This window comes from Psychromonas marina (genome assembly GCF_030161115.1).
GTDB lineage: Bacteria > Pseudomonadota > Gammaproteobacteria > Enterobacterales > Psychromonadaceae > Psychromonas > Psychromonas marina.
The window spans coordinates 652,405-710,075 of record NZ_BSPQ01000002.1 but is presented as its reverse complement, the minus strand read 5'-3'; the positions used below and the strand labels follow the sequence as shown (position 1 = coordinate 710,075).

The window sequence follows — 57,671 nt, the reverse complement described above, 5'->3', positions numbered from 1 at the left end:
TTGTATATATTGTGTAGCTCTTCAGTAGTTCATGAACAGGAAAAAGTATTAAATTATAAATAAAACCAACTTAATAAAAATGACAGTGTTATCCACATTAAAACAACCAGCGGAATACCAACACGCATAAAGTCAGAGAATTTATACCCACCAGCGTTCATGACTAATAAATTAGTCTTATAAGCCATGGGGGTTGCGTAACTTAGATTAGCGCCAAATAGTACGGCTAAAATAAATGGCTCTGGCGGCAAATTGAGCTGACGGGCTACAGAAATCGCAATCGGCGTACCAATAACCGCCGCAGCATTATTAGACACAACATTTGTCAGTATCGCCAACAATAACATCAACGCGGATATCACCCCTCCCGGTGGAAGATCAAAAGAAGCGGCAACAAAGACTTGGGCAATATATTCAGCGCCACCCGTTTGCATCAATGCATCACCCAAGGCTAAAGAAGCGACAACAATCAGAATTACTTGGGTGCTTAGTGCAGAGGAAACATCATCCCAACTTAAACATTTTGATATCAATAACACTAACACGCCGCACAACGCACTTATTTCAATTGGTATAAAACCTACTGCTGATGATAATACCACGGCTAATAATGTACCCAATGCAATAGGTGCTTTGCTGGTTTGTGGTAAGGCTTCAGCACCATCAATTACTAATAAACCGGGTTTGGTTTTTAGTACTTTGAGTTGTTTAATTTCTCCTTGAACCAGTAATATATCACCTATGCGCAAGGTCACTTTTTCAATACTACTGCGGCCTATCTCCATTGCTTTACCCGCTCGGTGAAGCGCGATGACGGTTATATCGTACTTATTAATAAAATTAGCTTGGTGCAACGTTTTACCCACGACACCTGAGCCTTCTATAATCACAATTTCTGCTAATGTTTGTGTCTCTTCTTCAATTTCCTCCTCTGCGCCCTCTTCTTCATCGGCTTTGTTTTTATCTGAAAAAAGCGTTGCACCTAATAAGCCTTCGTATTCCTTAAGGCGATCTGGATAGTCCTGGATTTTCAACCTATCGCCAGCAATTAGCTCGGTATCAGGTAACAGCATCACACGTCTGTATTCTGGACTACGCTGAACCTCTTCAATTTTCATTTGTCCATCGGTCAAATCAATCGCTTGCGCTATTGTCTGACCATTGACCTTACTCTCTTCATTAATAGTAAGGTATGCACTAAACAAGCGTGGTGAAGTGTCTGCCATCAACACCGCTCGTTTAGGGAGAAGTTTCGGCGCGATTAGCCAAAGGTAGATTATTGCCACAACGCCTGCTATTAATGCTGGTTTTACAAAATCAAATAAACCGAACTCAACCACCCCCATATTTTTTGAAATACTTACCACTAAAAGGTTTGTTGATGTACCTATTGTCGTCGCCATCCCCCCCACCAAGGTTGCTAGTCCCATTGGTAATAACATTGGTGATGAGTCAGTATTATTTCGCAACGAAACACTGATTAAGATGGGTAAAAGTAAAACCACAATAGGCGTATTATTAACAAAGGCGCTGAGCAAAGCGCCTAAAATCAGTGTTAATAATAATGATAGGGAAGGACTTATTTTCCATAATTTAGCTAAGTAACGCCCTATGGGTTCAAGCGCTCCTGTTCTGACAATCCCTTGCCCAATAATCATTAAAGAGCAAACTGTAATTAAGGCTTCGTGGCCAAAACCAAAAAATAAAGAGCTCGGCTCAAAATGTACACCGTCTACTGAAAACGGAAATAGCACAAACATTAAACATAAGGTCGCTACAACGATTAACGATGACGTTTCTAATGGAATATCATCACGGCGAAATAAATAGAGAGCGAAGACGGTGACCATCAATACAACCACAGCATGGTTATTGGGTAAATCGGGAAAATTCATGAATTTCCTTAAATACGATTATCGTATAAAACCGAGTGAACAAAAAATCCGACGTGTGCCTTGTATTTTTACTGTTTAATGTCGGTCGAGAATCTACTCTCCTAAATAGTTATAGTAACTCTAGTCTAGTTACTAGAGTTGTGGAGTCCATACCTCGACTTAGCAATCTATAAATATGTAGCCAAGATTACTTAACTAAAACACACCCCTTCATTTATTCAGCTGTTTTTTTTCAACCTATCCAAGTTATGCATTTATTACTTGAATCTAAGATAATAAAAACATCAAATAATTCTCCAGAATCAATGGTAATATCAACTCCTCCCTATTATAGTGTCAACCAATATAACGAAATACGGATGATTTAAAAATGATTGAAACTATGACGAATTTTTTGGACTCTCAACCATTTATCACACTATTCTTGGTTATTGGTATTGGCTACGCCATCGGTAAGATCAATGTTGGTGGTTTTTCTCTTGGTATTGGCGCAGTACTTTTTGTGGGTTTAGCTTTCGGCGCCATTGCACCTAATGCCACTCCGCCTGCTTTATTGGGCTTAATGGGACTGGTGCTATTTCTCTACGGCATTGGTATTCAATATGGAAAGCACTTTTTTGCTGGGTTAGCCAGTTCTTTCGGTATCAAAGCCAATCTGTTAGCCGCTATCGCTGTATTGGCCGGTTTTGGCACAGCCCTTTTACTTAGCCAAACCATGCATTTTTCAACGGATTTTGCTGCAGGTATGTTTGCGGGGTCACTGACCAGTACTGCAAGCTTACAGGCAGCGATTGAAGCTTCGGGTAGTAACGCTCCTGCTGTTGCCTACGCCATCTCCTATCCCTTTGGTGTGTTCGGCCCGATGATATTCTTTTACTTAGCATTACGCATTTTTAAACCTAATATCGACGTCCCTGCCGCTAAGAGATTGGTCACCGGTGAACTGGGTGCAAAAGCGTGCAATTTCACCGGGCTAACGGTTGGTAATATGATGCATAAATTGCCCGATGAAGTGAACCTGCTTGCGATCAGACGTAATAATGTCAACCTAATTCCCGAGAATGATCTACAGATCGACGCCAACGACACAATTTTGATTGCAGGTTATCCTGAAAATATTGCCAAGCTACAAACAACCCACACAGGCAAGGTCTCTGAAGATAGGCACAACCTTGACTATGAGCGGGTGTTTGTCTCAAAAGAACAATTAATTGGTAGAAAATTACGCGACATTTCTTTGCCCAAAGATATATCGGTAGAAATTATTCAGGTTCGACGAGGCGATACCGATCTACTTGCCAAAACTGACTTAGAGCTTGAGTATGGTGATCAACTCGGTATTTTGGTTGAATCAAGTAAAAAGGAACAGATCAGAAAACTGTTTGGTGACTCTATCAATGCAGAATTTCAATACAGCTTTGTCGCTATGGGGCTAGGCATCGCTGTTGGTGCAATGATCGGCTTAATCCCTTTCCCTATACCCGGTGTAGGAGAGGTCAAATTCGGAATAGCGGGTGGCGTATTGATAATGTCATTGGTGCTTGGCTATATTGGGCGGCTTGGTCCGTTAAATTGGAGTATGCCGATAGTTGCGAATACCCTACTGCGCAATTTTGGCCTAACACTGTTCTTGGCTAGCGTTGGCATCTCTTCAGGAGCTCCATTTGTGAACAACATTGCAGGAGCAGGAATGAACATTTTTATCGCAGGGATTGTTGAGCTAGCAGTCGTCGTGCTGGCCGTTATCTTGCTGGGACATTTTATCTTCAAAATTAAGTTTGATGAGTTGCTCGGTATCGCGTCCGGTGCAACTGGCAACCCCGCTATCCTTGCCTATGGTAATCAACTTGCGCCAACAGGACGGCCCGAGATATGCTATGCGATGATTTTTCCTGGCGTGGGTACCATATTAAAAATTATATTAGTGCAGTTTTTTACCGTTATTTAGCAAAAATTGACATATCTGGTACCTGTACACTAAAAATTTCACCAAGGAAAAACTAAGGCGCAACGGCCCCCAAGCGAGTTAGAAAGCTATAAATAGTGTCCAATTTAACTCAACCACAGCTGTATGTAAGGTATTGCAGGATAATTAATTTTATTTAGCTAATGATGGAATTTTTGTGATTTCAACCGAAAATAATTGGTGCAATGAAAGCACTAATGAATGGCTTTTTACGTTATCGAATATTTTTTCAGTTCACTGCATAATCTCTTTCGTAAAGCGTTAAGTGCTTCAGTCTTATATCACAACAGATTGCTGCAATTGACCATTTTTAAATAATATAAATTAATAGAGAGAAATTGATATGAGCAAAATTACTTTTGAAGAAACAATCGAATGGTTTCAAACTACTGACTATAAAGGTGCTATCGGTCTAACTGTAAAATTTCCTGTGCCGCAAGAAAATGTAGAAAAATTTGTTGATTTTTTAAATGACTATATGCCTTATGTGAAAAAAGAGAATGGTTGTATACAATTTACTTGGCACCGTGATTGGAAAAATCCTAATGAGTTCTGGTTAACTGAACATTGGGAATCATCAAGTATTCTGCTTGAACACCTTGGACCTGACTCTCGCTCAGGGACTAAATATGCTGGTGATGCGCCATTAGTCATTATGGCTGGTCTTGGTGTTAACCCTGAACCTGCAGCTATCTACAAATTAGGTCTTTAAGGCGACGTATAATTGACGTTAGATATGTTTTACATAGTAAAGCCTAACGTCAGACTAGATCTAAATTTAAAAATTTAATTACTTATAGAGAGATGAATAATTATCAATATAACCTTCCCAAACAGGAGGTGTTTTGATTGTCTGTTGGACTGTCTCTATCAACAAATTAATTAATGGTGTTTTGTTGCGGTGAGGGTATACCGCATATATTTCACCATGAATGTTAGGTAATTGATGATCGGTAAGTAAGGGTATTAGTCCCTTTTCTTGAATATTTTCTTTTAGTGCAGAGAGTGGAATAATCGAATAACCTAAACCTGCTTCGACAGCGCTAATTAGCGTTGCCATATCATTTGCTTTGAGTCGTCCTTTCATACTCTGTTTAGTGATTTCATCGCTTTGTGGATGATCACTTATCTCTAATTTATCGAAATGAAATTCTCCATTGGAATAGATAATAGCAGGAAGTTTAATCAATTCATCTACGCTATTTGGCTCCCCATATTGTTGAATAAAACCTTTAGAAGCTAGGATTGCTAACTTATTCAGCGCTAATTTTTTGGCTATCATAGTTGAATCTTTAGGTGGACCAATGCGGAAAGCAATATCAAATTTACCACTGATTAGGTCCTCTCGCTTATCATCAAGTATTAGATCTACATAGGTTTCAGGATACTTTATCATAAAGTCATTAATGGCTTTTTTAAGATATAGGTGGCCAAATGAGGTGTAGCTACTGATCCGAATAAGACCTTTGGGCTCTGAGTGAAAAGAATTAGCTAGCCTTTGTGTTTCAACAAGTGCATTACGAACGATTTCGGCTTGCTTTGCAATTTCATGGCCTGCATCGGTAAGTGATATTGAACGTGTAGATCGGTTTAATAATCTAACACCTAGCTGTGTTTCTAGTGCTTTAATTTGTTTTGATATAACGGAACGATCAAGGTTGCGTATATCTGCTACTTTCGCAAAAGTTCCTTGCTGAACGATATCAAGAAACAGCTCTAGTTTAGTTGCCAAATCCATTCAACCTCCTTTTCATTAATATTAATTTTTTTATTAGTATATTAGTAACAGCTTGAAGCAGATAAATATATCAATACCTAAGTGAAAATGATCGTGCCAACTATTTAAACTTTAATTTAATAAATCTAAGTTGATTCTTGAGGGGCAATGCCTCGCCCGAAGCGCCCTAAGAAGCTAAATCGAAAGCGCCACCAAAGCTATTTAGAAACCTACAAACTTATGGCTAACATTACTTAGCTACAACAATCTTGATCAACGAGATCGGATATCGCGTTGCTCAATTAATTTTGACTAGATTGCCTCAAAAACAACGGGGTCAAGTCTTGCCTTTTGCTATTTTTAAGTTGTAATCGGTAAATTTTATAAGATTAATGAATGACAAACTAAGGCGCAATGTACCCCTTTGCGCCTCAGAACACCAAATAGGAGTCAGCATGTAAATATTAGCGTTCATTCTTCATCACCGTATCTAGTTTTTCCATGCTTTGTTCAAAATAAGGGTTATAAGTTAAGCGCGCAAAGATTTTTCCCTCTTCAATCATACCGTAAGAAGAAAACCATATATCCGCACCTTGTTCACAGGCATTTTCTTGTTCTTTTGTTTGCCCGTTATTGCATATTATTATAGTGGCTTCGGTACCATACTCGATATTATTAGGTGAAAACATTAACCCCATGTGAGAGCCATTAACGATGCCTAAATCAGGACGATCCATGCTGAATATGGTGGTTTTTGAAATAGATAAATCAAGCTCACCTTGCCATATAAGTTTATTATTTTTATTGGTAAATTTCTTTTGGAATACGGAGGTGGGAAATTTGCTATCAATAATACTATCGCCTTCACTTATCATCATAAAAACGGGTTTATTGTACGTGGCATCTTCTAAATCATTTTGTACTATTTTTGCGGTATCGTAATAAACGGCAGCGCCGTTCATTGGCAAAGAATTATAACGAATGTAATTAGTTTCAGGATCTTGATCTGCCCATGTCATTACATAACTGGCGGCTCTAGCCCATTTCACGGCGGCTCTTCCCGGTTTAAAGGCGGGTGAAAATAGTAATAGTCCCTCTATTTCATCGTCATTTAATGCTTCTGAAGTCACTAAGTTTGCACCTGTAGAGTAACCACCAAGCCAGAGTTTGTTTGATTGTGGCTTTAGCAAAGCAATATGGTGGCTCACCACATTTTGCCAATCTTCCAATGTTGGTAGCATGAGATCTCCCACTTTACTGCCATGCCCGGGTAATAATACCGTTCTTACAAGATAACCTTGTGAGACTAAGTGCCGTGCAACATCGATAAAAGAGTATGGAGAATCCCCCAAACCATGCACTAAAAGTACCGCGTCACCATTTGGGTTTTCAGGAATTAATTCAAAAGGAATATTAGCTTGCAGTTCTTTTTCAATATCATCTGTTTTAAATACTCGATGTTGCGATAACCAAAGCTTCGTCTCATCAATGTACTGTTGAAAATTGTCTTGAGAATAACTTGGTAAAGATTCTGAAGCTTGATAGTTAGGATCAGTAGTAGATTGGCTACAGGCGATTAGAAGAGCAAAAGAAGCAATAAAAGTCATGCGATAAAAAGATGAAGTCACGATAGTCGCCTATTAAAAATAATGGACACAAAATTATTTACAGGGTCATAAAATGTGCAGTGAACTAGCATATATGTCCAACGCCTTAAATATCAATTAATATAATCTAATTAGGTATGTACCCTTTTAGGTATTAGATTATACGGCAATAAAAAATCTTAACTTATTGACTCTGCATCTCAATTTGACGCATCGGCATCGCATCAATTTCTAAAAATATAGCCTCTAAATACAGGCTTTCACGACTAGATTTTATATCGCCGTCTTTACCGATTAACATTACTTTTCCTTGGCTACTTTTATATTTTTTAACCGCGTTAGATAAAAAGTTATCAGCAAGATTGCCATTGAAGTTTGTTGCTAAAGTGTCATGTTGTATTACGAACCAAACAATATCACGCTCATTTATATCATCTTCATTTTGTTCAAATATTTTTATAATACTGTCTTTATTGTTTACTGTATTGACTAAAATTATCCTATTTTCCCATTTTAAGGAATTGAACTCTTCTAGCATGGCAATCTCCTTACTCTGAATGGACAAACTAAAGATAAAAAAAAATAAATAACGTACTTCATATTCTCTGCCCTAATAATTAAATGATATGCGCTGTTAGCAATCCCTATAAAAATACCTCTTAGATTACGGAATATCTTTCTCATAGATAGATACGCGAATAAAGCATCATTGGATCAAAGACATATTTTCAAACCGCTCGATACGACATAAATTGAGACAAAAACAGATGTAAAATATAAAGAGCACTCAAGCCCTACAATGCTAATAGTAATAAATTACAATTTATACTTGAGTTTGATGAATGTGAAAACGAAGACCCAAATGTCAAAAATTAACGTTTTTATGGATTCAAGCAACTTAATTAACAACAACGCTAACGAGGATAAGTAGAATAAACGTCATTTTTTTACTCAGTTTACTTAGTATCTTTGCTCTCACTACTGCATTTTCAATGATCTTAATTACCCCACACATTGATCGCTGGTTTTAACCCTGTCTTGAATGCATCCAACCTAATTAATTTATCGTTTTGGTGCAAAGTTATAAAAATCAATTCCATGATGGTGCAATTTAAATATTAACTTTATTTGTTACATTAAAAATCAACAGCTTAAATTTTGGTGCAATTCTTGATTGATTATTAATAGAACAACTGTAAAGCACTCTCACATCAAAAAGGGACTAAATAATAATGCAAGACACATTGACGTTGGTACTCGCAGGGGGAGTAGGTTCTCGCTTATCTCCTCTCACTGATAATAGAGCAAAACCCGCTGTTCCTTTTGGTGGTAAATATCGAATCATCGATTTTACCTTAACCAATTGTTTACATTCTGGCTTAAGGCGTATTTTAGTCCTTACTCAATATAAGTCTCACTCTTTGCAAAAGCACCTTCGCGATGGCTGGTCTGTTTTTAATCCTGAATTAGGTGAATACATTACAGTTGTTCCTCCACAAATGCGTAAAGGTGAAAAATGGTATTCTGGTACTGCAGATGCGATTTACCAAAACTTATGGTTACTGTCACGCAGTGAGGCTAAATATGTTGTTGTGCTTTCTGGCGATCATATTTATCGGATGGATTATGCGCCTATGATAGAGGAACATAAAAAGAATGAAGCGGATTTAACCGTTGCTTGTATGGAACTACCAATTAAAGAAGCCTCTGATTTTGGTGTTGTTGCCGTGGATAATAATGATAAAATTATCGCTTTTGAAGAAAAACCGGCTATACCTGCTAGCTTACCGAATGATCCTGAAAAAAGTCTTGTTTCAATGGGGATCTATATTTTTACAATGGATGCGTTGATACAAGCTTTAGAATCAGATGCAGAAGATCTGATTTCAAGTCATGATTTTGGTAAAGATATTATTCCGACGTTAATTGAAAAGGGTAAAGTCTACTCCCATCAATTTGGTGGACAAGTAGGACGAGTAACAAAAGATGCCTATTGGCGCGATGTAGGTACTATTGATTCATTTTATCAAGCAAACATGCAGTTATTAGAACCAGTACCGCCAATGGACTTATATCAGCGGGATTGGCCTATTAGAACTTATGAACCACAGTTACCACCAGCAAGGACTACTTCATCAGCGTCAGGCAAGGAAGGTGTTTTTGTAAATTCTCTTATTTCAAGTGGCGTGATTAATTCAGGAGGTTCCGTTAAGAACTCTGTCATTTCTTCCAGTGTTAGGATTAATAGTGAAGTAGAAGTAGTCGGGAGTATTTTACTTGATCACGTTGAGGTAGGTGAAAATAGTCAGCTTAAAAATTGTATTATTGATAAGCACGTGAAGATTCCTGCGGGAACATGCATTGGTTTCGACAGTCTCGAAGATGCAAAGAAGTTTACTATTTCAGATGGTGGGATTGTGGTTGTACCTGAGTCATATCAATTTTAATGGCAATTTGTAAATAGATATAAAAAAGCCCCAATATTGAAGTGCCCCCGTAAAGTTGGATATTTTAGTCAAGCGGCTTGTGAGGCCTGGTTTCGATAACCTATCGGAGTCAAGCCTTTTAGTTTCACCTTTATCCGTTCTGTATTGTAATACTCGATATACTCTTCTATTTTTGTTATTAGCTCATCAGCATCTTGAAAATGTGTCCACGATACATTTCTGTTTTTAATAAACCAAAGAAGTTTTCTTCAACAGAAAAAACAATGGGGTCAAGTCTTGCCTTTTGCTATTTTGAAGTTGTAATGGGTTAATCTGACCAGATTAATGAAGGAAAAGCTAAGGCGCAATGTGCCACTTTCCGAGTTACTAAAGCAAGTCGGTATGCTCAGTTCAGTATTTCAATACAAAGCAATACCGAGTGGCAGATATCATTTTATTAACATTTTCCACGTCGGTTTGTGCCCTTTTCCATGCTGTCGTTATGTTACTAATTTTAAATAAATAGATTATTTTCCATTGCCGTTTTATACCTCATATTTTACCAAGGCAATTCTGTGCCGTCATAGGTAAAGAAACAACCAGAATTTATCCTTTTAAGGTCTGAAATTACCTTAATCATACCGGTGACACTTTGCTCTGCTGTTATTTTTCCCTCTTTGCCTCCCATATCTGTTTTTACCCAACCAGGGTGAATAACCGTTGCTGTGACGCCATCATCTACTAACTCACAAGCAAGTGATCTGAAAGATTGATTTAATGCGGCTTTCGATGCACGGTAGCTATATCGTCCACCAGAGCGATTATCACTAATGCTTGCGAGAATAGAGGTTAACCCTATAACTTTTTTCTCTTTACTCGCCATTATATTTTTTAATAAGGCTTGAGTGATCAGCATGGGGGCAACGGTATTAACGGCTAACACGTCGAGCCAACTTTTCTGGTTCATTCTCGTTAATGTTTCACACTGCTCCCCGCCCACGCCGGCATTATGAATGAGTATATCAATCGGTTCATTTTTAAAATGTGCTGTTAAATTAATTATCTGCGCTTCATTTGTTACATCCAGTTGATGTAGCTGAATATTCTTATGACGCTTCGCTAATTGTGTTAACGCTATTGCCTGAGATAAATCACGCGCACAAGCAATCACATGATCACCTTGCTGAACATATTGTTTTGCAAATTGAAGACCTAATCCACGATTTGCACCGCTAATAAAAATAGTTTTCATATTATTTCTCTCGGAATAGTTAAAAAGAAGTGCAGTAAAAGAAAGGCGAACCCGATTAGGGGCTCGCCTTTCTTGATTTATATTGATAGCTGATTAAGCTTCTTTGGCTGCCGCTTTCTTGTCTAATACACCGCTATAGTGGGTTAGTACAAGGGCAATTAATACCACAATCGCGCCGATCCAAGGTGTGTTCATCAGTCCAGCTTCTGCAACGATTAAACCACCACCCCAAGCACCTAATGCAATACCAACATTAAAGGCTGCGATGTTAAGACCAGAGGCAACATCAATGGCATCAGGTGTATGTTTTTCAGCTAATTTTACAACGTAAACCTGCAGTCCTGGTACGTTACCAAATGCAAATGCACCCCATACTAAGATAGTAATAACCGCTGCAATTGGGTTAACCGCGGTAAAGTTGAAAACAAATAATACTGTAGCCAGACCTGCAAAGATAATCGTAAGGGCTTTGATTGGCCCAATCTTATCGGCCATCTTTCCGCCCCAGATATTACCAACGGCAACCGACACCCCGTAAACCAACATGATTAGACTAATTGCACTTGAATCAAATCCAGAGATTTCCTCTAGGATAGATGCTAGGTAGGTAAAGGCGATGAACGAACCACCGTAACCAATCGCGGTAATTGCATAAACTAACAATAAACGCGGCTCTGCAAGTACCTTAAATTGTGCTGAAATCTTTGTCGCTGGTGCTTGTTTTAGATTGTTTGGTACCAATAATGCACTACCGACAAGTGCAATCAGACCTAATATTGCAACCACTAAAAATGTTGCCTGCCAGCCAAAGGTTTGGCCAATGTAGGTGCCTAATGGCACACCTGTTACTAGTGCGACCGTTAAGCCGGTAAACATGATCGCAATAGCGCTCGCCGCTTTTTCTTTTGAAACTAACCCTGTTGCAATCGAAGTACCTATTGAGAAAAACACGCCGTGTGCTAAACCGGTTAATATGCGTGCGACAATCAGTGTGTCATAACTTGGTGCTTGCCATGCTAATACGTTACCTGCGACAAAAAGTGACATCACAGAGAGTAAAACGTGTTTTCTATTCCACTTACCTGTTAATGCGGTTAACACGGGGGCGCCGATGGCAACACCTAATGCATAAAGACTAACTAACAATCCAGCTGATGGGAGTGATACATTTAAGTCTTGTGCCATGGTTGGAATTAATCCAACGATTACAAATTCAGTCGTTCCAATTGCAAAAGCGCTGAGCGTTAGTGCGAGTAAAGCGAGAGGCATAATTTATTTCCTATTTTTAGTGTTTGATTAATTAAAAACTGTATGGGTTTGTTTGTTGGACGCATTATTAATGAGATTAACGTTGCTTAAAACCGTGTTATTAACAAATTACTTTTGTTAATATCGACAGTAATGTTTATTAAAACAAAAAGGGAAACCTATGTTGACACGCTCTGATGATTTAGAAATGCTACTTGCAGTTATCGATAGTGGCGGTTTTTCAGCGGCAGCTGATCTATTAGATATTCAAGTTGCACGTGTATCTCGGGCGGTAAGCAAGATTGAGAAGCAGCTTGGTGTGACCATTTTAAACCGAACAACACGGCGCATTGAGCTAACCGATGAAGGACGTCTATTTGTAGAATCGGTGCGGACCGGGTTATTAAATATTCAAAAAGCTGAACAAGATCTTGTAACACGCGGGGAGCTTCCGGCGGGTAGATTACGAATTGATGCAGCGAGTCCTTTCATATTTCATCAACTTATTCCTCTCATCGCCCCTTTTAATAAAGCATTTCCTGATATTCAAGTTGAGCTAACTTCAAATGAGGGCATTGTTGACCTGTTAGAGAAAAAAACAGATATTGCTATTCGTATCGGTAAATTAACCGACTCCACATTACATGCTCGTCCGCTAGGGAAAAGTCCGCTACATATCGTGGCCTCACCTGAGTATCTCGCCAAAAGAGGGTTACCCAAACAAACGACTGACTTATCGGCGCATCAACTAATAGGGTTCACTGGCGCAAAAGTGCTTAATAGTTGGCCAATTACTGACGGAGAAAATATCGAGCCAGATTTGACTGCGAGTAATGGTGAAACAGTGCGTCAACTGACTTTAGCTGGCAATGGCATCGCTTGCTTATCAGGATTTATGGTGAATGAAGATATCGCCGCAGGCAGGTTAATACCTATATTAGTGCAACAAAAACAGAGCAAACCAGAGCGCGAACAAATTAATGCTGTCTTTTATAAATCGTCCTCTGTTGCTCGGCGTATATCTGCTTTTATTGACTTTATTCAGCCTAAGTTATCACTGTAAATATGCTGCAGTTAACAATTACACTCGATTGAGATAACTAGGGGTTGTTGATGTTTCAAGTTTTTTTTTGCAGCAATTTATTGGCTTTTTATGCAAGGCTGAGCCTATGTCGTGTGGTTGTTCCACATAAATAGGCGAAAACGCAGTAGAAAGAGTCAACAAATGCTGCCCTTTGGGTTGAACAAAATTTAAACGGCAAAGGTCAACAGCCCCTAAATACAAGGAAACATTATTGCATTTACTACAAAAGTAATTTGCTACTTATGCTCTTAATGAAAATAGTTGAAGTTGTTAGGATACCCATATATTAATAAACGGGGCTCACCATTATGACAACATCTCTTTTGCAACCTATTCAATTAGGCAAAGTTACTTTAAAAAACCGCATTGTTATGCCACCAATGACGCGCTCTCGTGCTAATCAGCCTGGAGATGCTGCAAATGACTTAATGGCAACTTATTATGCACAGCGAAGTGAAGCCGGTCTTATTGTTGGTGAAGGCACACAAATTTCATCAATGGCAAAAGGTTATGCATGGACACCTGGTATTTATACTCCAGAGCAGATATCAGGATGGCGCAAGGTAACAAGCGCAGTTCATGGACAAGGCGGTGTTATGTTTGCACAACTTTGGCACGTAGGCCGCGTTACTCACCCAGACAACATTGATGGCAATCAACCACTCTCCTCCTCTGCAATAAAAGCAGAAAATGTGAAAGTATTTATCGACAATGGTAGCGATGAACCTGGTTTTGTTGATGTAGTAACGCCACGTGAAATGAGTATCGAAGATATTAAGGAAGTGGTAGCGCAATTTCGTCAGGCAGCACTCAACGCCGTTGAAGCAGGTTTTGATGGGATTGAATTACATGCTGCCAATGGTTATTTAATCAATCAATTCATCGATTCTGAATCTAACCTTCGCACAGACCAATACGGTGGATGCCTTGCAAATCGCCTACGTTTTTTAGACGAAGTAGTCGCTGCAATGGTTGATGCAATTGGCGCGGACAAAGTCGCTGTTCGTTTAGCCCCACTAACGACCCTTAATGGTACGGTTGATGCGAACCCAGAAGAAACCTATATCGCAGCTGCAAGCTTATTGAATAAACATAATATTGTTTACCTACATATTGCAGAAGCTGATTGGGATGATGCACCACCAATGTCACTAACATTTAAACAAGCATTACGTAGCGCTTACCAAGGGATATTAATTTATGCAGGAAAATACTCTGTAGCGCGAGCAGTCCAAGCAATTGAAGATGGTCTAGCTGATATGGTTGCCTTTGGTCGACCGTTTGTTGCTAACCCTGATCTCCCATCTCGTATAAAGCATAACCAAGCTTGGGCAACACACAATCCAGAAACATTATTTGGTGGTGCAGAAAAAGGGTTAACTGATTACCCTCGCTTTTCTCAGTAATCACTTTTTCAATTTTAAATTACACAAATTAAGGTATTAATTATGTTATTCAATCAATTTAATTTTGCAGGTTTTAACACCACTAATCGTATCGTAATGGCACCTATGACACGTTCACGCACGAGTCAACCGGGTGATATCCCTAACGATATGATGGCAACTTATTATAAACAACGCGCGACTGCTGGTCTTATCATCACTGAAGGTGCCCCTATTTCAACGGTTGCTCGTGGTTATTCAATGACACCGGGAATCTACTCTCAAGAGCAGATAGAAGGTTGGAAAAAAACAACACAAGCAGTGCATGAAGTGGGCGGAAAAATATTTATTCAGCTTTGGCACGTTGGTCGCCGCAGTCACGAAACGATTGCTGGAGAACCGATTGTCTCAGCATCTGCTATCAAAGAGGCGGATCAAGTTTTTGGACCATTGCCAGAGGGTGGCTTTGGCATGATTGAAACAAGCGTACCGCGTGCAATGAGTATCGATGATATCCAAAACACTATCCAAGACTTTGTGCAAGCAGCAAGAAATGCAATGCAAGCAGGCTTTGATGGCATTGAAATTCATGGCGCACATGGCTACTTACTTGACCAGTTTATGCATATAGCAAGTAACCAACGCGATGATATGTATGGTGGTAGCCAAGAAAATCGCATGCGATTTTTAGTTGAAACGGTACAAGCAATCGTAGACGAAATTGGTGGTGACAGAGTTACTATTCGTTTGTCTCCACATGTAACAGAGGGTTACGCACAGGAAGACCCTGAGCTTATTGAACTGACATTAAAAACACTTCAAAAGCTGGCTCCTATGAACCTTGCTTATGTTCATTTCTCTGAAAACATTGCCAACTATGTTGAAGCGTCTGAACAGTTTAGACAACAAGTTCGCCGTATTTACCCAAACCCAATCATGGTGGCGGGCAAGCTAAATAAAGAGATTGCACAGGATCTATTAGCTAAAAATTATGCTGATTTAGTGGCTTTTGGTACCCCTTTTGTGACTAACCCTGATTTTGTTTCTCGTCTCGAGAAAAATATTGGCTTGGCAGAGTTTGATGCTGATGCGCGCTTAACATTATACGGAGGGGATGAAAAAGGTTATACAGATTATCCCGCTGCAGGTTAACCAGCGACTAACGCTTAAAAAAACATTTTTTGCCAATGATGAATATAGTGGCGAGTAATTTATGGCCACTATATCCATGATAATTATCACTAATATATAAACTTACCGCAGGTGCTTTAATGTTTGGATGCAATTTTAACAGCGAGAACATTCTAAAAGCAACTTTTGGCAGACTTTCTTTTGGTGGGTTTTATTTCCACTTACATTAACTATATTAATTCTTAAAAAATACAAAGCATAAAAATATTGGTTAATTAATTTATAGGTTTCTAAGGCGCTAAGTGTGTGAAAGAAAATTAGAGGGAATACTATATTTCATCGAAATGATAAACGAGGTTTATGTCTGCTATGTCGGAATAGCAGACATTACATACTTCAAAAGTTCGCATAAACTCTAAGATTCTTTACCCCCTTCCGAGTTAGAAGCTAAATATTAAAAAGCAAAGTGAAAGACTTGTATCTCTGCCTGATATTTTCAGCCACAACACATCCTCGTTGTTAATTCGCTTGTACGCGCTGAAATGACCAATTTTGGTGTAATTATCCGCACAAAAATAAAATATAACAATTTGAATAGAAAAGGTTATTTTTAACATTCGTGACACGCATTGATGGACTAAGCCCATCAAAAGCGAGGAAACGGATTATCATTTCCTTGGTATTATAATTTGCATAAAGAGAACGTAATCGTGTAACGCCTTGCACCCCGTTCTACCCTATTTATACAGCAAAGGAAAATAACATGAAAAGCCTAATATCAATGTCAATATTAACCGCCTTATCTGCAGGAAGCGTATTCGCAAGTGAAGTCGTCAATGACTCATCATCAAATGTGGATGTTTATAATACTCATGAATTTTTCTTACAAGAAGGCAATCGCGTAAAACTGCAATTCCCAATTGATCAATCTAAATTTGCTTGGCAAAACCTAAGCCGTTTTTACCCTACTGCTCAAGTTGAACGCGATGGACCTGTTTATCAATTCCCATATAAAATTGACAATAAAATAGGTGAAATTTCTGCAACTGTACATGGTGAGAAGAAGACACTAAACGAACACTTAGATGCTTACCCCGTTGATGCGTTTCTGGTTGTAAAAAACGGTGAAATTGTCTTTGAACGTTACAATACAATGAACAGAACAGATAAGCATAATTGGTTTTCAAACTCGAAAATAACGACAGGGATCGAGATTGCTAAGCTGGTCTCGGAAGGAAAAATTAAGCCTACCGATGCGATTTCTAAATATATACCAGAACTAAAAGGTTCTGACTGGGATACTGTTTCAATACTCGATACTGCGAACATGGCGACAGGTTTAAATGCAACTGAGCATGATGAAGTAGAAGCTGATTCACGTACAAATCCAGAGCAGCCTTGGTTTAAATGGGCTGTATCCATTGGTGTATTTGAAGGTGATGTGACGCAAACTCCACTTGAAGTGCTAGCTGAAATGAAACGAAAAGCGCCAGGTAGTGAAACATTCGAATATAACTCTATTAATACTTTCGTGCTGTCGCGCATCGTAGAGAATGTACGCGGTCTACCAATGAATGAGATAGTGAGTCGTGATATGTGGCAGAAGATGGGGGCAAACAATGATGCCTACACGGTCGTATCTCCAAAAGGCGGCTATCCACTAATGTTCTTCTCAATGAATACGACCATTGAAGATATGACAAAATTTGGCATGTTACTTACTCCTTCTGCGACAAAACTTGGTAATGGCGGAATAGATAAAGACGTTATTAAATTAATTCAAGAGTCCGGTAATCCAGAAGCTTATGGTGGTGGTTATGTGGGGAAAATGATGGAAAACTCATTCTACAACGACACCAATATTAAAAATGCTTATCAGTTTGATGCTATCTTTGAAGATGGAGACTTATTCAAAGCAGGCGTTGGCGGACAAGGTGTTTACATCTCACCAACGAAAGACTTGGTGATCTCTTTCTTCTCAACAAGCACCGGTAAAAACCAAGAAGAAACCTATGCTCGTGAGATCGCTAAGTATTTCAAATTTTAAACGATACAACCTGTTAACAGATGTGATCGTTTAACCTTTGGGTGAAAATAAAACAATCTGACCAACCAACTAAAATCCTCAACCTTATTAAAGGTTGGGGATTTTTTTTAATCAATAAATGGGGGAATGTATGGGGAGTTTGAAAATTATACAACACTCTGTTAACTGCTATTGCTATCAAACGAAGCGAAACAGTATTATTTAAAACAAAAACAGTTCAAATACGAAGTGAGCCACTGAAAATAATTTCATAAAAATAAGACAACTGAAAACCCGCCGTGAGTCTACAACGTTCAACCATATCGGATAATGCAGACTTCGCATCGCCTTATCTAGATTATCTCTATTTTTTAAGGCATTGTTTTCAGAGGTTTTACCTGTTTTATCATTGACGATAAAGCGTTGAATTATCTTAAAACTCGTTTGTTGCCGCCTCTCTTGACCGATGCTTATTAATTAACCCCAAGAACGAAATTGTGCGGTATCAATATGTAAGAAATCACTTTTAGGGTAATAACCAACACCACCGGCTTTTAAAGAAAGCGCAGCCTTTCTAACATCAACGAGTGGTACTCCCTCAAGACGGAAATCTATTGCTTTTCCTAGCATATGCTGACTTTTTTTAGCAACCCCAGAAGATTTACCATTCAACATTTGGTTAGTTATCGGTGATCGGTAGCCAGAAATGATTTGAACTTGTCCCTTAGATCCAATGATTTTCTGGATAGCCGTTATCTGATCAAAGAGGTGCTTATCCATCTCTATCATTTCGTTTTGACGGAAATCACGACAAATATGGTTTAACTTCATTAATTCACTTGATTGATAATTTTTACCATCAAAATATTGCGACTGTAAAATTTCACCTGTGTGTAAGTTATTTAAGTTTAACTCTCTCGGTTTATCTTTAATTAAAGCTGCAAATGAAAGAGAAGGTAAGCATGATGCTCCCAGTGCTACTAAGCCTGAAGTAATAAGCTTCCGGCGTTGAAAATTAATGTTTTCCATATTATCCGCTGTATAAAAATCAATCTAAAAAAGAGGAAAATACGGGTTTTTAATCTCAGAGTCAAACAACTTAACTAGTCGTTAAAGGCACAATAGCAGGATATTATTGCTTAGTTATTGTACAGAAAGACATTTTTAAATTAAATAAATTTACGCTTCTTTAATTTTTGATGTTTATTTTTCTTCTAGCGTGGTCATAATGATAAATATCACTCCGAAACTGAGTGATGCCCTGCTGGTTTACCCACACAGTTTGGTAAATGGTTTTTACGCTAATTAATTGCTTTAAAGCCACACTATTTGTTTCTTCTTTCTGACTATGAAAACGAAAGTCTGTTTGAGTGAAACCAGATTGCTTCATCAATATCTGGGCAAATTGTTCAGAGTCTTCTACACGTATACAACCAGAACTGTGTGCTCGATACTGTTTATTAAATAAATGTTTTGCTGACGTATCGTGTAAATAAATCGCATTTCTATTGGGGGTGTTAAATTTATATGCGCCTAAGGTACTTGATTTACCTGAACGTTGGCGTAATTTATAAGGGAAGTTTTCTACATTCATCGTATTCCAGTCTATTTGCTCTGGATCGATTATGTCCTGACTATGCCAACTATCAACAATCTCAAAGTTATTTTTACTCAAGTATTCAGGGGAAGTTAATACCTTCGGCAAAATATCTTTACGCATAATACTATCGGGTACTTTCCAGTTGGGATTAAAAATAATGGAATCAAGTTTACTCGTAAATAAAGGCGTTCTTCTTGTTAGACGCCCAACAATTATTTTACTTTCAAATATTTTTTGATCATCTTCCCAATATTGCATTTCAAAACTAGGGATATTAACAATTATTTTGTTCGAATCGACTGTGTCCCATAACTGCACTCTTAACAGGTTTAATGCCATTATTCTTAGGCGCTCTGTATAACTAAAGTTGAGCCAATGACGTGTATTTTTACCAATAATGCCATCTTCGACTAATCCATGACGGGCTTGAAATTGCTTAACAACTTGTTCAAGTTTCGGGCTGTATAGGGTGGGCTCTTCGGATATAAATTGCTGCTTTTGCTGTAAGGAGATATCGCCCGAAAGATGTAATCGTTGAATAAGAATCTCTTTTTGCTTAAGCGTTAACTTCTTTTTCACAAGCGGGCTTAAAGTAGCACCTTCACTACTTTCATATTCCAAGTTCTGAAACGCGATATAACTTTGATAAAGCGCATCATAGCCCTCTGATGTTGGTAACAGTGCTTGTAAATATTGCAGTTTAGCTTGCTCTGAATTGGCCGTAAAAAAGTTTTCAATTGTGCTCTCTGTTGGTGCTTTTAAATTATCTTCTACACGTGATCCAAATAACCAAGCAAAGCCCTTTTTATCTAGCTGTTCAAGATAGGATAGATAAAAGATCAATGTATCTGATGCCAAATACTCGTAGTCTTGCCAGTTTTGTAAAACTGCGGCTTCTTTTAATTGATGGTAGCGATTAAATATATGATCGTTAATGCGGGCGGTAGCCATAATTGATAATTGATTTTGAAATTCTTCGCGTAATAGAGGATCAGACCAATAAGTTAGATTTTCATTTTCAGGATAAAGAGACGCAATGATGCTAGGGTATTGAACACTAAGCTTGCCACCAAGTGTCAACGAATGAGCAGGCCATATACTAAGCATTAGAAAGCAAACTAATAATTGTGTTTTTTGCAGTTGCGCTAGTTTCATCCATTATTCCCCAATTCGTAAACACGTTAAGAAGTATACGACTAAATTGAGATTATTGAGATTATGGAAGTTGTGAAGGCTAAAAATGTAGCTGATAACCTGTTGTGGGTGAGTTATTTTGGCTATTAAATTAGAATATATTTGTTATGACCCTACCTCGCTATGTGTACCATGAATGCGATTAACGCACTTCATAAATTCAAGTTGATATTGATGATTTAAGGAGATAAAAATTTCACACCTCCATTCTCAATTAACCTATTATCAAAATCAAAAAATGTTGCATTTTCCCATGCAGATCCTTTGTTTTGTTTAAACCCAGACGCAGAGCAATTATTACTTACCCACGCAGGTTCCCAATAAACGATTCCTAAAGCGCGTTGTTTTTGAGCCTCTTTTTTTAAGTGGAGCAACCAAAAAGCTTGATTTTCTGGTGTGGCTGGACGATACCCTTTGGGCATAGTCGCAAGTATATTATGTAAATTATCATTCCATTGCTCTGTCCAAGGTAAAGCCGTTTCAACGATCATCACGTCTTTAGCGTATGATTTTTTAAGGCGTTTTATCATGTCTCCGAACTGCTCAATATTTAAGGCTGACCATTGGGCATAATAAGATAACCCGATGATATCAAAATCAATTAGCCCTGCATTTTTAGCATCGAAAAACCAATTCATTGCACTCGACGCTTTTGCTAAGTGAATAATAATTTGAGGTTGACCATTTTCAGGTTTACGTGCAGCTTTGATGGCAGCATTTAGCAGCATTGCATTTCGCTGCCAATCAATTGGGTAGCCGCTGTCATCCCATGGTAGTAGAATTTCACGATCAATTTCATTGCCAATTTGGACATAATCGGGGCTTAAGTTTTCAAGTACTAATTCGGCGAGTACTTGGTCAGTATAGTCATACAGTTTCTTTGCTAGTTGCTCAGTATCATCGAGTAAACTCCGCCATGATTTGGGGATAATTTGCGCACCAGGATCAGCCCATGTATCTGAATAATGAAAGTCTAATAGGACTTTCATATTATACGTTTTAGCTTGTTGAATACTTTTTTTGGCGTCACTTAAGCTTGAATAGTGATTTAATTCCCCCTCGGGTCCCTTCCAATATGGATCTACCCAGACTCTAATTCTAGCTAAATTCCCACCTTGCTCCGACATAATTTGATATACATTTTTGGGTTCTTCTTTGTCATAGAATACTACGCCACAATCTACCATCTGATTGACAGATGACAGGTCAACCCCACGAATAAAATCATCATCAGAAAAGACCAAGGGCTGGTAGAAGGCAAAGCAGCAAAAACAAAAAAGTCTTAGACTATCAATAAAATAATGCATTGTGAGGATCACCTAGCTAGATAATGAAATGACAGCCAAAATAAAAATGAGAGATTTAAGTATATGTAACCATCGGTAATAAATAACGTTTAATTATTAACCAGCTCTCAGTAGCAGAGTCCGGAATATCTATCTACTAGTAATGACAAATGGCGTTAACGCGTTATGTAGAAAAGGGATAGGTCTTTCATTTTAAATTTCCAAAAATTGTCAATGATTTTTTCGCTGCTATGCCCCTTAGCAGCGGCTTCGAACATCAATGTACTTTCACCACCATTTCGCTTTTAAAAATCAAAAATAGTGTACCTTCAATTATGCATTTTTCGGGAATTAATCCGCACAACCTGAAATGGAGATGACTGGTCGTTGATTTTTAAGCGCTTGCTTATAGGTCAGCTTACAAAGCGTATCATCTGCTTTTATTTCAGTAGCCGACATATCTTCTGTTTGACTCAAAAATGTAAAAATAACCGGTGATGACCCCGTTAACTCCCAATCGACGCCTTCGGTGAAATCGAGAACTAATCTTAAGTTTGTCTGTGTATCGGAGGGATAGCCCCAATGAGTCTTTATTCCAGATGATAGCTGTGCATCTTCCAAATCATCGAGCCCTTCAACTTTGGCTTTTGCGTTAACGAGCGTGCTCGCAGACTCCAGAGCTCCCTTTAACCCCTTCATTGTGGATTCCTGTGCATCACTTTGTATACTGATAAATTTAGGCACAGCTACCGCTGACAAAATACCTAGGATAACGATAACAATGATCAGTTCTATTAGGGTGAAACCAGATTGTTTTTTCATATAAACTTAAGCTCCGAAAGCATAACAAAGAAGGACATCACCGCTAGATTTTTTGTGATAACAACAGAAGTCGGTACAGTACCATTCGAATATAATAAAGCGTCTTAGTCTAGCCAATCCCTCTGGCTCGGTTGAACACATCTTGGATACTTTGTGAGCTCAACAAAGCCTGAAAGCCACTGTATCAATACAACCTCGAATATAGCAATTCAAAGCAAATTATAATTAATAGCAGACTATAAGAATAAACCCTTTTCGTCAATGAAAAGTATAAAAAACAACAAGATCAATCACCTTCCGCTTAAGGCTGTAATAGTTGCATTGTCTAAACTATAAGACATATCAATATTCTTTTGACCATCCACCAAATTCAGATTTTTTGATTGTGCTGTAATGCGCAACGCCCCACTTACCTTTATTGGCATGTATGGCACCCCTGCTTTAATTGCTTTCTGCACTTTAATTAAAATTAGCTGATTTGCTGACGGTACAGGTTTGTGTGAGCAAGCGCCTATCGTCGGTACTAATAAAAATTCCTTTACAAATTCACCATCGAACTCAAGCGCTAACATGTACCCCTCGATTTCGATGTTTTTATTCATTAGTGAACTATTAGTTGCCATTGCGGCTTGTTTTCGTTTATTCATGACGATTAAACGCTGCTCAAACATATATGTAATGTCTACTTTCTCTCTTACTAACGTTGCTTTTGCCTTTTCAGCTTCTTTTTTCATTGCCTCGGTGACAACCTTTGGATAATCTTTTTGTAATTTTGAAATACGTGCATAAATCGATAGGTTATAAACTTGATCTTCGGTTAAATCTTTAAAAGGATCTTGGTATGGTGCAACTTTACCTTGTAAGTCTACCCACCCAATTTTAATTGCCTCTGTTGCTTGTACCACCGAGAAAAAGCTAAGCAAAAAAGGTATCAGTAACAATTTTTTCATGTGCATTCCTAAAACTTGATGTTCATACCAGTCAGATAACGAGTATTTGTAAATTAATATCCAGAAGATCAATGTAAGAGTTAATACACAGCTCTGGATAGTAAATTAAAGGGGAGATTCAATAGGCGTTAATGTGTTGATATCTAAATGAAAATATAATAATTGGCGATTGGCAACTTTATGGTAAGAAATAATAATGTAAACGATAGCCAAGCCCCTAATAAGCGACTGTTTAGCACAGTAACTAGCCTGCTAATTTTTAGCCAGAGAGCAGGTTTAAATGCTCTCTGGCTAAGTACCTACATTAATAATTTTACTTAATTGTCTAAAGGAATTTAGCGCTCTATTGAGCAACAATCACTTGTTTCATTAACTCAAATACGTCGGTATTATTAACATAATCACCGTTTGAACCAATGTTATTATAATTCGCTACATAACCAGGATCATTACCTCTTACAGCAATACTAAGTGTATCTGCCCCATTACCTTTAGCGTATAACCTCACTAATTCACGAGTATGGTTACCGCTGTAATATTTCACAATTGGCATTACGCCTTTACCTGGGTTTTCCACATGCGCATAGGCAACTTGATCCGATGTTTCACCTAATACATAAGCATTACCGTGATCAGTGGTCACGATTAATAACGTTTCGTCCCAGCTGCTGTTTTCTTCTACCCAAGCGATCACAGCAGAAATTGAAGCATTAAATTCAACCAACTCTTCAATGATACGCGCAGTGTGATTACCATGAGCAGCCCAATCAACCGCGCCCCCTTCTACCATTAAGAAAAAACCATTTTCATTTTGAGATAGGTAATTAATTGCACCTTTGGTCATAACCTCGAGTGTTGGTGGTCTTGGTAAAAAGTCACATGCAAATGCAACATTTCCATCTTGCCCGTTAGAGCATCCACGCGCTTGTTGTGTACTCGAATCACTTTGTACCAAACCAAGTAATGGACCATCTAACATTTCAGCTGTTGCTTCGTTATTTGCTAATTTTTCAAAGTCAGATTTTTTTTCTATAAAACTCCAAGGCTTATCAGAGCCATCAGCGACAAGCTTATTGCTAACAAGTTCTTCCCAACTATCCTGACCAATATATTTATAGTTATATTTAGATATCGTTTTTCTATTACCTTGGCCATCATAAGCGGGATGCCCAGTCCCCATAATCAAATCTGTTCTGCCATTAAGAAACATATCTCGACTAATTTCAGAATAATTATGACGACTTAAGTTATTAGCAGCGAATGCACCCGGTGTTGCGTGACTGATTGGCACAGAAGTGACAATGCCTGTTGAGAGCCCATTTCTTTTAGCAATTGTAGTAATCGCTTCCAGAGGCTCTCCGCAATAATCGACGCCCATTGCACTGCCGTAAGTTTTATGACCCGTTGCATAGGCTGTAGCCGCTGCTGCAGAGTCTGTATATTCTTTATTGAGATAGTCATAACCCGCAAACTCGAAGTTACTTTCAATCGGAGTGTCATCCCACACTTTGACCGCCTCATAAAGCACTTTTTGCTCTTCTTCTGTACAAGTTAACGCTGGCTCATAGGTTGCATTGATCGGAGCCGTATTCACCGCCATACGTGTATCGAATTCGGTGTATGGGTAAGTATTGTTATTTAACTTACCATCCGTCCAGTAACTAGCGAGATCCCATGCACCGTCACTGGTGCCATCTGCAATCATCAAAATCACATTTTTTGTTTTAGCATTTTCCGGTATTTCCGGAGTAACAGGAACCTCAGGGTCAACAGGAACCTCAGGGTCAACAGGAACCTCAGGCGCCTCTGGAATATCTGGAGACGCAGATAGGTCTGCTGTCGATTCACTGTTACAACCGGCTAGCGATAAAGCCACTGAAATAAAGATGACACTAAAATTATTTGTTCTGTTTATTACTTCCATTTTCATTTTTCTCCGTGATTATTAACTATGAAATTAGGCTAATTAATCAGACTAATTCTACCAACTTGAATCGTTTCAGTTGTTGGCACTTCATTTTTCCATTTAAATTGTAATCCGGCAGATATGACGTTAGTTTCATCAAAACTACTCGATACGTAGCCAAAGTTAAAGTCAGCCTTTATGTCTTCAATCGTAATTGTTGACCAACCATCAGCATCAACATTTAAGCTAAAGTCCGCACCTGACAGATATTGGATGTAGGCTGGTTTATAACCATCTGATTCAAGAAAAGGCTGGATAATGACATTGCCACTATTGACGTAATCACTAGGAATTTTGGCTTTTATTTCTAGAGTGACTCCTGCAGAAATATCGACATTAGCAGCAAATGGAAGCGCTACTTGATAGCTACCTTCGGCATCAAATGACGTCCAATCGATAGTGAAGTCATAGCTTTCGTCAGTAGGATTATGTGAGATAAACGCTAGCGCTAGGTCTTTTTCATACATGCCAGAGTCAACGATAAAATCATCGTTAAACGCATACTCAGTCTCAGAGACTTCATTTTCATCTGCATTAGGATCAATGATAGAAACTTCTGTGAGTTGAATTATTCCTGTTACTGGTGGCGTATCGCCTGAAAATTTGAACTGTAGACCGAGCTTAGTCACGGCATCAAAATCGAAATTACCTATATACCCAAAATCAAAATCAGGTCCTAGGTTTTCAATAGTAATTGTTGACCAACCATCATCATCAAGGGTTGATGTGAAGTCCTGACCTTGCACATATCGAATAAAAGCAGGGCCACTTGCGGAATCAAGGAAAGGCTGAATGATGACATTGCCATCGGTTAAATTAGTTTCTGGTATTTTAACCTTAAAGACTAAACTTACACCTCGATTAATATCTAATGGTTTATCGAAAGTACGTGTCACATTGTATTCACTGCTAGCATCGAATAAAGACCAGTTAATCTGAAAGTCTACCGTTTGCTCTACAGGATTATATGCGAGGTAACGTTCACCATCTTTTTCAGCAAAATGTCCTTCATCAGAGAAATCATCTGCATACCCTTCGAAAGGCCCTAAAGGTTCTGCCGGTGCTTCTGGTTCATTTAACATTGCATCAGCAAAGCCAAGAATCGCTGGTTTTTGATTTAAATCACCATCAAACATTAATGGCCAATCTGGGTGATTATTTTCGTTAGTTGAAAGCCAGCTATCTTGATCAGATACCCCCCAAACACTAATACCACCACGTTGCTTCTTCGGAACCACTGCTAAGTAAGCTTCTATAATTTCTGCATAGCGATTTTTTTGAGCTGTAGCAATTACTTCGGTTAATGCCGTCGCTTCACCACTTAAATTCATACGAACATCAAGTTCGGAGAGCTTAACTTTTAAGCCTGTATCTACCGCTTTTTGAAATGCCGCGCTGATATTTTCAATGGTTGGGTAAGTGTCGGTAACATGCATTTGAAAGGCAATACCATCAATCGGCGTTTCAGCGGCTTTCATGTCCTCAACTAAAGTAATAACAGCATCTATTTTTGCATCATTAAATGCAAGGTTGTAATCATTGTAATAAAGCTCTGCACTTGTATCTGCTGCACGTGCTGTAATAAAGGCTTTACTAATATAGTCTTTACCAATTTTTTCAACCCAAGCAATACCGTCATTAGTATCTGCTGAGCCTCTATATGAACCATCTTGTAGAAAAGCTTCATTGACCACATCCCAACTATCAACCTCTCCTGCAAAGTGCTGTACAACTTTCGTAATGTGATTATTCATCGTGTTTGTACAATCGAGCACATCATTACAACCTTGCATCCATGCGGGCGACTGGTTATGCCAAACAAGCGTGTGGCCGTGGATACTTATGCCGTTTGTTTGTGCGAAATTTACTAGTTCATTAGATTTTTCGAAATCAAAAGAGTCTTCACTAGGCTGAAGCACTTCAGGCTTCATGATGTTTTCGGCCGTCACTTGAGTGAAGTGCTGTATTACAATATTAGAGATACTTTCATTCCTAATGTTCCATTCAGATACTGCAACACCAATTGGAAAGCCCTCCGCAAATGCAGATAAACTATAAACAGTAGGTACCTCAAACTCTGGTTTTTCAAGTGGTGGAAGGTTTGGTGTTTCTGGTGTTTCGGGGACTTCTGGCGTTTCTGGTAATTCTGGCATTTCAGGTTCTTCTGCTATGTCCGTCGAACCAGAACCACATCCCGTTAATACCATCACAGTACCGAGTAGCACTAATGTTTTCCCTATATAACTCATTGTATTTCCCTTTATATTTATCATTAATGTTTAGTGTTATTGCTTAACGCCAAGGATGATAATGAGTTTTTGTTTCAGATTTGTTTCAATTCCATTGTCAAATATTATCGATTCATTGTGCAATTTTTCGTACTGTATTCTGAATAGGAGAATGGAATCTGGTATGGATGCATTACATTTAATTGGATAGCTGATGGTTTTGGTTTCGAAGTAGTTATTGCAGTGGGTTAGATTTAAGATATAAAGGCGATATTTCGCTCGGAGTAATTAATCTTTGCACGTTTAATTTTTGTTCTCCTTAGAGTATTTTGATCAAAAGGCGGAACATGGTCTAGGGCTGTTGATTTTACGAGGTTTTTGTGGGTATTTGTTGTGAAAATATCGAAAGATAACCGCCCGACGGCTAAAATTTTATGATGGTTTGGTTATGTGTTGCTTGTAGAGATCATCGAGGATGTTTAAAACAGTTCAAAGTCGCTCTCTTCATTACAAAATTACTGCCGAGTATTACCGCACGACATAACATGATAAAGCACGTCTATAAACGCTAAGCATAAAGGAAGACTGATGGTTATTTTTCACTAGATTCATTTATACGAGCCTAATAGGAAAATAAAAGTGAGTAAAATAAAACACTAGCCCTACCTTAGTGTTTTATCCCAGCAGTTTCCTCTACGACTTGTGCTCTGCTAAATATTGAAGCACAGCAAAATTCGCAGTCAGTTAACTATTTTAGTACTTAACTATATGACGCTTTGTTGTGCCGGTTGCTTGATAATACGCAGCTCTAATACGCGTAATAACTGTCCGTAAGCAGGAAGGAATAAACAGATGCTGATCATTAATTTGAAACCGTAATCCACTAACGCTATTTCTGGCCAATGGGTTGCCATAAAGGTATCTGTTGATGCGTAAAAAGCAATCGAGAAAAACACTAAGGTATCAACAAAATTTCCAATTACTGTTGATGCTGCAGGTGCTACCCACCACTGCTTAGTTTCACGCAGTTTTGCAAACACTTTAATATCCATTAATTGGCCAACCAAATAAGCGGCAAAACTGGCAAAGGCAATGCGGAAAACAAAACTATTTAGTTCCGCTAACGCTGACAAGCTCTGTAACGAACCTTGTTGAAATAAAACGCCCATTACATAAGAGATGAGTAAGGCAGGTAACATCGCTTTGAAGATAATGCTGCGTGCGGCTTGCTGACCAAATATACGAACGGTTAAATCTGTGGCGAGATAAACAAATGGAAAGCTAAAAGCACCCCAAGTGGTATGTAAGCCCAAAATGGTAAAGGGCAACTGCACCAAATAGTTACTGGCACTGATGATCAAGATGTGAAACGCAACGAGTACAAAAAGCACACGGCGAGTTTGCTCGTGAGAGAGTGATAACATAATAAACCTTTTTATGTGAAATTAACGCGGGGTGAGGGAACCCGCTATATTTTTGTTAAAAGAAATTAAGCTTATGCTTAAAAGTGACGCGTATTATAAAGGCACTTTATAATGCTGCAACAAAAAACGGTCAGTAAAGTTAAAAACATACTCAAAAAACGAAGTTAAGTGTGGTTTTAGGCCTTATCGTAGCTGGGGTATTTGAGTCACTACATCAAAGTTTATGTGCACTTTTGAAGTATAAAGCGTCAGATTTCATGACAAAGTAGGCATTAGTCTTGTGTACGACTTAGGAGAAATAGAGTATTGCTTCTAAGGTACTTTCATTCAAAAACATCCAAAACCCAATACGTTAGTGACCAATTTTACTCTTCCAGCACAGTTATTAATGATCTTATTTAGCAAACACAACGGTTTTATTACCGTGTAAGAAAATACGATGTTCTATATGGCAACGTACTGCACGAGACAATGTCAAACATTCAATATCACGCCCTTTGGCGGCAAGGTCTTGTGGGTAATAACTGTGGTCAACCGTCTCAACACATTGACTAATGATTGGTCCTTCATCAAGATCATCACTGACATAATGAGCAGTCGCCCCGACTAACTTAATACCCCGATCGTAGGCTTGAAAATAGGGTCTAGCACCTTTAAAACCGGGTAATAATGAGTGGTGAATGTTAATCGCTTTACCCGACAGTTTTTTAGACATTTCGCTAGAAAGCACTTGCATATAACGCGCTAATATCACTAAATCAGCACCACAATCTTGAATGATTTGATAAACCTTAGCTTCTTGCTCTGGCTTAGTTTCTTTTGTAATAGGTAGGTGGTAATAAGGAATACCATGCCATTTTGCTAACTCTTCTAAATCTGGGTGATTGGATATTATCGCCGGAATTTCAATATTAAGATCACCGGTACGATAGCGATATAATAAGTCATTTAAGCAATGATCGTGTTTTGACACCATGATCACGACTTTAGATTTATAGGGGCTTGATGCTAATTGCCACTGCATCTCAAACTCACTAGCTCGTTGTTCAAATTGTTCGCAGAAACTTTCTCGGTTGAATTCTGTTTCTGTATCCGCTCTGAACTCTACGCGTATAAAAAAATGGTTTTCATCCGTATCAACAAAGGAGTGAATTTCATTAATATAAAACCCTTGTTTAAATAAGAACCGGGTAACTACATCAACCGTTCCGGGTCGGCTAGGACAATCTGCGGTAATAATATGGGTTTGTGTGACAGCTTTGATATCGGACATTTTCATTCCTCTATGCTTAATTTATAAAACGGTTCACCTAATTCAAAATACGTTATCAATTCAATAATGTTGAATTCAAAACAACAGACAAACCGAAGTTTGTCTGTTGTTTATTACTATTGCCCACACTCTTAATACTCAGACTCATGATTAAATGACGCTTTTGTATTAAAAAGTTAGTTGTACATTTAATTAAAAACTGTCATTAAAATCATTACTCTTCCATGTAGCTTTCAATACTTGGGCATGAACAGATTAAATTCCTGTCGCCAAATACATTATCTACACGGTTTGAAGCCGGCCAATATTTTGAATCTTTACTGTGTGCTGATGGGAAACAAGCAGTTTCACGGGTGTAACTGTGTGTCCATTCTGCTTCCATCAAATCAACCTGAGTATGAGGGCCGTTTACTAATGGATTATCTGCTAATGTCCACGTGCCTGCTTCTACTTGCTGAATCTCGTGGCGAATCGCTATCATTGCATCACAGAATCTATCTAACTCAACTAAGTCTTCCGATTCTGTGGGTTCAATCATCAACGTGCCCGCAACAGGGAAGGACATGGTAGGAGCATGGAAACCGTAATCCATTAGACGTTTAGCAATATCTTCGCCTGAGATACCAGACGTTGCTTCTATCGGACGAATATCGATAATACATTCGTGCGCAACACGTCCCTCTTTACCAATATATAAAACCGGGTAATGCGGACGTAAACGTTCCATGACATAGTTGGCATTGAGTATTGCAAGCTTGGTTGATTCCGTTAAGCCCTGTTCACCCATCATCGCAATATAAGCGTATGAGATTGGCAGAATAGAAGCTGAACCTAACTCGGCAGCTGACACCGCATAATGTTTGCTGTCAGCAGATTCTGTGACTTCGATATGCCCAGGTAAAAACGGAATAAGATGTGCTTTTACGCCAATCGGCCCCATACCGGGTCCACCGCCACCGTGTGGAATACAGAACGTTTTGTGTAAGTTAAGGTGTGACACATCAGAGCCGATAAAGCCCGGTGTAGTTAAGCCAACCTGTGCGTTCATGTTTGCGCCATCAAGGTAAACTTGACCACCCGCTTCATGTACCCAATCGCACACCTCTTGAATCGCTTCTTCGTAAACGCCGTGCGTTGATGGGTAAGTGATCATGATGCAAGAAAGGTTCTCACGATGTTTGTCGATTTTTGCTTTTAAATCCGCATGGTCAATATTACCCAGTTCGTCACAACCAACCACGACTACTTTCATCGATACCATTGCCGCTGAAGCAGGGTTAGTACCATGTGCAGAGCTTGGAATTAAGCAGATATTTCGGTGTGCTTCACCACGGCTTTCATGGTAACGCTGAATCGCGATTAAGCCTGCGTATTCACCTTGTGCACCAGAGTTAGGCTGCAGTGACATACCATCGTAACCAGTAATTTCACATAACATGGTTGATAGTTTTTCTGCGAGTTCTTGGTAACCAAAGCTTTGCTCTGTGGGTGCAAAAGGATGCATCTGTCCAAATTCAGGCCAGGTCACGGGTAACATCTCAGCAGCCGCATTTAGCTTCATGGTACAACTGCCTAATGGGATCATTCCGTGGGTTAATGAGTAATCTTTATTTTCTAGTTTTTTCATATAACGCATCATTTGTGTTTCACTGTGATGTGCACTGAAAATCGGGTGTTGTAGATAGTCACTTTCACGACGACAACTTTCTGGAATACCAGCAAACTCATCACTCGCCACTTGCGCAGTTAAATCAGCGACTTTTAATGCTTTACCGGTTATCGCCAATAACAGATCTTCAACATCTTGCGCTGTCGTTGTTTCATCAATGCTAACACCCAGTTGCACAGGCATATTATCTGTTGAACCCTCTGGTGCAGGGAATTTGCGTAGGTTCATTCCTTCTGCAAGCGCACGATGGTAAATCGCTTTACTGTGTTCGTTAGTATTCAGGGTTAAAGTATCGAAGAAATGTTGGTTTTCAAGTTCAATCCCCTCTGCACGTAACCCGGCTGCTAAAACGGCAGTGAGATGATGTACACGACGGCCAATTTTACGTAACCCTTCAGGGCCATGATAAAGCGCATAAAAAGCGGCCATATTGGCTAACAATGCTTGAGCCGTACAGATATTTGAGGTCGCTTTTTCACGACGAATATGTTGCTCACGTGTTTGCATTGCCATACGCAGCGCAGGTTTTCCTTTGCTGTCTTTAGAAACACCAATCACACGTCCCGGCATGGTGCGTTTGAATTTGTCTTTAGTGGCCATGAAACCTGCATGTGGTCCACCAAAGCCCATCGGTACACCAAAGCGTTGTGCGCTACCAATCACGACATCTGCGCCCATTTCACCCGGCGCTTTTAATAATGTTAAGCTTAATAGATCTGCAGCAACTGCGACTAACGTCTTTTTCGCATGTGCTTTTTCAATCACATCGGTTAAATCTTGAACGCTACCAGTGCTACTTGGGTATTGTAAAATTGCACCAAATACATTGTGTTGCTCTAAAGCATCGATTTCGCCAGTGATAATCTCGTAACCGATATATTGTGCACGTGTACGAATAACATCGATCGTTTGTGGATGTAATTGGTTGCTGACAAAAAAGGCATTACTTTTGTTTTTACCCGCTCGTTTACACAGCGTCATCGCTTCAGCAGCTGCTGTTGCTTCATCTAAGAGTGAAGCATTGGCAATCTCCATCGCAGTGAGATCCATGATCATCTGCTGATAATTAAGCAGTGACTCTAAACGCCCTTGCGAAATTTCTGGCTGATAAGGCGTATACGCGGTGTACCAACCTGGGTTTTCTAATACATTGCGTAACACCACATTAGGGACGAAGGTGTTGTAATAACCTTGGCCAATAAAGCTGCGATTAATGACGTTTTTGTTGGCGATGGTTTTTAACGACGAGAGCATATCTGCTTCACTTAACGCATCGGCTAATTGCATTTTTTTAGGCAAACGAATAGCAGCTGGGACGGTTTGTTTAATCAGTTCATCAACACTGTTCAAGCCAATGGACGCTAACATTTTTTGTTGTTGCGCTAAATCGGGGCCATTGTGGCGAGTGGCAAAGTCGTTATTATCACTTAATAGATCAAGAAACAGAGTATCGGTCATTAGGATTCCTAAACAAGATTATTTTAATAGCGCCAAGCTGATAGCGTTATTGAAGCAGAAAGCATTATTCATGCGTTAAAATTTTATTAAAAAAAAGCGCAGAAGAATCTGCGCTGATATGAAAGCGATAATTTACTCGACTTCCTCTTCTTCGTTGGCCGCTTGATAATCTTCATTTGAGAGAAGATCACCCAGTTCAGCTTCATCACTCATTTTGATTTTAACGATCCAACCTGCTGAATAAGGAGACTCGTTAATAAGCTCAGGGCTGTCTTCTAACTCTTCGTTAATCTCTACTACTTCACCAGTGACTGGCGCGTAAAGATCCGAAGCCGCTTTTACCGACTCAACCAATGAAAATGTTTCACCCGCTTCCGTTTCATCACCTACTTCAGGTAGATCAACAAAAACCACATCACCTAAAAAACCTTGTGCTTGGTTCGAGATACCCATTGTGATTGTGCCATCACCGTTATCTAGTACCCACTCGTGCGTTTCAGTAAATCTTAATGTGCTTTCCATGTTTAATCCTTAACTATTAATGTGCTTGATATTTGATTTTTTGGGTTGCAATGACTGCTCGATAAACATCTTTATATTGACACTTAATTATTAACATAAAAACAACAACCTTCGTGTTAGTCGATTGTTTGAGCGTATAAAGCGTAATATAGCACCTTTGTTTCCTATAATGGAATACCGTAATATTACTTATACCATTCTATGAGAAAGTAGATACTGTACTCTTATGAAACTGAATAGCAGTAAACAACTCACCTAAAAACAGCTAGTTCATTACCTTCAGGTCATCGGTATTTTTATTACTTAATAATAAGTAGCTATCATTTTGGTGATTATTATATGTACATATCGCATTCATGCATGAACAAAAGTTTCCAAAAGGAAACTTTGTTATGAAAGTGTGACATAAAACCATTATAGACAGTGTGTTTTTGCAAAGGATGGTTACTATATAACGACTAAATAAAGTGTTTTCACGATATTAATCTTAATAGGTCAAAACAATACGTATGAGCAAAAAGGAAGTTGAATGAGTGAAACACAACAACATGACATTTACCCGTCAATGACCGTTTCAACGGACAATAAAACTGAAAAAATTGCGCCTATTAAATTGGGTGAACGTTTGAAAGAGATCCGTAAAACCTTAGGCTTAACATTAGAAGAAGCGAGTCAAAAAACGGGGTTAGCGCGTTCAACATTGTCGAAGATTGAAAATGAACAGATTTCACCCACTTTTCAGGCGATGCAAAAACTAACCACCGGGTTGCAAATTGACATACCGCAACTGTTCAGTGCGCCCAAAAAAGTCACTGCTACGGGCCGTCGTGATATTACCCGTAATGAGGAAGGAAAAGCACACCCGACCTCAACCTATGAGCATGAGTTATTGGCCATACAGTTGACTAACAAAAAAATGATGCCCTTTAAATCAAAAGTCAGGGCACGTGATTTTAGTGATTACTCCGCTTGGATTCGCCATGATGGTGAAGAGTTTTTACTGGTATTAAGTGGTGAGATAACCTTCTTTTCTGAATTTTATGAGCCCGTTAATTTACAACAAGGTGATTCAGTTTATTACGATGCCAATATGGGTCATATGCTGATATCCATTAGTGATGATGATGCACTTATTCTCTGGGTGACAGCCTCATAGCTAAGACGATAACAATGCAGCCGAAGGCTGATTTTAAATAAATTATTAACGCCCCTATTAAGAGCCGTTAGTTAAAACAGGAGTTTGATCAATGTCTGAACAATTGTTAGTGACCCCACTGCATGCATTACATACGGAAGTTGGCGCAAAAATGGTGCCCTTTGCTGGTTATGACATGCCAGTACAGTATAAATTAGGTGTAAAAAAAGAGCACTTACATTGCCGCGCTGCTGCCGGCTTGTTTGATGTTTCACATATGGGGCAGTTACGCCTTATTGGTGATAACGCCGCTGCTTTTATGGAATCGTTAGTCCCTGTTGATATTATCGATTTACCTGCTGGGAAACAGCGTTACGCTTTTTTTACTAATGAGCAAGGTGGAATCAATGACGATTTAATGGTGACCAATTTCGGTGATCATCTATTTGTAGTCGTCAATGCTGCGTGTAAAGAGCAAGATATCGCACATCTACAAAGTAACCTACCAGAAGATGTTGCACTGCAAATTATTGAAGATCGTGCGTTACTCGCATTACAAGGGCCAAAGGCTGCAGTAGTGTTAGCTAAGTTAAATCCAGAAGTCGCTAACATGGTATTTATGGATGCAATTAAGTGTCAACTAGCCGGCGCTGAATGTTATGTTAGTCGTTCAGGTTACACGGGTGAAGATGGTTATGAGATCTCCGTGCCTGCAGATGCTGCAGAAGCCTTAGCACGTGAACTACTTGCTGATGATGCTGTGGAATGGGTTGGATTAGGCGCACGTGACTCACTGCGTTTAGAGTGTGGATTGTGTTTATATGGACACGATTTAGACCCGACTACGACCCCTGTTGAAGCAAGCCTATTATGGGGCATTAGCCCAAGTCGTCGTGCAGATGGCAAACGCGCTGCCGGATTCCCAGGCAGTGAATTGATTCTAGAGCAGATAAAAACCAAACAGGTCAGCCGTAAACGCATTGGCTTGATCGGTTTATCTAAAGCGCCCGTGCGTGAAGGTACGAAGTTATTTGATGCACAGGATAACGAAATTGGTATTGTCACCAGTGGTACATATGGGCCATCAATCGCAAAACCGGTGGCAATGGCCTACGTCAATATTGAGTTTGCAGTGCTAGAAACTGAAATTTTTGCGGAAGTACGTGGTAAAAAATTAGCAATGATCGTCAGTAAAATGCCTTTTGTTGCACAGTCTTATTTTCGTGGCTAAATAACCTTTAATAGACAGCCATGCCGCATACGGGTATGGCTGTTAACAGTTTATTAGCAATCAGCTATAACCGCACCGATTTTCAGAATATTATCAGTAAAGTAACCAAAACCTAGTCTCGAATAAGAGAAGTTAAATAGCGATGGTTGCCATACCATTGCTATGATCTACGGATTAGATGATCGAAATATCAGTTATGGATTGAGCGTCAAGATTGCTCTTCCAGTCACTAGCAACCGGACGAATACTCGTTTTTAAGTAATATCCTTCACCGACTGCCGGTGCCGTTTGCAAATTTAGCGTAATGACTTGCTTTGCACTTCCCGCTAGCACCGTCTTTTCACTGCTAGTGATCCAACCATCTGGTCCCCACAGTTCCACGTTTATATCTCGCGATATAGTTGCGTCATATTGTATTGAAATATTGTATTGGGTTGCTGATTGAAGCTGCGTAATAGTATCAACAAAGCTAATACTATCGACCTCTGGCAATACTTTATCCGAGTCATCCGGGGCAATTGGCTCAAGTGGTAACAGTACGTCTTCCCCTGAGTTATCATTGTGAACCTGTAAAATGACGCTACTTACTCGCCCGTCCGCATCAGGAAAAGTGACACTGATGTTATTATTTTCCTTCAGCCATTCATTGGGTACAGGGATACGAATGGTACCGAAGAAATCATCACGGCTACTTTGATCTCCTCCCGCCCAGTTACTCGGTACATGGACAGAATGATCATTCACTATTACCATCGGCGACTTTGATTTTCCATGTTTACGAGCAAATGATAGCTTCAAATAAGATTGACCGTCTGCAACACTCACGTCATTAATAATAAAATCAATGGCTTGATTCGCATAAATAGTCTGTAAATGTGTTTGTGCATAATAATCCTGTATTTGGTAACGGTTATTAAGATCGACTTCCTCACTAAAAGTGTATTCAATAATAACCGTTTCTCCTGGAATCAATGTTACTTTTTGGTTTACTTCTTCTGTCAGAGAGTCGCTATAAATAGGGGCTTTATTTGGCCAAATTTTTAATGACTTAATACGTACTTCAGCAACAGTGCCCATTTCATTTAAAAATTTAAGGCCTAACACTTCATCCTTCTCAGATAGGCTATTTAAGGCCAAATATGCTTTATTTCCGTCGACAAATGCCTGCGTCTGTATATCGGGATTATTTGCTAATGATTTCACCCGCATCCCCTGAACCTCAGACCATTGCTGATAGAAATGAATTCGTGGTGTCCATAGGAATTTAGTAGGTTTACCATTTTCGATACTGTCCACATCGGGTCTTAAAACAACTGAACCGTAAGGTTGCCAATTATTAGATTCGCTGTAATACCAAGCCGCTTTATCACCTATAAATGGAATAGAGGTTAATAAACGATCTTCTCTATCTAAAAATTGAAAAAGCATATTATTAATTGAGCGAATAGATTGAACACTTTTTATATCACTGTAAGTATCGCCATAACCTTTTTCAATCCCTCCATATTCACTGACAGCATGTGGCTTTACCTTGCCCCATTTGTGATAGCTATAGGTTTCAACTAAATCCATGATTGCACGCATATTTGAACCAGAACGTTGACTATTTGCACCAGTGACATTGATGCCATCATAAAAATGTATAGATAATGCATCCATATATTCACCTGCTTGGTCCATAAACATTTTTTGACGTTCATTAAAATGTTTAAAATCCCATAATTCTACAGAAGGCCAAGCACTCGCATAACCAATAACCTTTGTAGAAATACCTTCTTCATCAAATTTTTGGCCTATTTGTTTATACAGGGTAGTAATTTGTTCTCGCACGATCTCATCATCAATACCAAATTCATCCGCATGTACAAAAGGCTCGTTGATTGGTTCATAAAATTGAGGACGCGTCTCATCATCGAAATAATGCTTAAAGTATGTCGCAGCCCATTCGGCTGCAGATGCTGTATCCATGTTGGCTTTATAAACGGTTTTTGGATGGTCTGTAATAATGTTACGATTACTATGGAACGCGTAGTTAGCATGCTTTTTAGTTTGTTCAATGCTATTTTCACCATCAATTTTAGCTTGTTCATCCGTTGGATAACTGTGATCTGAGTGATAGGAAAATGGACTCCAGAAGTTACGTCCAAAGCCAACACCTAAATCATTAATTAAATACCCCCACTCTTCGTATGTCATTTGGTTTGCATTTGAAACAGAATGGATATTAAAATATTTACTACGATCCAATTGTGAAACGTCCCCCAAAAATTTTTGCGTATTAAAATCAATAGCAACGGTTAAGCTAGTGCCTGCAATTGGTGTATTGACATTATTTAAATTATCATCTGGTTTAGTTGGCTCTTCTGGGGTAGTTGGTACTGTTGGATTAATTTGATCTTCTGGGTTAGTTGGTATTGTTGGGTTAATTTGATCTTCTGGATTAGTTACTACTTCTGAATCAGAGCCACAGCCGGTACATACAACTGCTAGCGCTAATAGAGAAAATTTAAAGGGTTTAATAAACATTTTCGTTCCTTCGAAAATTAATGATTGATATAAATAGTGACAACGACAATAGATAACAAAGCAGAGTCAATAGAGGCATATTATGGAGCACTTAATCGATTATCTTCCTTGATATCCAATTTGACTTGTCAAACACCGAAAAAGGCCCCTGTTAAACATAAATTGATATAGAACCAACAAACTCCTTTTTTTGCTCGCAACAAGGAAATGTTTATTCTTAAAGTAACTCTATAATTTAACTTTTTTGAGGAAGTATTGGTAGATAAAAATTATTAACCAAAGCCTTGAAAAATATAGGGTGATTGGCCTATGATCATATTGCTTAGTGTCAGCTTTCCGGTGTCGAATGTAATGTCAGTCATTCAAGTTACACGAGTGAAAATGGTTATGAAATCTCAATGCCTACAGGTGATGCAGAAGCCTTCGCACGTGAACTACTTGCTGATGATGAAGTGGCATAAGTGGATTAGGTGCCCGTACGTGAAAGTACTAAGTTATTTGATGCACAGGATAACAAAATTGGTATTGTAACCAATGGTAAATATTGTCCATCTATCACAAATCCGGTTGCAATGGTCTACGTCAATGTTGAGTTTGCAATACTAGAAACTGCAATTTTTGCAGAGGTGTGTGGTAAAAAATTAGCAATGTTCGTCACTAAAATGCCTTTTGTTGCGCAGTCTTATTTTCGTAGCTAAATAACCTTTGATAGACAGCCATACCGCAATATGGGTATGGCTGTTAACAGTTTATTGGCATCCAGAGGTAACAGCACCGATTTGCACACCATTATCAGCACGGTCAAAAATATAATAGGCAAAGCATTGATCATCCACACTACTATTCGGGTTGTAAATAACAACCGCATTACCAGGTGAGAATGGGATCCCGATAGCACCAGGGGCATCAGGGCCATTGAACATCATTGCGCAAAAATCACCACTATAAACACAATTAGCATTGGCAGTATTATCTGTTTGAAATTGTACATCAGCGTCCAATAAATTACTCAGTGTCGGACCATCAAATAACCATGGGTGACCATGTATTGTTAAAACAAAGTTACCATCAACAAAAAAACCACCCTGCGTATCTTGAGACGTTGTAGAGCTATTTCTATCATTTGTTTCAATACCTAAAATGGCAGCCTTCGCATACACTAAATTATCAAAGGCATGAATGGTACCAGATACCTCTTTGATTACCGCTTCGCGCGCATCTCCTTGGAGATCGATAAATTTCGGCAACGCAACGGCCGCTAAAATAGCAAGAATGATGATCACAATAACCAGTTCGATCAATGTAAAACCACGCTTATTGGACTTCATAAATATTTTCAAATTTTGTCCTTTTATTCCATGATACTTGTTAGTTTAGAGAATAAGCGCGTTTTCAGCCACTAACAACAAAAGTAGCTGAGGTATTGACCACTTTTATCTACTTTAAATTGAATTAAAAAGTACTGATATTATGACTGCTTACGAATTTGATTCGCACACTCTGCTAATACAATCGCACCAGCAGTAGAAACATTTAACGAATTACCCATGCCAAACATAGGGATGTGTATCTGATGGTGACTTAATTTTAATGCTTCCTCACTCACCCCTTTGCGCTCATTGCCTAAGACCAACACAGCCGGAGATGAATAAGCGACACAGCTATAATCAACGGAGGCTTGGCATAGTTCAACACTATAGATGGTATGCCCGTTATCTAATAAATTTTGCAGAGTGGTCGTCGTGCTATCACTATATTCAACATCGACCCATTTCGCTTCATTTCTCGACGCTTTTTTCATCTTCTTATCTGAGATAGTTAGTGCACCACAAACAATGACTTTTTCGATCGCAAATGCATCCGCTAAACGAATGAAAGCGCCGATGTTATAGCTGTTAGTCACATGGTCTAATACCACAATTAATGGGATTTTAGGTTTAGTTAAGTATTCATCACGCGCTGGTTTGGTTAATCTCAGCTCCTCTTTACTAAGCTGTATTTTTGAAGACATATTTTCACTCTTGATTAGAATCGATATTGATACTTAAATGCAATAATTTACGTAGAAAAGACATATTGCAAAATAGGAAAGGATTGTGCGGTTTTATACGGTGAAGATCAAATCATAAGGTGATTATAATCATCAGTTAACTGCAATATAGATGGACGTTCCAGCCAGTTGGAAGCTGATTCTAATGCATGAAATACCTTTCTTAGTGCTTAGCCCTACCATCAAAATTACCTATTAAATACACAAAATACTTGCCAACAATATGATTAACACATTGTAACAATGGGATATTTAACGTATCGTCCAACACGATTTAGGTGTCTTCTTTCTGCTTTACGTTTAATTAAGCAGCAATGAAGGTGAAACGTGAAACTGGTGAAAACCCAGTACTGCCCCCGCAACGGTAACTGTGAGCTGCAACTAAACCACTGTATTTATTAACATAATGTTAGATAACAATATGGGAAGGTGTTGCAATAGCGATGAACAGGAGTCCGGAGACCGGCCTAGATCTACTCGACAACTGCGGTGGGCGGCGATTCAGAGACTAGTAAAGTGACAACGGACACTATCGAGCCACAGCAATAGATTACTTTTAATCATTATTGCTGTCTGATCATGTTTGTTGCTAATGCTGCTGATCCTTAGTTGACGTTTAATTACTCATGCTGCTTATTTACTAACTTTGATTTCCTACACCGTTAATTTAATTAATGGACATACTATGAAATCGAATTCACTCACATCCCCAATAACCTCATTAATACCACTCTTCGCGCTACTGACCTTTTTGATGTTGGCAACTCGTGGCAATCACTTTGAAACATTTAACCAACTCCCAAGCGCCTCAAGTGCAATATTCTTTATTGCAGGCATGTACTTACGTACCATTAAAAGCTTTTGGTTTTTTTATCTTCTGTCTATTGTCATCGACTTGAGTACGTCATACGTACGTGGTCAACTAGGTAGTTGTTTAACCGTTGCATACCCCGCTCTCGCATTAAGTTATGCTGCGATGTTTGCAGGTGGTTTTTATGGTCGTGCAAATTGGCTGAATAAATCAACGCTATTAAACATATTACAAATCAGCACGGCACTTGTCACTGCCAGCGCAATTGCGTTCTTTATCTCTAATGGTAGTTTTTACCTGTTATCTGGTTACTTCATCGATCCATCTTTGAATGAATATATCCTGCGTGTTCAAAAATATTTTTTCCGTTCAGTCTCTAATCCTATTTTTTACGTTGCTTCAGTCATTATGATTGATTGGGTTTTTAATCGTTTTATCTTACCTTATGCAACAAAAAATAACGTTATTCATAGTAAGACTTAGTCGCTCCCCCCCTGAATAGACAATAAAAAGGCATTTCTTATGAACATAAACAATGCAGATAATGTGTTATTAAATGATTCAGTTACTCACCCTGAAGGCAGTGGTATTTTATGTCCTGCATTAGTTATTTCAGCCCCTTCCTCTGGCTCAGGAAAAACCACAGTCACCGCTGCCCTAGCTCGATATCATCGTAATCAAGGTAAAAAGGTCACGGTTTTTAAAGTGGGCCCAGATTTTATTGACCCGATGATTCTTCAGCAAGCCAGTGGCGAATTAGTATACCAACTTGATTTATGGATCGTTGGTAAAAAACAGTGCAGAGAATTATTGTATCAAGCAGCTCAAAGCGCTGACCTGATCCTTATCGAAGGAGTAATGGGGTTATTTGACGGAACGCCAAGTAGTGCAGATATTGCCACCTACTTTAATATTCCTGTATTGGCTGTAATTGATGCAGCTGCAATGGCGCAAACCTTTGCCGCAGTTACCTTTGGTTTAGCCAAATATAAACAAAATTTGCCCTTTGCAGGTGTCATCGCCAACAAGGTTTCCAGCGATAGACACATAGAAATACTTGAAGCCAGCTTAGACTCGCAATTTACTTTATTTGGACGACTTCCTAATGAAGCAGCGATCACATTACCAGAGCGTCACCTTGGGTTGGTACAAGCTCAAGAACTTCAAGAGATTGATAGTCAATTAGATACAGCTGCCGCTTATATAGCAAAAACTAAGCTGGTTAACTTGCCCCCTAGCGTTGAGTTTTATACAGAGGCAAAGGTAGACAATGATGGTTTACTTAATCTTAACGATGAAACGCCAACCACCAACGAAAAGGCATTAGCCAATACGCGAATCGCGATCGTTAAAGACCAAGCTTTTAATTTCATTTACGCCGCTAATATTGAATTTTTAGAGCAAGCAGGTGCAACTATTTTATATTGCTCTGCGCTTAATGACACCGTATTACCTGAGTGTGATGCACTTTATTTACCAGGTGGTTACCCGGAGCTATATGCACAACAACTGTCTAACAATGTTGCCTTTATTAGCGCTATCAGAACCTTTGCCCAAAGCAACAAACCTATCATTGCAGAATGTGGTGGCATGCTTTATTTACTCGAACACTTAACTGACTTTAATCAGCAGCAATTTGAGATGGTAGGACTATTACCCGGCACAGCAGTCATGAATAAACGTCTTACTGCGATTGGGTCACAATCTGCCTCACTGCCCTGCTTTGGTTCTTCAACAACAAACGATGGACATGATAATAATAATAATGAAATTATAATGCGTGGTCATAGCTTTCATTATTCAAGCGCGAAAATTTCGCTTACTCCAGTCAGCCAAGCACGCCATTTCCCATCACAACGTTTAGGAGAATATGTTTACCAACATGGCAATATTATTGCTTCTTACATGCATTGGTATTTACCAAGCAATCCAGCGTTAGCTATTAAGCTGTTCCAGAAGGCAGCATCTACAAATCACAATATTTAAAAGACCTACCACATTTATCTCGGTCTTATCAAACTAACAGGTTATTCATGAATAAGTTATATCATCAATTATTATCAGTCTCTTTTCTCACCCCCAAACAAGTGCTAAAGGGTGCCTTAAGGTGTGTTTCTCAGTCCTCAAAATCGGATATATTTCGCGTCATTGCTTTTTTAAGCTTAATGCTACAAGCATCTCTGGCAAGTGCATTAGTAACCGATACAAAACTGCCTAATACTTTAGTGATCGTGTCAGACCGCTCTGCACCATCGATGGTTGCAGGTGCTCGCCAGTATATAGATAACGCAGAGGTTGATGCGAACAAAGTGACGATTAATATTCGTAATGTCAGCCAAGTTAATCAACTTTCAAATAACCAATTACAAAGGTTAATTAACCAGCATCAGACCTTATTAATTGCGGGTGTATTTGGTGAAACGGTTGACCGTCTTTTAAGCTTAGATTTAACGCAGACGCCTGCCTTACAAACAAGGCTTATCGTTAGTTCAGATAGGCGTCTCATGTCGCTACATCAAGACTTTTTATTGGCTAACTTTAACCGTTTAGACAATTCACAAGCAGCTGAATTAATGGTTGCACTTGATAAGAGTGATTATCTACAAGCCCTTAAAAGTAAGCAGGCACAGTGGCCTAGTTACGCACAATGGTTACAAGTGAGAGGTTATTGGCAAAATAGAGGAAAAGAAAATATTAGCCGTTTATTCGAGTGGTTAAGTATCACTAGCGACCATGACGCTAAATCTGGCCATTTCAATGGTTTTGAAAAAGCGCCAGCAATACAGCTATTACAGCCAATTCGTTTTTATTGGCAACAGTCTTTGATCAGCGCCGCTGAATTATCAGATAAAATTAATGCTCTAAACACTAACGAAAGCGCTAACAATCAACTAAAACCGATTGTATTTATCATCGACCACGATACTGGTGATCAACCGGGTCAGTGGCAACTTCATCAGCAACTTTGTGAAGAACAATGGCAATGTGTCTCAGTATTGGCAGGTTGGGGTAAAGCGAGCGAGCAAGCAGTAGATGTGATAACAAAGCTAGACCTGCAACAACGTCAACAAGCGTTTGCAATCATTGCATTACAAGACTTTGTAATTGGTGGCGGAGATAGCCGTGAAGCCGTAACCGATAGCTTTAAAACACTCAACGTACCAATATTTAAAGGTATTAGAGTCACCGAGCTTAGTCAGCCTGAATATCAATTATCGGCACAGGGTTTACCGAGTGATAGCGTGCATTACCGTGTTGCCATGCCTGAATTACAAGGCATTTCACAACCACATATTTTAGCACTTGCATCAAAACAACAGATTGATGACAAGACGGGTGCTAGTTTAACCCTTAGCCAAGTTCAGCCCAAAGAAGTGAAGCGCTTACGCGATAGAGTCAATGCTTGGTTAGCGTTAAAAACAACACAAAATTCAGATAAAAAAGTCGCCATTGTATATTACAACCACCCTCCTGGCAGACATAACATTGGCGCCGATAACCTTAATGTACAGCAATCGCTTTGGCATATATTGTTGAACATGAAAGCGAAGGGATATGACCTTGGCCCTGATGACGAATTTCCAACATCTGCTGAACAATTATTAGATATTTTACAGCAAAAAGCGGTTAATTTGCCGCAAGATGCAGGGGCACTAAAAGAGATGTCGCCACTGATTAATAAAATGTCTGAGGATCAATATCAGCAGTACTTCGAACAATTACCCGCGAGTATAAAGGCTGAAATGGTCAATGGCCCACTAGGACACTTACATGCCAACATTGATTCATACTTGCACGGTGAAGGTAATACTTTATTGGCGAACATCTCATTAGTTGAGCGTAATAACGTATTAAAACAGCTACTCAATACGATTGCGTCTACGTCCTCTGATTTGCATCACGCGCTTGATGGTGTCGCACATAAAGGCCGTTCACGCACGCTTGATTTACTTGACCAGTTAACTGATAACTATCAACAACTTGTTCAACAACAGCGAGATAAAAAAACGACCAATAAGTCGCTTTGGCTTGAAGCTGAACAGCTAAAAGACGCAATCATAGCGATGAATATCGAAGGCATCCGTGGTTGGGGTAATGCACCGGGTAAAACCATGGTATGGAACAATGAAATTTTGTTGCCTGGTGTGCTGTTTGGTAATGTTTTCTTAGGACCACAGCCACCAAGAGGCTGGGAAATTAACGAGGAATTATTACACGCAAATATGACCTTCCCACCACCACACCAATACTTAGCTTTTTATTATCATCTCCGCGATGTGTTTCAAGCACAGGCTATTATTCATTTAGGCCGCCATTCAACCTATGAGTTTTTACCAAAACGTGCAGTTGGTCTGTCAGCAAGTGATTATCCATCTCTTATCATTGAGCATATTCCAAGTATTTACCCATACATTGTTGATGGTGTTGGTGAAGGAATTCAAGCAAAACGTCGTGGACAAGCAGTCATGATTGACCACCTTACGCCCCCGCTTGCAACCACGGAACTTTATGATGGTTTATTGCAATTAAGACAGTTGATTGAAAGTGCTGAAGCGGCGATGAATGAGGATACAAGAAAAAAAGCGATCAAAGCATTACGCCATAAAATAGAAGTATTGAATTTACAAGATGAGCTTGTTGCAAGCATGCATGAAGAGCTACAAGTACGTGGAATTGGATTTGGAGAAGTAGATGACCACTTTTTATTACATGAGGTAGGACATTATCTCACGCATTTACAAGAAGACTTTATGCCACTGGGTTTACATGTATTTGGACAAGATTGGGAAAATGATGCTGTAAGCACCATGCTTAACTCGATTATCAAAGGTGAAACATCATTAAGCGAAATACAACGTGAACAAATTGAATCAGATTTAATCGCGTCACCTTCTGCTGAAATGAAAGCATTGTTTAATGCTTTAAATGGTGGATTCATTGCACCAGGTAAAGGTAACGATCCTGTTAGAACGCCAGCTTCATTACCAACGGGCAGAAATTTTTATGCACTTGATGGCAGTTTAATTCCTTCTAAATTAGGCTTTGAAACAGGTCAACAACTGGCTACAAAAGCGAGACAAGAAAACCCTCTCACCGACAGCACACATAAAGAAGCGGTAATTTTATGGGCATCAGATGCGGTTCGTGATGAAGGCGCGATGATAGCGTTCGGGATGGATATGCTAGGTGTTAAACCGATATGGAACCAGCGTGGCATACTAAAATCACTGCAACTTGTTGAGTTAGATGAACAACGTGATAAACGACGCGATATTGTTTTCACTACATCAGGTTTATTCAGAGACTTATATGCACAGCAACTAGCATGGTTAGACAAATCTGTTTTACTCGCATTAGCGGCGAGTAAGCAAGATATTGAACAAAAACACCCGGCACTGCGCAGTGCATTAACTGCTGCGCTTGAGCCAATCGAAAACTTGTTAAGCGCACAAACACATCTTTTAGATGAACCGATAAGCAATAATATGGTTGCCAGCAACTGGTTACTTGAGGCACAAGCGTTATTACGCTTAGACCCTTCATTATCGGCATCACAGTTAGGTCGTCAGGCGAGTTATCGAATTTTCGGCACAGCACCAGGCGCATATGGCGCGGGTGTTAACCGATTAGCAGAGCGTTCAGGAGCTTGGCACGAGCGCAAACAATTAGGTGAAGCTTATATCAAACGCATGAGCCATGCTTATGGCGTTGAAGGTACTGAATTCACTAACGGAAATAATGTTAGTGCTCTCTTTCGCCAGCAATTAGGTAAAGTAAATAGCACTTATTTGGGACGTGCAAGTAACCTCTATGGCTTGATTGATAATAATGATGCTTATGATTATTTAGGTGGTTTGAATCTAGCAATCGAAACAGTGAATGGTGAACAACCAAACAGCTTTGTAATATCACATGCCAATAACAGTAATTTATCTATTGAACCACTACAAACCGCTTTGTTATCTGAGCTGCGTGGTAGATTCTTAAATCGACAATGGATAGAGCCTTTAATGAACCAAGGTTATGCAGGCGCTCGTACCATGGGCAGTGAATTTATTGAAAATTTATGGGGCTGGCAAGCAACCAGCCCAGAGATTATTCATGACTGGGTATGGGAAGATCTTAAAGCCGTCTATATCGATGATTCGTTACAGATTGGACTAAACGATTTTTTACAAGAGCAACATAATGTACACGTGCAAAGTAATATTTTAGCAATCATGTTAGTCGCTATTGAAAAAGGATTTTGGCAAGCAGACCAACAAACCCAACAACAGATTGCGGAACAATTTGCTAACAACATTGTTGAACATGGTATACCAGGTAGTGGCCACACTCATGCAAATCACCCAATCTATGCTTATATCAAACCACTATTAACCGCACAATTAGAACAGCAGTTGAGTGAGGTGTTAGCAACAGCAAAGCATACACCTGAACAAGATAATTCAGAGCAAGCAGTGAATTATCAGCACATTCAAGAGATAACTGCAGGCGTCTTGGATAACACTGCTGAACAAGCTAACCCCATTGAAAATAACGCGAACGAAAATAACGATACGCAGAATAATGAAAAGCAAACAGGTGAATCTAATCGCCCTTTACTGCTGGGACTCGTTATTGGCGTATTTTTGTTAATGCTATTGGGTTATCTACATGCGCATCGAAAGCTTAAAAAGCTAGATTGATAACCAGCTTAATTACAGGGCGTTAATCTAATCGATTATCGCCCTTTTTCAATAACTGTTTTATTTGGAAAATTTATTATGATGTTTTCTTTTTCGTTAGATTTAATGCACCTTATCACCTCATACCTATTACAGCCGGTTGTATGGGGATTACTATTTTTTGTTGGGCTCGGTATTTATGAAATTGGGCTCGCATTTGCTGAACGATTTTCGGTGATCCCTACCCTCGTAAAAGGGCTACATAAACAGCACCTAATGGAGCAGGGGAAAAAGCGTATTGAACGAGCTGATTTTATTACACGCATTGCCCCCATGCTTGGTTTAATGGGTACGCTAATCCCTTTAGGGCCAGGTTTATCAGCATTAGGCACTGGTGATATTAGTATTTTGACAACAGCAATGACGGTCGCTTTTGATACCACAATTATCGGGTTATTGGCAGGTATCATTGGTTTCGTATTGGGTCGTGTACGTCGCCGTTGGTATGATAATGCGATAGCTATTGTAACCATTACAAGAGCCAAAAAATTGCAGAATAATGATATAAATAGCGACAGTGCCATTATTTCGATTACAACAAACACGACTAAAAATAGTGTAAATAATAACTTAAACGTGAATAAGTAGGATAACCCAATGAATGATGAATGGCGCAGTAGTCAGTTTGATAGCCCTGAAGCAGAGCCGTTAGGGCCCTTAGCAAATCTGGTTGACATCATGCTAGTGTTTTCATGTGGTTTAATTGCGGCATTAGTGGCCGTCAGCCCTGACTTAGAAAAACACTTCGATATTAATACTCAACAAAAACTGCCGACGAACATGCAGACAGTGACTTCAGTTGGTAAAGAGTTATCAGCACCTCCAGAAACCTTACAGAAGAAAATACAAAGCCAGTCGGGTTATCAATCTATGGGGCAAGTCTATCGTGATCCTGAAACAGGGAAGTTGATTTTGATAAGCAATGACTGATGAGCGTCGAGTAACGAGCGACAAGCAATGAGTAACGAGCGACGAGCGACGAGCAATGAATTACGAACGACGAGCAATGAGTTACGAACGACGAGTAATGAGTAACGAGCTATGAGCTATGAGCAATGAGGTTCGCAGCTAGCTACTCGAAGCTCGAAGCTATTATAAAGGCCACAAAAAAGCCCCGCTAAATGCGAGGCTCTAATTTGTGGTTTACTGAAAGCTGACAGCTAAAAACTGACCGCTATCTAAAAGTCTACCAACCCGTTACTTCACGTAACGCTTTACCAATATCAGCTAAAGATTTAGTCGTTTTTACGCCTGCATCTTCAAGTGCTTTGAATTTATCTTCAGCAGTACCTTTACCGCCAGCGATAATTGCACCAGCATGGCCCATACGCTTACCAGCAGGAGCTGTAACACCCGCAATGTAAGAAACAACAGGTTTAGTTACATTTGCTTTAATAAACGCAGCAGCTTCTTCTTCAGCAGTACCACCGATTTCACCGATCATTACAATCGCTTCAGTCTCTGGGTCTTCTTGGAAGAGTTTAAGAATATCGATAAAACTTGAACCAGGAATTGGATCGCCACCGATACCAACACAGGTTGATTGACCAAAACCTTCATCGGTTGTTTGCTTAACCGCTTCGTACGTTAACGTACCAGAACGAGAAACAATACCAACACGGCCTTTCTGATGAATGTGACCTGGCATAATACCAATTTTACATTCATCTGGTGTAATAACACCCGGACAGTTAGGACCGATCATTACCACGCCTTGTTGATCAAGTTTTACTTTAACTTCAACAAGATCTAACGTTGGAATACCTTCAGTGATTGTCACAATCAGTTTAATACCCGCATCAATCGCTTCTAAAATCGCATCTTTACAAAATGGTGCTGGTACATAGATAACAGATGCTGTTGCACCTGTAGCTTCTACTGCATCACGTACCGTATTAAATACAGGAAGACCTAGGTGAACTTGACCGCCTTTACCCGGTGATACACCACCGACCATTTGTGTACCGTACTCAAGCGCTTGTTCTGAATGGAAAGTACCTTGACCACCAGTAAAGCCCTGACAAATTACTTTTGTATCTTTATTAATTAAAATGCTCATTATTTGCCACCTACCGCTTTCACAGACTGCTCAGCCGCATCTGTTAGGGATGTTGCTGCAATAATATTTAAACCAGAATCAGCAAGAAGCTTACGCCCAAGCTCTGCGTTATTACCTTCTAAACGAACGATAACAGGAACAGAAACACCTACCTCTTCAACCGCGCCGATAACACCTTCAGCAATTAAATCACAACGTACGATACCACCGAAGATGTTCACTAAAACAGCTTCAACTTTATCGTCAGAAAGAATGATTTTAAATGCTTCCGTTACACGCTCTTTTGTTGCACCGCCGCCAACATCCAAGAAGTTAGCTGGGTTACCACCGTGCAGGTGCACGATATCCATTGTCCCCATTGCAAGGCCTGCGCCGTTAACCATACAGCCGATGTTACCATCAAGTGCTACATAGTTAAGTTCCCACTGTGCTGCGTGCATTTCACGTTCGTCATCTTGCGTTGTATCGTTAATCGCATGAAGATCTTGTTGACGGTACATTGCATTTGAATCAATTGAGATTTTACCGTCAAGACAGATTAGGTCGTCCTGTGCAGTTACCACTAATGGGTTAATCTCTAATAGTGCTAAATCTTTCTCTTGGAAAATAGTCGCAAGACCTAGGAAGATTTTTGTAAATTGGCCAATCTGCTTACCAGAAAGTCCTAATTTGAATGCTAATTCACGACCTTGGTACGCTTGTGCGCCAACCAATGGGTCGATGATTGCAGTATGAATTAACTCAGGTGTTTCTTCAGCCACTTTCTCAATCTCAACACCACCTTCTGTTGATGCCATGAAAGTAACACGCTGAGATGCACGGTCGATAACCGCACCTAAATATAGCTCGTTAGCGATATCGCTACAGCTCTCTACTAATAATTTGTTAACCGGTTGTCCATTTGCATCTGTTTGGTAAGTAACTAGGTTTTTACCTAACCACTTATGTGCAAAATCACGTAAACCATCTTTAGTTTTAACTAGCTCAACACCACCTGCTTTACCACGACCACCTGCATGTACTTGACATTTGATAACCCATCTTTCGCCACCTAATGCCGATGCTGCATTTACTGCTTCCTCTGCACTGTCACATGCGAACCCCTGTGGAACAGGAAGACCGTATTCTGTGAACAACTGCTTTGCCTGATATTCATGCAAATTCATGATTCTTATCCATATGTTGAGTTAAACTAACAGCCACCTCTGCGGCCGACCAAGTAATACAATAGTACTAAAGCGCAAAGCGATTTCCATCTAAAGTTTATATAAATGAATAATCGCTCACGCTTTTTGTTCTAGATCATTAAACGTCTAATAAAAGACGTGTTGGATCTTCAAGAAGTTCTTTAATTGTGACTAAGAACCCAACTGATTCTTTACCATCAATCAAACGATGATCATAAGACAGTGCCAAATACATCATCGGTAAAATTTCTACTTTTCCGTCAATCGCCATAGGACGATCTTGGATTTTGTGCATGCCCAATATCGCAGCCTGTGGAGGGTTAATAATCGGCGTTGAAAGTAATGAACCAAATACACCACCGTTAGTCACGGTAAAGTTTCCGCCCATCATTTCGTCAACTGTTAGCTTGCCATCACGACCTTTAATCGCTAATTCACGAATCCCTTTTTCAATCTCAGCAACACTTAACGTATCTGTATCACGAAGTACTGGTGTTACCAGTCCGCGTGGTGTTGATACAGCAATGCTGATATCAAAGAAGTTGTGGTAAACAATATCAGTACCATCAATGGCAGCATTTACTTCAGGGTAACGTTTTAGCGCTTCTGTTACTGCTTTGATGTAAAACGACATGAAACCTAAACGGATGCCATGTTTTTTCTCAAATACTTCTTGGTATTGCTTACGAAGGTCCATGATTGGTTTCATGTTTACTTCGTTAAATGTAGTTAGCATCGCTGTTGAGTTTTTAGCCTCTAATAGACGCTCTGCAACACGCTTACGTAGACGAGTCATCGGCACACGTTTATCACTACGTGCAGCAACGGCAGCAACAATATCAACCTGCGCTGGTGTTTCAGCTTTGTTTTTAGATTCACGGAATTTATCAACATCTTCACGTGTGATCATGCCACCTTTGCCCGAACCTTTAATTTCAGAAGCTTTAATACCCTCTTCTAACATTAAGCGGCGTACAGATGGGCTAGCATCTGCAGCACCAGATTCTTCTTCAACAACGACTTCAGCTGGTTTTTCAGCAGGAGCATCACCCTCTTTTAAGCGACCAAGAAGCTGTTTAGAAAGTACAGTTGCACCTTCATCTTCAATAATCTCTTGTAAAATACCAGATGCCGTTGCAGGCACTTCCAATACTACTTTATCAGTTTCGATTTCAACCAATACTTCATCACGTTCAACGAAATCGCCTGCTTGTTTTTGCCATGTTGCTACTGTTGCATCAGCAACTGATTCTGGTAGTTCTGGTACTAAAATATCAATCATAATGTGTGTCCTACGGTAAAAGTCTTTTTATTAAATTAGTTTCTATTCTTCTAAGCCTAAAGCATCATTAACTAGCGCTTTCTGCTGTTTAATATGTAGAGAGATATAACCAACAGCAGTTGATGCAGATGCATCACGACCGGCATAATGCAGTTTTGCATTATTTGGCAGCACACCTCTAAAGTGATGTTGACTACAGTACCAAGCACCTTGGTTTTGTGGTTCTTCTTGACACCAAACTACGTCTTTTGCATTACAATACTGTTCTAAAATATCACCTAACTCATTGGTTGGGAAAGGATATAATTGTTCAATACGAACAATAGCTACATTATTTAGTTCTTCACTACGGCGTTTAGCAAGTAGTTCGTAGTAAACTTTACCGCTACAAAGTACGACACGGTCAACCGCGCTATTATCTAATGTATCAATCTCATCAATGGCATTTTGGAATGTGCCATTGGCTAGCTCTTCTAAACTAGAAACAGCAAGAGGATGACGTAATAGTGATTTAGGTGACATAACGATTAATGGACGGCGCATCGCACGAACAACCTGACGGCGTAACATGTGATAAACCTGTGCCGGTGTAGAAGGGATACATACTTGCATATTATGCTCAGCACAAAGCTGTAAGTATCGCTCTAAACGTGCTGATGAATGCTCAGGACCTTGACCTTCATAACCATGCGGCAGCATTACCGTTAGACCACACATACGGCCCCACTTTTGCTCACCAGATGATAAGAATTGATCAAATACAACCTGTGCGCCATTGGCGAAATCACCAAATTGCGCTTCCCAAATACAAAGCCCTTTCGGTGCTGCCGTTGAATAACCATATTCAAAGGCTAATACTGCACATTCTGATAACACAGAATCGTAGACATCAAAGTGACCTTGGTCATCAGAGATATTTTGTAAAGGCAGATAAGTCCTGCCCTCTGTTTGTTCATGTAAAACAGCATGACGATGGAAGAACGTACCACGGCCGGAATCTTGTCCGACTAAACGGATGTTATATTTAGCATCAAGCAGCGTTGCATAAGCGAGGTTTTCTGCAAAGCCCCAATCACATAGTTTTTCACCACGAGCCATTAACTCACGATCGTTATAAATTTTCTTAACACGTGAATGTTGTGCATGGTCTTCAGGGTAATGGCTGATGACTTCACCTAACTCACCAAGACGGTCACGAGAAAACTGTGCTTCGTAAGGTGTATTCCAATCATGTTTTAGATATGGCGTCCAATCAACACTTTGATGTTGCATCGATTGCCACTCTTTCACCACACACTCGCCATTATCAAGCGCATCACGGTAATCTGAAACAAGTTGTTTACCATAACCTTTCGCAATAACCCCTTCATCTTCAAGTTGAGTTGCGTACTGCTCACGTGTTGTTTCATGTTTTTTGATTTTTTGATACATCACAGGTTGTGTTGCATTCGGCTCATCGGCTTCGTTATGTCCGTGACGACGGTAACAAACCAAGTCGATAACAACATCACGCTTGAAGGTGTTACGGAAATCAAGTGCAATTTGTGTTGCTAAAATAACTGCTTCAGGATCGTCTCCATTGACATGGAAAATCGGTGCCTGCACCATTTTAGCAATATCAGTACAATTACGTGTTGAGCGTGTATCTTCAGGATTTGAGGTAGTAAAACCAATCTGATTGTTGATAACAATACGTACTGTACCACTCACTTTAAATGCACGTGCTTGTGACATATTAAAGGTTTCTTGCACCACGCCTTGACCCGCTATTGCAGAGTCACCATGTACCGTAATTGGTAATACACTTTCACCAATACCGTTTAGGCGTTCTTGACGTGCACGTACCGAACCGAGTACCACAGGATTAACGATCTCTAGATGAGATGGGTTAAACGCTAACGAAAGATGCACATTGCCCTTTGGCGTTTTAAAGTCACTACTAAAACCTTGGTGGTATTTAACGTCACTTGAACCTTCATGTGCAGAGTGCTTACCAGCAAACTCATTAAATAGATCCGTTGGTTTTTTACCTAACACGTTAACCAACACGTTAAGGCGACCACGATGGGCCATACCAAGTACCACTTCTTGAGCGCCCTGTTCGCCAGCACGACGAATCAACTCTTTAAGCATCAGTACAAATGAATCCCCCCCCTCTAATGAGAAACGTTTTGCACCAGGGAATTTAGAACCGATATAACGCTCTAAGCCCTCTGCAGCAGTTAACTCTTCAAGAAAACGATGTTTGGCTTCTTCACTAAATGAGGGTTTGCTTTCACAAGACTCGATACGATTTTGTAACCAACGTTTCTCATCCGTATTAGTGATATGCATGTACTCAGCACCTAACGAACCACAATAGGTGCGTTTTAGTGAGGCAACTAGATCACGTAATACCATCGTTTCATTAGAGGCTGCATATGAACCAACATTGAAACTCGCGTCTAAATCAGCACCTTCTAACTCATGGTAAAAAGGGTCAAGCTCAGTGATCGTTTCGGTTTTCGCTAAGCCGAGTGGATCCAGCGCTGCAACCTCATGACCACGATTACGGTAAGCTCCGATCAGTTGCAATACTTTAACTTGTTTAGCATCATTATGAACCGCACCAGTAGGTGGTGTGAAACATTTGGGTGCTTTTGCAGCATATTTCATCTGCTCACGGATAACTGAATGGGCTTCTTCGGGCTGATCACTCACTTTAGGTAATTCATCAAACACGTTGCGCCAATTGGCATCAACAGAAATAGGGTCTTCTAGGTAGGATTCATACAGATCTTCGATATAGGTAGAATTTGCCCCGGAAAGATGAGATGAGGCTAACCATGTTTTCATCACATTGTTTGGCATTAACATTCCTTAAACTTCATATTTTATTTTCTATACATAGTGGTTAAACGTTCAACCATATTGGCTGATTTTAAAGAAAAAATGGTTCTTGTAGAACAGGACTTAATCACTTTTACTTGAAATCAGCCATAAGGCTAACGCACTGAATCATATAAATTATATTGCGCGTTGTAACAGCATCGATTTGATTTTACCAATCGCTTTAGTCGGGTTTAATCCCTTAGGACAAACACTGACACAGTTCATGATGCCATGGCAACGAAAAACACTAAATGCATCGTCTAAATTAGACAAGCGTTCTTCTGTCGCACTATCACGGCTATCAATTAAGAAACGATAAGCTGCTAACAATCCTGCTGGCCCGATGAATTTTTCAGGGTTCCACCAAAAAGAGGGACAAGAAGTTGAACAACAAGCACATAAAATACACTCATATAATCCATCTAATTTTTCGCGCTCTTCAGGAGATTGCTTGAATTCACCAGCCGGCGGCTTGCGATCATCAGTAATTAAAAATGGCTTAATTTTTTCATACTGAGTATAAAATTGTGTCATATCGATAACAAGATCGCGCACAACCGGTAATCCAGGTAACGGGCGTATTATTATTTTACCCTTAGATAGTAGGTCAGATAAAGGTGTAATACACGCTAAACCATTCTTACCATTGATATTTAAGCCATCAGAGCCACAAACACCTTCACGACATGAACGTCGGAATGAAAGTGAAGCATCTTTCTCTTTAAGTTGGATAAGCGCATCAAGCACCATCATGTCCGATCCTTCCGGCACATCTAATGACAGATCCTGCATATAAGGCGCTTTATCAACGTCTGGGTTATAACGATAAACTGAAAAATTAACATTCATAACTTAAAAACCTTCTAGTAAACACGTGCTTTAGGTGGGAAAGCTTCACGTAGCACTGGCGCCATATTCACGTCACGTTTACTCATGCTTTCTGTTAATGGGTTGTATAAACTATGGTGTAACCAATTTGCATCATCACGATCTGGGAAATCAAAGCGACTATGTGCGCCACGACTTTCAGTTCGGAAGTTAGCCGCTTTTGCAGTTGCAAAGGCAGTTTCCATCAGATTATCTAACTCTAAACATTCGATTCTGTCGGTATTAAACTCACTACTCTTATCACTTAGTTTCGCGTTATTAAGACGCTCACGAAGTTTATCCAGTTCAGCAAGGCCTTCAGCCATCGCCGCACCGTCACGGAATACTGAGAAATTATTTTGCATACATTGTTGTAAATCTTTACGGATTTGGTTCGGGCATTCTGTGCCATTACCTTTTTCCCAACGATTTAGACGCGTCAGCGCAGCATCAATGTTCTCTTGCGTTGGTTCTTTAAGTGTATTTTCTTTGGTTAATACTTGCCCTAAGTGTTTACCTGCTGCACGACCAAATACCACTAAATCAAGGAGTGAATTACCCCCTAAACGATTTGCACCATGAACAGATACACAAGCGATTTCGCCCACTGCAAATAAGCCTTTCACTTCTACATCTTTGCCATCTTCATCAACGCGTAATACTTGACCGTTAACATTAGCTGGCACACCACCCATCATATAATGACAAGTAGGAATAATTGGGATTGGCTCTTTTACAGGATCCACATGCGCAAAGGTACGTGATAGTTCACAAATACCCGGCAGTTTCGATTCC

Annotated in this window: 41 protein-coding genes, 1 pseudogene and 1 riboswitch (1 of these 43 running past the window's edge); of the genes and pseudogenes, 15 read left to right on the top strand and 27 right to left on the bottom strand. The window is 39.5% G+C overall.

Annotated features, from left to right (window positions below; translation table 11 throughout):
• Positions 1–53: 53 nt before the first annotated feature.
• Entirely contained in the window at positions 54–1,895 is a 1,842-nt protein-coding gene (locus QQK09_RS07345) for an SLC13 family permease (RefSeq protein WP_284203465.1), read from the bottom strand.
• Between the two features lie 370 nt (positions 1,896–2,265).
• Between QQK09_RS07345 and QQK09_RS07340 the strand changes: the two genes are divergently transcribed.
• Positions 2,266–3,843, top strand: a complete 1,578-nt coding sequence (locus QQK09_RS07340; RefSeq protein ID WP_284203464.1) for an aspartate:alanine exchanger family transporter — start codon at positions 2,266–2,268, stop codon at positions 3,841–3,843.
• 361 nt (positions 3,844–4,204) lie between these two features.
• Positions 4,205–4,573, top strand: a complete 369-nt coding sequence (locus QQK09_RS07335; RefSeq protein ID WP_284203463.1) for a putative quinol monooxygenase — start codon at positions 4,205–4,207, stop codon at positions 4,571–4,573.
• A 78-nt stretch (positions 4,574–4,651) separates the two neighbouring features.
• Here the strand turns inward: QQK09_RS07335 and QQK09_RS07330 are convergent, their stop codons facing one another.
• The 3 genes from QQK09_RS07330 to QQK09_RS07320 all read right to left on the bottom strand — a co-directional run bounded on the left by QQK09_RS07330 (position 4,652) and on the right by QQK09_RS07320 (position 7,723).
• Entirely contained in the window at positions 4,652–5,599 is a 948-nt protein-coding gene (locus tag QQK09_RS07330; RefSeq protein ID WP_284203462.1) for a LysR family transcriptional regulator, read from the bottom strand.
• Between the two features lie 443 nt (positions 5,600–6,042).
• A complete protein-coding gene (locus QQK09_RS07325) occupies positions 6,043–7,206 on the bottom strand; it encodes an alpha/beta hydrolase (RefSeq protein ID WP_284203461.1) in 1,164 nt (387 codons plus the stop codon).
• Positions 7,207–7,369: 163 nt separating this feature from the next.
• Positions 7,370–7,723, bottom strand: a complete 354-nt coding sequence (locus QQK09_RS07320; protein WP_284203460.1) for a DUF4174 domain-containing protein — start codon at positions 7,721–7,723, stop codon at positions 7,370–7,372.
• A gap of 694 nt (positions 7,724–8,417) precedes the next feature.
• Here QQK09_RS07320 and glgC point away from each other — a divergent pair.
• Positions 8,418–9,632 carry a glucose-1-phosphate adenylyltransferase gene (gene glgC, locus QQK09_RS07315; RefSeq protein ID WP_284203459.1) on the top strand — a complete coding sequence of 405 codons (1,215 nt, stop codon included), beginning with the start codon at positions 8,418–8,420 and terminating at the stop codon, positions 9,630–9,632.
• 68 nt (positions 9,633–9,700) lie between these two features.
• Here the strand turns inward: glgC and QQK09_RS07310 are convergent.
• The 3 genes and pseudogenes from QQK09_RS07310 to QQK09_RS07300 all read right to left on the bottom strand — a co-directional run bounded on the left by QQK09_RS07310 (position 9,701) and on the right by QQK09_RS07300 (position 12,132).
• Positions 9,701–9,897: pseudogene (locus tag QQK09_RS07310) on the bottom strand (IS3 family transposase).
• A gap of 273 nt (positions 9,898–10,170) precedes the next feature.
• Positions 10,171–10,863 (bottom strand): SDR family oxidoreductase, encoded by a 693-nt coding sequence (locus QQK09_RS07305; RefSeq protein WP_284203458.1) that lies wholly within the window; start codon positions 10,861–10,863, stop codon positions 10,171–10,173.
• 93 nt (positions 10,864–10,956) lie between these two features.
• Positions 10,957–12,132 carry an MFS transporter gene (locus QQK09_RS07300; protein WP_284203457.1) on the bottom strand — a complete coding sequence of 392 codons (1,176 nt, stop codon included), beginning with the start codon at positions 12,130–12,132 and terminating at the stop codon, positions 10,957–10,959.
• Positions 12,133–12,292: 160 nt separating this feature from the next.
• On the opposite strand from QQK09_RS07300, the gene QQK09_RS07295 reads away from it, so the two are divergent.
• From QQK09_RS07295 to QQK09_RS07275, 4 genes are all read left to right on the top strand, one after another.
• Complete coding sequence (locus tag QQK09_RS07295) at positions 12,293–13,174, top strand: LysR family transcriptional regulator (protein ID WP_284203456.1); 882 nt, start codon at positions 12,293–12,295, stop codon at positions 13,172–13,174.
• A 329-nt stretch (positions 13,175–13,503) separates the two neighbouring features.
• Positions 13,504–14,601, top strand: a complete 1,098-nt coding sequence (locus tag QQK09_RS07285) for an alkene reductase (protein WP_284203454.1) — start codon at positions 13,504–13,506, stop codon at positions 14,599–14,601.
• Between the two features lie 42 nt (positions 14,602–14,643).
• Positions 14,644–15,732 (top strand): alkene reductase, encoded by a 1,089-nt coding sequence (locus tag QQK09_RS07280; protein WP_284203453.1) that lies wholly within the window; start codon positions 14,644–14,646, stop codon positions 15,730–15,732.
• Positions 15,733–16,474: 742 nt separating this feature from the next.
• Entirely contained in the window at positions 16,475–17,758 is a 1,284-nt protein-coding gene (locus QQK09_RS07275; protein ID WP_284203452.1) for a serine hydrolase domain-containing protein, read from the top strand.
• 456 nt (positions 17,759–18,214) lie between these two features.
• Here QQK09_RS07275 and mepK read toward each other — a convergent pair whose 3' ends face one another.
• The 11 genes from mepK to gcvH all read right to left on the bottom strand — a co-directional run bounded on the left by mepK (position 18,215) and on the right by gcvH (position 34,129).
• Positions 18,215–18,766, bottom strand: coding sequence for a peptidoglycan L,D-endopeptidase MepK (gene mepK / locus QQK09_RS07270; RefSeq protein WP_284203451.1), 552 nt, complete (start codon positions 18,764–18,766; stop codon positions 18,215–18,217).
• Between the two features lie 160 nt (positions 18,767–18,926).
• Entirely contained in the window at positions 18,927–20,492 is a 1,566-nt protein-coding gene (locus tag QQK09_RS07265; RefSeq protein WP_284203450.1) for a L,D-transpeptidase family protein, read from the bottom strand.
• A 218-nt stretch (positions 20,493–20,710) separates the two neighbouring features.
• On the bottom strand, positions 20,711–21,838 hold the full coding sequence (locus QQK09_RS07260) for a glycoside hydrolase family 53 protein (RefSeq protein ID WP_284203449.1): 1,128 nt from the start codon (positions 21,836–21,838) through the stop codon (positions 20,711–20,713).
• Positions 21,839–22,168: 330 nt separating this feature from the next.
• A complete protein-coding gene (locus QQK09_RS07255; protein WP_284203448.1) occupies positions 22,169–22,639 on the bottom strand; it encodes a prepilin-type N-terminal cleavage/methylation domain-containing protein in 471 nt (156 codons plus the stop codon).
• 290 nt (positions 22,640–22,929) lie between these two features.
• Positions 22,930–23,589, bottom strand: coding sequence for a DUF3299 domain-containing protein (locus QQK09_RS07250; RefSeq protein ID WP_284203447.1), 660 nt, complete (start codon positions 23,587–23,589; stop codon positions 22,930–22,932).
• A 343-nt stretch (positions 23,590–23,932) separates the two neighbouring features.
• Complete coding sequence (locus QQK09_RS07245; protein ID WP_284203446.1) at positions 23,933–25,519, bottom strand: alkaline phosphatase; 1,587 nt, start codon at positions 25,517–25,519, stop codon at positions 23,933–23,935.
• Between the two features lie 32 nt (positions 25,520–25,551).
• Complete coding sequence (locus QQK09_RS07240) at positions 25,552–27,804, bottom strand: endo-1,4-beta-xylanase (protein WP_284203445.1); 2,253 nt, start codon at positions 27,802–27,804, stop codon at positions 25,552–25,554.
• 743 nt (positions 27,805–28,547) lie between these two features.
• Positions 28,548–29,207, bottom strand: coding sequence for a 7-cyano-7-deazaguanine/7-aminomethyl-7-deazaguanine transporter (locus tag QQK09_RS07235; protein WP_284203444.1), 660 nt, complete (start codon positions 29,205–29,207; stop codon positions 28,548–28,550).
• Between the two features lie 394 nt (positions 29,208–29,601).
• Entirely contained in the window at positions 29,602–30,480 is an 879-nt protein-coding gene (gene purU / locus QQK09_RS07230) for a formyltetrahydrofolate deformylase (protein ID WP_284203443.1), read from the bottom strand.
• 214 nt (positions 30,481–30,694) lie between these two features.
• On the bottom strand, positions 30,695–33,607 hold the full coding sequence (gene gcvP, locus QQK09_RS07225) for an aminomethyl-transferring glycine dehydrogenase (protein WP_284203442.1): 2,913 nt from the start codon (positions 33,605–33,607) through the stop codon (positions 30,695–30,697).
• 132 nt (positions 33,608–33,739) lie between these two features.
• Entirely contained in the window at positions 33,740–34,129 is a 390-nt protein-coding gene (gene gcvH, locus QQK09_RS07220; protein WP_284203441.1) for a glycine cleavage system protein GcvH, read from the bottom strand.
• A gap of 529 nt (positions 34,130–34,658) precedes the next feature.
• Here gcvH and QQK09_RS07215 point away from each other — a divergent pair.
• Both QQK09_RS07215 and gcvT read left to right on the top strand, forming a co-directional pair.
• Positions 34,659–35,285, top strand: a complete 627-nt coding sequence (locus tag QQK09_RS07215; RefSeq protein WP_284203440.1) for a helix-turn-helix domain-containing protein — start codon at positions 34,659–34,661, stop codon at positions 35,283–35,285.
• Between the two features lie 91 nt (positions 35,286–35,376).
• Positions 35,377–36,495: a glycine cleavage system aminomethyltransferase GcvT gene (gcvT, locus tag QQK09_RS07210; RefSeq protein ID WP_284203439.1), complete on the top strand. Its 1,119-nt coding sequence runs from the start codon at positions 35,377–35,379 to the stop codon at positions 36,493–36,495.
• Between the two features lie 174 nt (positions 36,496–36,669).
• Here gcvT and QQK09_RS07205 read toward each other — a convergent pair whose 3' ends face one another.
• Positions 36,670–39,021, bottom strand: a complete 2,352-nt coding sequence (locus tag QQK09_RS07205) for a hypothetical protein (protein ID WP_284203438.1) — start codon at positions 39,019–39,021, stop codon at positions 36,670–36,672.
• A 470-nt stretch (positions 39,022–39,491) separates the two neighbouring features.
• Between QQK09_RS07205 and QQK09_RS07200 the strand changes: the two genes are divergently transcribed.
• Positions 39,492–39,719, top strand: coding sequence for a glycine cleavage T C-terminal barrel domain-containing protein (locus QQK09_RS07200; protein ID WP_284203437.1), 228 nt, complete (start codon positions 39,492–39,494; stop codon positions 39,717–39,719).
• Positions 39,720–39,770: 51 nt separating this feature from the next.
• Here the strand turns inward: QQK09_RS07200 and QQK09_RS07195 are convergent, their stop codons facing one another.
• Positions 39,771–40,361, bottom strand: coding sequence for a prepilin-type N-terminal cleavage/methylation domain-containing protein (locus tag QQK09_RS07195; RefSeq protein WP_284203436.1), 591 nt, complete (start codon positions 40,359–40,361; stop codon positions 39,771–39,773).
• 128 nt (positions 40,362–40,489) lie between these two features.
• Complete coding sequence (locus QQK09_RS07190) at positions 40,490–41,032, bottom strand: TrmH family RNA methyltransferase (protein ID WP_284203435.1); 543 nt, start codon at positions 41,030–41,032, stop codon at positions 40,490–40,492.
• 298 nt (positions 41,033–41,330) lie between these two features.
• Positions 41,331–41,556: riboswitch (cobalamin riboswitch) on the top strand.
• A 200-nt stretch (positions 41,557–41,756) separates the two neighbouring features.
• On the opposite strand from QQK09_RS07190, the gene QQK09_RS07185 reads away from it, so the two are divergent.
• The 5 genes from QQK09_RS07185 (at position 41,757) to QQK09_RS07165 (ending at position 49,540) form a co-directional block, all read left to right on the top strand.
• The gene (locus QQK09_RS07185) at positions 41,757–42,365 is read left to right on the top strand and encodes a hypothetical protein (RefSeq protein ID WP_284203434.1); all 609 of its coding nucleotides are present in this window, start codon (positions 41,757–41,759) and stop codon (positions 42,363–42,365) included.
• A gap of 39 nt (positions 42,366–42,404) precedes the next feature.
• On the top strand, positions 42,405–43,868 hold the full coding sequence (locus QQK09_RS07180; RefSeq protein ID WP_284203433.1) for a cobyrinic acid a,c-diamide synthase CobB: 1,464 nt from the start codon (positions 42,405–42,407) through the stop codon (positions 43,866–43,868).
• Positions 43,869–43,915: 47 nt separating this feature from the next.
• The gene (locus QQK09_RS07175) at positions 43,916–48,571 is read left to right on the top strand and encodes a cobaltochelatase subunit CobN (RefSeq protein ID WP_284203432.1); all 4,656 of its coding nucleotides are present in this window, start codon (positions 43,916–43,918) and stop codon (positions 48,569–48,571) included.
• A gap of 78 nt (positions 48,572–48,649) precedes the next feature.
• Positions 48,650–49,198 (top strand): MotA/TolQ/ExbB proton channel family protein, encoded by a 549-nt coding sequence (locus QQK09_RS07170; protein WP_284203431.1) that lies wholly within the window; start codon positions 48,650–48,652, stop codon positions 49,196–49,198.
• Positions 49,199–49,207: 9 nt separating this feature from the next.
• Positions 49,208–49,540: a DUF2149 domain-containing protein gene (locus tag QQK09_RS07165; RefSeq protein WP_284203430.1), complete on the top strand. Its 333-nt coding sequence runs from the start codon at positions 49,208–49,210 to the stop codon at positions 49,538–49,540.
• Between the two features lie 256 nt (positions 49,541–49,796).
• Here the strand turns inward: QQK09_RS07165 and sucD are convergent, their stop codons facing one another.
• From sucD to sdhA, 6 genes are all read right to left on the bottom strand, one after another.
• A complete protein-coding gene (gene sucD, locus QQK09_RS07160) occupies positions 49,797–50,669 on the bottom strand; it encodes a succinate--CoA ligase subunit alpha (RefSeq protein WP_284203429.1) in 873 nt (290 codons plus the stop codon).
• Positions 50,669–51,835 (bottom strand): ADP-forming succinate--CoA ligase subunit beta, encoded by a 1,167-nt coding sequence (gene sucC / locus QQK09_RS07155; protein WP_284203428.1) that lies wholly within the window; start codon positions 51,833–51,835, stop codon positions 50,669–50,671. Before sucC ends, sucD begins: the two co-directional genes overlap by 1 nt.
• A 139-nt stretch (positions 51,836–51,974) precedes the next feature.
• A complete protein-coding gene (gene odhB / locus QQK09_RS07150; RefSeq protein ID WP_284203427.1) occupies positions 51,975–53,138 on the bottom strand; it encodes a 2-oxoglutarate dehydrogenase complex dihydrolipoyllysine-residue succinyltransferase in 1,164 nt (387 codons plus the stop codon).
• A gap of 42 nt (positions 53,139–53,180) precedes the next feature.
• Positions 53,181–55,988: a 2-oxoglutarate dehydrogenase E1 component gene (locus QQK09_RS07145; RefSeq protein WP_284203426.1), complete on the bottom strand. Its 2,808-nt coding sequence runs from the start codon at positions 55,986–55,988 to the stop codon at positions 53,181–53,183.
• A gap of 156 nt (positions 55,989–56,144) precedes the next feature.
• Complete coding sequence (locus QQK09_RS07140; RefSeq protein WP_284203425.1) at positions 56,145–56,858, bottom strand: succinate dehydrogenase iron-sulfur subunit; 714 nt, start codon at positions 56,856–56,858, stop codon at positions 56,145–56,147.
• A 14-nt stretch (positions 56,859–56,872) separates the two neighbouring features.
• Positions 56,873–57,671: the final stretch of a succinate dehydrogenase flavoprotein subunit gene (sdhA, locus tag QQK09_RS07135; RefSeq protein WP_284203424.1), read on the bottom strand. 968 nt of this gene lie beyond the right edge of the window; 799 of the gene's 1,767 nt are visible here — the last part of the coding sequence; its start codon lies beyond the right edge, outside the window; it ends in the stop codon at positions 56,873–56,875.

Bases quoted from the DNA above. Each gene is read 5' to 3' on its own strand.
- QQK09_RS07345 (WP_284203465.1), bottom strand. From the start codon at position 1,895: ATGAATTTTCCCGATTTACCCAATAACCATGCTGTGGTTGTATTGATG.
- QQK09_RS07340 (WP_284203464.1), top strand. From the start codon at position 2,266: ATGATTGAAACTATGACGAATTTTTTGGACTCTCAACCATTTATCACA.
- QQK09_RS07335 (WP_284203463.1), top strand. From the start codon at position 4,205: ATGAGCAAAATTACTTTTGAAGAAACAATCGAATGGTTTCAAACTACT.
- QQK09_RS07330 (WP_284203462.1), bottom strand. From the start codon at position 5,599: ATGGATTTGGCAACTAAACTAGAGCTGTTTCTTGATATCGTTCAGCAA.
- QQK09_RS07320 (WP_284203460.1), bottom strand. From the start codon at position 7,723: ATGCTAGAAGAGTTCAATTCCTTAAAATGGGAAAATAGGATAATTTTA.
- glgC (WP_284203459.1), top strand. From the start codon at position 8,418: ATGCAAGACACATTGACGTTGGTACTCGCAGGGGGAGTAGGTTCTCGC.
- QQK09_RS07305 (WP_284203458.1), bottom strand. From the start codon at position 10,863: ATGAAAACTATTTTTATTAGCGGTGCAAATCGTGGATTAGGTCTTCAA.
- QQK09_RS07300 (WP_284203457.1), bottom strand. From the start codon at position 12,132: ATGCCTCTCGCTTTACTCGCACTAACGCTCAGCGCTTTTGCAATTGGA.
- QQK09_RS07295 (WP_284203456.1), top strand. From the start codon at position 12,293: ATGTTGACACGCTCTGATGATTTAGAAATGCTACTTGCAGTTATCGAT.
- QQK09_RS07285 (WP_284203454.1), top strand. From the start codon at position 13,504: ATGACAACATCTCTTTTGCAACCTATTCAATTAGGCAAAGTTACTTTA.
- QQK09_RS07280 (WP_284203453.1), top strand. From the start codon at position 14,644: ATGTTATTCAATCAATTTAATTTTGCAGGTTTTAACACCACTAATCGT.
- QQK09_RS07275 (WP_284203452.1), top strand. From the start codon at position 16,475: ATGAAAAGCCTAATATCAATGTCAATATTAACCGCCTTATCTGCAGGA.
- mepK (WP_284203451.1), bottom strand. From the start codon at position 18,766: ATGGAAAACATTAATTTTCAACGCCGGAAGCTTATTACTTCAGGCTTA.
- QQK09_RS07265 (WP_284203450.1), bottom strand. From the start codon at position 20,492: ATGAAACTAGCGCAACTGCAAAAAACACAATTATTAGTTTGCTTTCTA.
- QQK09_RS07260 (WP_284203449.1), bottom strand. From the start codon at position 21,838: ATGCATTATTTTATTGATAGTCTAAGACTTTTTTGTTTTTGCTGCTTT.
- QQK09_RS07255 (WP_284203448.1), bottom strand. From the start codon at position 22,639: ATGAAAAAACAATCTGGTTTCACCCTAATAGAACTGATCATTGTTATC.
- QQK09_RS07250 (WP_284203447.1), bottom strand. From the start codon at position 23,589: ATGAAAAAATTGTTACTGATACCTTTTTTGCTTAGCTTTTTCTCGGTG.
- QQK09_RS07245 (WP_284203446.1), bottom strand. From the start codon at position 25,519: ATGAAAATGGAAGTAATAAACAGAACAAATAATTTTAGTGTCATCTTT.
- QQK09_RS07240 (WP_284203445.1), bottom strand. From the start codon at position 27,804: ATGAGTTATATAGGGAAAACATTAGTGCTACTCGGTACTGTGATGGTA.
- QQK09_RS07235 (WP_284203444.1), bottom strand. From the start codon at position 29,207: ATGTTATCACTCTCTCACGAGCAAACTCGCCGTGTGCTTTTTGTACTC.
- purU (WP_284203443.1), bottom strand. From the start codon at position 30,480: ATGTCCGATATCAAAGCTGTCACACAAACCCATATTATTACCGCAGAT.
- gcvP (WP_284203442.1), bottom strand. From the start codon at position 33,607: ATGACCGATACTCTGTTTCTTGATCTATTAAGTGATAATAACGACTTT.
- gcvH (WP_284203441.1), bottom strand. From the start codon at position 34,129: ATGGAAAGCACATTAAGATTTACTGAAACGCACGAGTGGGTACTAGAT.
- QQK09_RS07215 (WP_284203440.1), top strand. From the start codon at position 34,659: ATGAGTGAAACACAACAACATGACATTTACCCGTCAATGACCGTTTCA.
- gcvT (WP_284203439.1), top strand. From the start codon at position 35,377: ATGTCTGAACAATTGTTAGTGACCCCACTGCATGCATTACATACGGAA.
- QQK09_RS07205 (WP_284203438.1), bottom strand. From the start codon at position 39,021: ATGTTTATTAAACCCTTTAAATTTTCTCTATTAGCGCTAGCAGTTGTA.
- QQK09_RS07190 (WP_284203435.1), bottom strand. From the start codon at position 41,032: ATGTCTTCAAAAATACAGCTTAGTAAAGAGGAGCTGAGATTAACCAAA.
- QQK09_RS07185 (WP_284203434.1), top strand. From the start codon at position 41,757: ATGAAATCGAATTCACTCACATCCCCAATAACCTCATTAATACCACTC.
- QQK09_RS07180 (WP_284203433.1), top strand. From the start codon at position 42,405: ATGAACATAAACAATGCAGATAATGTGTTATTAAATGATTCAGTTACT.
- QQK09_RS07175 (WP_284203432.1), top strand. From the start codon at position 43,916: ATGAATAAGTTATATCATCAATTATTATCAGTCTCTTTTCTCACCCCC.
- QQK09_RS07170 (WP_284203431.1), top strand. From the start codon at position 48,650: ATGATGTTTTCTTTTTCGTTAGATTTAATGCACCTTATCACCTCATAC.
- QQK09_RS07165 (WP_284203430.1), top strand. From the start codon at position 49,208: ATGAATGATGAATGGCGCAGTAGTCAGTTTGATAGCCCTGAAGCAGAG.
- sucD (WP_284203429.1), bottom strand. From the start codon at position 50,669: ATGAGCATTTTAATTAATAAAGATACAAAAGTAATTTGTCAGGGCTTT.
- sucC (WP_284203428.1), bottom strand. From the start codon at position 51,835: ATGAATTTGCATGAATATCAGGCAAAGCAGTTGTTCACAGAATACGGT.
- odhB (WP_284203427.1), bottom strand. From the start codon at position 53,138: ATGATTGATATTTTAGTACCAGAACTACCAGAATCAGTTGCTGATGCA.
- QQK09_RS07145 (WP_284203426.1), bottom strand. From the start codon at position 55,988: ATGCCAAACAATGTGATGAAAACATGGTTAGCCTCATCTCATCTTTCC.
- QQK09_RS07140 (WP_284203425.1), bottom strand. From the start codon at position 56,858: ATGAATGTTAATTTTTCAGTTTATCGTTATAACCCAGACGTTGATAAA.